This window comes from Nostoc sp. NMS8 (assembly GCF_017115045.1).
GTDB lineage: Bacteria > Cyanobacteriota > Cyanobacteriia > Cyanobacteriales > Nostocaceae > Nostoc.
The window spans coordinates 1-48,678 of sequence record NZ_JABXKK010000023.1 but is presented as its reverse complement, the minus strand read 5'-3'; the positions used below and the strand labels follow the sequence as shown (position 1 = coordinate 48,678).

Annotated in this window: 39 protein-coding genes and 2 pseudogenes; 21 read left to right on the top strand and 20 right to left on the bottom strand. The window is 42.5% G+C overall.

From position 1 onward, the window contains the following. The first annotated feature begins 237 nt into the window (after positions 1–237). Positions 238–4,995: a CHAT domain-containing protein gene (locus HWQ39_RS02695; RefSeq protein WP_292841186.1), complete on the top strand. Its 4,758-nt coding sequence runs from the start codon at positions 238–240 to the stop codon at positions 4,993–4,995. Here the strand turns inward: HWQ39_RS02695 and HWQ39_RS02690 are convergent. After that, positions 4,982–5,377, bottom strand: coding sequence for a hypothetical protein (locus HWQ39_RS02690; RefSeq protein ID WP_292841183.1), 396 nt, complete (start codon positions 5,375–5,377; stop codon positions 4,982–4,984). The two genes, HWQ39_RS02695 and HWQ39_RS02690, sit on opposite strands and share 14 nt — an antisense overlap. Before the next feature lie 97 nt (positions 5,378–5,474). On the opposite strand from HWQ39_RS02690, the pseudogene HWQ39_RS02685 reads away from it, so the two are divergent. Next, positions 5,475–5,837: pseudogene (locus tag HWQ39_RS02685) on the top strand (hypothetical protein); the annotation flags it as partial. 152 nt (positions 5,838–5,989) lie between these two features. On the opposite strand, the gene HWQ39_RS02680 reads toward HWQ39_RS02685, so the two are convergent. Both HWQ39_RS02680 and queG read right to left on the bottom strand, forming a co-directional pair. Further along, positions 5,990–6,625 carry an HAD-IA family hydrolase gene (locus HWQ39_RS02680; protein ID WP_292841192.1) on the bottom strand — a complete coding sequence of 212 codons (636 nt, stop codon included), beginning with the start codon at positions 6,623–6,625 and terminating at the stop codon, positions 5,990–5,992. Next, positions 6,600–7,573: pseudogene (gene queG, locus HWQ39_RS02675) on the bottom strand (tRNA epoxyqueuosine(34) reductase QueG). Before queG ends, HWQ39_RS02680 begins: the two are co-directional and overlap by 26 nt. A gap of 221 nt (positions 7,574–7,794) precedes the next feature. Here queG and HWQ39_RS02670 point away from each other — a divergent pair. After that, positions 7,795–8,226 carry a nuclear transport factor 2 family protein gene (locus tag HWQ39_RS02670; protein WP_292841180.1) on the top strand — a complete coding sequence of 144 codons (432 nt, stop codon included), beginning with the start codon at positions 7,795–7,797 and terminating at the stop codon, positions 8,224–8,226. A 409-nt stretch (positions 8,227–8,635) separates the two neighbouring features. Here the strand turns inward: HWQ39_RS02670 and HWQ39_RS02665 are convergent, their stop codons facing one another. The 3 genes from HWQ39_RS02665 to HWQ39_RS02655 form a co-directional block, all read right to left on the bottom strand. After that, the gene (locus HWQ39_RS02665) at positions 8,636–9,061 is read right to left on the bottom strand and encodes an anti-sigma regulatory factor (protein WP_179065960.1); all 426 of its coding nucleotides are present in this window, start codon (positions 9,059–9,061) and stop codon (positions 8,636–8,638) included. A 3-nt stretch (positions 9,062–9,064) separates the two neighbouring features. Next, positions 9,065–10,738 (bottom strand): SpoIIE family protein phosphatase, encoded by a 1,674-nt coding sequence (locus HWQ39_RS02660; RefSeq protein ID WP_292841176.1) that lies wholly within the window; start codon positions 10,736–10,738, stop codon positions 9,065–9,067. Positions 10,739–10,900: 162 nt separating this feature from the next. Continuing rightward, positions 10,901–11,620, bottom strand: a complete 720-nt coding sequence (locus HWQ39_RS02655; protein WP_292841173.1) for a response regulator transcription factor — start codon at positions 11,618–11,620, stop codon at positions 10,901–10,903. A gap of 330 nt (positions 11,621–11,950) precedes the next feature. Between HWQ39_RS02655 and HWQ39_RS02650 the strand changes: the two genes are divergently transcribed. Next, complete coding sequence (locus HWQ39_RS02650; protein WP_292841170.1) at positions 11,951–12,706, top strand: WecB/TagA/CpsF family glycosyltransferase; 756 nt, start codon at positions 11,951–11,953, stop codon at positions 12,704–12,706. A 173-nt stretch (positions 12,707–12,879) separates the two neighbouring features. Continuing rightward, on the top strand, positions 12,880–13,626 hold the full coding sequence (gene ftsE / locus HWQ39_RS02645; RefSeq protein WP_292841167.1) for a cell division ATP-binding protein FtsE: 747 nt from the start codon (positions 12,880–12,882) through the stop codon (positions 13,624–13,626). 74 nt (positions 13,627–13,700) lie between these two features. Here ftsE and HWQ39_RS02640 read toward each other — a convergent pair whose 3' ends face one another. Continuing rightward, positions 13,701–14,492: an armadillo-type fold-containing protein gene (locus tag HWQ39_RS02640; protein ID WP_292841164.1), complete on the bottom strand. Its 792-nt coding sequence runs from the start codon at positions 14,490–14,492 to the stop codon at positions 13,701–13,703. 186 nt (positions 14,493–14,678) lie between these two features. Beyond that, positions 14,679–15,263 carry a hypothetical protein gene (locus HWQ39_RS02635; protein WP_292841161.1) on the bottom strand — a complete coding sequence of 195 codons (585 nt, stop codon included), beginning with the start codon at positions 15,261–15,263 and terminating at the stop codon, positions 14,679–14,681. 532 nt (positions 15,264–15,795) lie between these two features. On the opposite strand from HWQ39_RS02635, the gene HWQ39_RS02630 reads away from it, so the two are divergent. Beyond that, complete coding sequence (locus HWQ39_RS02630; RefSeq protein WP_292841158.1) at positions 15,796–16,692, top strand: alpha/beta hydrolase; 897 nt, start codon at positions 15,796–15,798, stop codon at positions 16,690–16,692. 168 nt (positions 16,693–16,860) lie between these two features. On the opposite strand, the gene HWQ39_RS02625 is transcribed toward HWQ39_RS02630, so the two are convergent. Further along, complete coding sequence (locus tag HWQ39_RS02625) at positions 16,861–17,394, bottom strand: DUF4330 domain-containing protein (protein ID WP_292841155.1); 534 nt, start codon at positions 17,392–17,394, stop codon at positions 16,861–16,863. Between the two features lie 393 nt (positions 17,395–17,787). Between HWQ39_RS02625 and HWQ39_RS02620 the strand changes: the two genes are divergently transcribed. Next, positions 17,788–18,651, top strand: a complete 864-nt coding sequence (locus tag HWQ39_RS02620) for a M48 family metallopeptidase (RefSeq protein WP_292841152.1) — start codon at positions 17,788–17,790, stop codon at positions 18,649–18,651. Between the two features lie 132 nt (positions 18,652–18,783). Here HWQ39_RS02620 and HWQ39_RS02615 read toward each other — a convergent pair whose 3' ends face one another. Continuing rightward, positions 18,784–19,539 carry a metallophosphoesterase family protein gene (locus HWQ39_RS02615; RefSeq protein ID WP_292841149.1) on the bottom strand — a complete coding sequence of 252 codons (756 nt, stop codon included), beginning with the start codon at positions 19,537–19,539 and terminating at the stop codon, positions 18,784–18,786. Positions 19,540–19,809: 270 nt separating this feature from the next. On the opposite strand from HWQ39_RS02615, the gene HWQ39_RS02610 reads away from it, so the two are divergent. Next, positions 19,810–20,094 (top strand): DUF2470 domain-containing protein, encoded by a 285-nt coding sequence (locus HWQ39_RS02610; RefSeq protein WP_292841146.1) that lies wholly within the window; start codon positions 19,810–19,812, stop codon positions 20,092–20,094. A gap of 184 nt (positions 20,095–20,278) precedes the next feature. Here HWQ39_RS02610 and HWQ39_RS02605 read toward each other — a convergent pair whose 3' ends face one another. Beyond that, positions 20,279–22,348 carry a chromosome segregation ATPase gene (locus HWQ39_RS02605; protein ID WP_292841143.1) on the bottom strand — a complete coding sequence of 690 codons (2,070 nt, stop codon included), beginning with the start codon at positions 22,346–22,348 and terminating at the stop codon, positions 20,279–20,281. A gap of 153 nt (positions 22,349–22,501) precedes the next feature. After that, positions 22,502–23,407, bottom strand: coding sequence for an Hsp33 family molecular chaperone HslO (gene hslO, locus HWQ39_RS02600; protein WP_292841140.1), 906 nt, complete (start codon positions 23,405–23,407; stop codon positions 22,502–22,504). A gap of 213 nt (positions 23,408–23,620) precedes the next feature. Here hslO and HWQ39_RS02595 point away from each other — a divergent pair, with 213 nt between their 5' ends. Continuing rightward, positions 23,621–24,007: a hypothetical protein gene (locus HWQ39_RS02595; protein ID WP_292841190.1), complete on the top strand. Its 387-nt coding sequence runs from the start codon at positions 23,621–23,623 to the stop codon at positions 24,005–24,007. A 278-nt stretch (positions 24,008–24,285) separates the two neighbouring features. Here HWQ39_RS02595 and HWQ39_RS02590 read toward each other — a convergent pair whose 3' ends face one another. Both HWQ39_RS02590 and hisD read right to left on the bottom strand, forming a co-directional pair. Next, positions 24,286–24,711 carry a universal stress protein gene (locus HWQ39_RS02590; RefSeq protein WP_292841137.1) on the bottom strand — a complete coding sequence of 142 codons (426 nt, stop codon included), beginning with the start codon at positions 24,709–24,711 and terminating at the stop codon, positions 24,286–24,288. Positions 24,712–25,143: 432 nt separating this feature from the next. Then, complete coding sequence (gene hisD, locus HWQ39_RS02585; RefSeq protein ID WP_292841134.1) at positions 25,144–26,445, bottom strand: histidinol dehydrogenase; 1,302 nt, start codon at positions 26,443–26,445, stop codon at positions 25,144–25,146. A gap of 728 nt (positions 26,446–27,173) precedes the next feature. Here hisD and rpsT point away from each other — a divergent pair. From rpsT to HWQ39_RS02560, 5 genes are all read left to right on the top strand, one after another. Then, the gene (gene rpsT, locus HWQ39_RS02580) at positions 27,174–27,470 is read left to right on the top strand and encodes a 30S ribosomal protein S20 (protein ID WP_292841131.1); all 297 of its coding nucleotides are present in this window, start codon (positions 27,174–27,176) and stop codon (positions 27,468–27,470) included. A 161-nt stretch (positions 27,471–27,631) separates the two neighbouring features. Further along, a complete protein-coding gene (locus HWQ39_RS02575) occupies positions 27,632–28,429 on the top strand; it encodes a TatD family hydrolase (RefSeq protein ID WP_292841128.1) in 798 nt (265 codons plus the stop codon). A 782-nt stretch (positions 28,430–29,211) separates the two neighbouring features. Continuing rightward, positions 29,212–32,511, top strand: a complete 3,300-nt coding sequence (gene rpoB, locus HWQ39_RS02570; protein ID WP_292841126.1) for a DNA-directed RNA polymerase subunit beta — start codon at positions 29,212–29,214, stop codon at positions 32,509–32,511. Positions 32,512–32,627: 116 nt separating this feature from the next. Then, the gene (locus HWQ39_RS02565; RefSeq protein WP_292841123.1) at positions 32,628–34,505 is read left to right on the top strand and encodes a DNA-directed RNA polymerase subunit gamma; all 1,878 of its coding nucleotides are present in this window, start codon (positions 32,628–32,630) and stop codon (positions 34,503–34,505) included. Between the two features lie 102 nt (positions 34,506–34,607). After that, complete coding sequence (locus HWQ39_RS02560) at positions 34,608–38,657, top strand: DNA-directed RNA polymerase subunit beta'' (RefSeq protein ID WP_292841121.1); 4,050 nt, start codon at positions 34,608–34,610, stop codon at positions 38,655–38,657. A gap of 147 nt (positions 38,658–38,804) precedes the next feature. Here HWQ39_RS02560 and HWQ39_RS02555 read toward each other — a convergent pair whose 3' ends face one another. After that, positions 38,805–39,377, bottom strand: a complete 573-nt coding sequence (locus tag HWQ39_RS02555; protein WP_292841118.1) for a Uma2 family endonuclease — start codon at positions 39,375–39,377, stop codon at positions 38,805–38,807. Positions 39,378–39,516: 139 nt separating this feature from the next. On the opposite strand from HWQ39_RS02555, the gene HWQ39_RS02550 reads away from it, so the two are divergent. Further along, complete coding sequence (locus HWQ39_RS02550; protein WP_292841115.1) at positions 39,517–40,845, top strand: hypothetical protein; 1,329 nt, start codon at positions 39,517–39,519, stop codon at positions 40,843–40,845. Positions 40,846–41,001: 156 nt separating this feature from the next. On the opposite strand, the gene HWQ39_RS02545 is transcribed toward HWQ39_RS02550, so the two are convergent. The 3 genes from HWQ39_RS02545 to HWQ39_RS02535 form a co-directional block, all read right to left on the bottom strand. Continuing rightward, positions 41,002–41,439, bottom strand: coding sequence for a response regulator (locus HWQ39_RS02545; protein WP_292841112.1), 438 nt, complete (start codon positions 41,437–41,439; stop codon positions 41,002–41,004). Positions 41,440–41,613: 174 nt separating this feature from the next. After that, entirely contained in the window at positions 41,614–43,002 is a 1,389-nt protein-coding gene (locus HWQ39_RS02540) for a DUF3370 domain-containing protein (protein ID WP_292841188.1), read from the bottom strand. A 31-nt stretch (positions 43,003–43,033) separates the two neighbouring features. After that, positions 43,034–43,555, bottom strand: a complete 522-nt coding sequence (locus tag HWQ39_RS02535; protein WP_292841109.1) for a peptidase C15 — start codon at positions 43,553–43,555, stop codon at positions 43,034–43,036. A 58-nt stretch (positions 43,556–43,613) separates the two neighbouring features. On the opposite strand from HWQ39_RS02535, the gene hisH reads away from it, so the two are divergent. Beyond that, entirely contained in the window at positions 43,614–44,249 is a 636-nt protein-coding gene (gene hisH / locus HWQ39_RS02530) for an imidazole glycerol phosphate synthase subunit HisH (protein WP_292841106.1), read from the top strand. A gap of 77 nt (positions 44,250–44,326) precedes the next feature. Beyond that, complete coding sequence (rsmD, locus tag HWQ39_RS02525) at positions 44,327–44,917, top strand: 16S rRNA (guanine(966)-N(2))-methyltransferase RsmD (RefSeq protein WP_292841103.1); 591 nt, start codon at positions 44,327–44,329, stop codon at positions 44,915–44,917. Between the two features lie 26 nt (positions 44,918–44,943). Here rsmD and petG read toward each other — a convergent pair whose 3' ends face one another. Beyond that, the gene (petG, locus tag HWQ39_RS02520) at positions 44,944–45,057 is read right to left on the bottom strand and encodes a cytochrome b6-f complex subunit V (protein ID WP_179067834.1); all 114 of its coding nucleotides are present in this window, start codon (positions 45,055–45,057) and stop codon (positions 44,944–44,946) included. Positions 45,058–45,275: 218 nt separating this feature from the next. Here petG and HWQ39_RS02515 point away from each other — a divergent pair, with 218 nt between their 5' ends. The 4 genes from HWQ39_RS02515 to HWQ39_RS02500 all read left to right on the top strand — a co-directional run bounded on the left by HWQ39_RS02515 (position 45,276) and on the right by HWQ39_RS02500 (position 47,929). Next, positions 45,276–45,650 carry a cytochrome c gene (locus HWQ39_RS02515; RefSeq protein WP_292841098.1) on the top strand — a complete coding sequence of 125 codons (375 nt, stop codon included), beginning with the start codon at positions 45,276–45,278 and terminating at the stop codon, positions 45,648–45,650. Between the two features lie 477 nt (positions 45,651–46,127). Continuing rightward, positions 46,128–46,925, top strand: a complete 798-nt coding sequence (locus tag HWQ39_RS02510; RefSeq protein WP_292841095.1) for a peptidylprolyl isomerase — start codon at positions 46,128–46,130, stop codon at positions 46,923–46,925. Between the two features lie 166 nt (positions 46,926–47,091). Further along, the gene (locus HWQ39_RS02505) at positions 47,092–47,304 is read left to right on the top strand and encodes a helix-turn-helix transcriptional regulator (protein WP_196522857.1); all 213 of its coding nucleotides are present in this window, start codon (positions 47,092–47,094) and stop codon (positions 47,302–47,304) included. 283 nt (positions 47,305–47,587) lie between these two features. Next, positions 47,588–47,929, top strand: a complete 342-nt coding sequence (locus tag HWQ39_RS02500) for a hypothetical protein (RefSeq protein ID WP_292841090.1) — start codon at positions 47,588–47,590, stop codon at positions 47,927–47,929. Between the two features lie 87 nt (positions 47,930–48,016). On the opposite strand, the gene HWQ39_RS02495 is transcribed toward HWQ39_RS02500, so the two are convergent. Next, positions 48,017–48,244: a hypothetical protein gene (locus HWQ39_RS02495; RefSeq protein WP_292841087.1), complete on the bottom strand. Its 228-nt coding sequence runs from the start codon at positions 48,242–48,244 to the stop codon at positions 48,017–48,019. Positions 48,245–48,678: the final 434 nt, after the last annotated feature.

The window sequence follows — 48,678 nt, the reverse complement described above, 5'->3', positions numbered from 1 at the left end:
CAAATGCGAACGCCGAATCAACAAATGCGAACGCCGAATCAACAAATGCGAACGCTATATCAACAAATGCGAACGCCAAATCAACAAATGCGATCGCTAAATCAACAAATGCGATCGCTAAATTAACTTGATGAAGGTAGATTACACGATCGCACTTCAAACCCTAAAAATACCGTATGATTTATTTCTCGGTATTTTTGGTGCTGACTTTGTGGAAGTGCAAAAGAGAGAATTACAATGCGGCGAATAGCAAATTGCCTACGGAATTTGACTAGGAAACTCAGTGCAGCACTCAATCCCCCCGCAAAAAAAGCTCGAAAACGTAAAAAACCTATCTCTGCTACCTCACGAGATTTGGAGGTTTATGAGCAATTTTTACGAGATGTACTGCAAGCAATGCTAGACAGCGATGGCAATCAGCAGGTAGTTTACCCATTACTCGCAAATAATACTGATAAACTAAATGATATTTTTGCAGAAGTATTGTGGAATTGGGCAACAAATACCCTGACAAACGTTGAACCAGATGTCGCAATGCACATTGCTGGAACAATTGATAGTTTTAGTAGTTTGGTTCGTCAATTTCCTTTGGGTAGCAAAGCTAGCAATATCGAAATAGCTATTAGTGGTTATGAAACAGCCTTAACTCTCGTGACCCGTACTGCCTTTCCCCAAGAATGGGCACTCACGCAATATAATCTGGGGGAGACTTACCTTGAAAGGATATTAGGTGAAAAAGCCGAAAATCTGGAGTTGGCGATCGCTGCATATACAAACGTACTAGAAGTTACTCGCCACAGTTTTCCCAGCCTATGGGCATTAGTGAAATATAGTCTGGGGATTGCTTACTGTGAGAGAATTTTAGGAGAAAAAGCTGAAAATATCGAACAAGCGATCGCTGCTTTCTCAGGTGCATTGGAAGTTATTACTCGCAGCGCCTTTGCCAAAGGTTGGGCAGACACGCAAAATAATCTGGGGACTGCTTATCTTAAAAGAATTTTAGGAGATAGAGCCGAAAATATAGAGCAAGCGATCGCTGCTTATACTGCTGCACTAGAAGTTTATACTCGCAAAGCCTTTCCCCAAAATTGGGCACAAACGCAAAGAAATCTGGGGGTTGCTTACTTTGACAGAATCAGGGGAGAGAAAGCCGAGAATATCGAAATGGTTATTGTTACTTGCACTGCCGCACTAAAAGTTTATACCCGCAATGCTTTTCCCCACGAATGGGCAGATACGCAAAATAATCTAGGTAATGCCTACTATTACAGAATCAAGGGAGATAGAGCCGAGAATATCGAAATGACGATCGCAGCTTATACTACTGCACTAGAAGTTTACACCCGCAAAGCCTTTCCTCAAAATTGGGCGGTTAAGCAAAATAATCTGGGTAATCTTTACTATGAAAGAATTAGGGGAGATAAAGCTGAGAATATCGAAAAAGCGATCGCAGCTTGGAACGCTGCCTTAAAAGTTTACACACGTAGTACCTTTCCCCAAGAATGGGCAAGGGGACAAAATGATCTAGGGCTTGCTTACTTTGAGAGAATATTAGGAGAGCGATCTGAAAATATAGAGATTGCGATCGCAGCTTTCTCAGGTGCATTGGAAGTTCGTACTTGCACCAGCTTTCCCGAACAATGGGCAGATACGCAAAATAATCTAGGTAATGCTTACCTTAAAAGAATCAGGGGAGATAAAGCCGAGAATATAGAAATTGCGATCACTACTTACACTGCTGTACTTGGTGTTTGTAATCGCACCAGCTTTCCCGAACAATGGGCAAATACGCAAAATAATCTAGGGAGTGCTTACCTTGATAGAAGAATCAGGGGAGATAAAGCTGAAAATATCGAAATTGCGATCGCTACTTACACTGCTGTACTCGATGGTTGCAATCGCAACGTCTTCCCAGAAAAATGGGCAATGACGCAATATAATCTAGGAGGTGCTTACCTTGATAGAATTAGGGGAGATAGAGCCGAGAATGTAGAAATTGCGATCGCAGCATTGTCTGGGGCTATGGAAGTTTTCACCCGCAACGCCTTTCCCAAAAATTGGGCAAATACGCAACATAATCTGGGATTTGCTTACCACAAAAGAATTAGGGGAGATAAAACTGAAAATATCGAAATTGCGATCGCGGTTTATACTGCTGCACTAGAAGTTTTTACCCGTAACGCCTTTCCCAAAAATTGGGCAGATACGCAAAATAATCTGGGAACTGTTTACCTTGATAGAATATTGGGCGAGAAAGCAGAGAATATTGAAATTGCGATCGCAGCTATTTCTGAAGCAATGGAAGTTTTCACCCGTAAGGCTTTTTCCCAAAAATGGGCAGATACCCAATATAATCTGGGTAATGCTTACCGCGAAAGAATTGAAGGAGCTAAAGCTGAAAATATTGAAATTGGGATCGTGGCTTATACTGCTGCATTGGAAGTTCGTACCCGCAACGCCTTTCCCGAACTTTGGGCAGATACGCAAAATGCTCTGGGTGTTGCTTACCGTTATAGAATATTGGGTGAGCGAGCCGAGAATATTGAAATTGCGATCGCAGCTTTTTTTGGGGCATTAGAAATCCATACTCGTAGTGCCTTTCCCGAAAAATGGGCATATACCCAAAATGATTTAGGGTTAGCTTACCGTGACAGAATATTAGGTGAGCGAGTCCAAAATATTGAAATGGAGATCGCAGCATTTTCTGGGGCATTAGAAATCCGTACCCGTAGTGCCTTTCCCGAAAAATGGGCAGATACCCAAGGTAATCTGGGTAATGCTTACTGTGACAGAATATTGGGTGAGCGAGTCCTGAATATTGAAATGGCGATCGCAGCATTTTTTGGGGTATTAGAAGTTGATACCCGTAGTGCCTTTCCCGAAAAATGGGCAAACACACAAAATTCTCTGGGAACTGCTTACATTGATAGAATATGGGGTGAGAAAGCCGAGAATATTGAAATGGCGATCGCAGCATTTTCTGGAGCATTAGAAGTTCGTACCCATAACGCCTTTCCTCAAGATTGGGCAAAGACGCAAAATAATCTAGGTATCGCTTACAGTCAAAGAATATTAGGTGAGCAAGCCGAAAATATTGAAATTGCGATCTCTGCTTATACTGCTGCACTAGAAGTTTCTACCCGTCGCGCCTTTCCAGATGATTGGGCAATTACGCAATCTAATCTGGGGAATACTTACCTTTACAGAATCAGAGGAGATAAAGCTGAGAATTTAGAACGAGCGATAACTGCTTATACTGCTGTACTGGAAGTTTACACCCGCACTGTTTTTCCTTACAAATATGTTGAAACTTTATTCATGCTAGGTTTTGCCTACAAAGAAGCAAATCAATTTGATTTAGCTTACAGTAAGTTGGCTGCATCCATAAAAACAGTGGAATCTTTGCGAGGAGAAGTTGTTTCTGATGATGAGGCAAAGCGTAAACAAGCAGAAGCATGGAACAAACTTTATAGACGCATGGTAGAAGTTTGCCTAAAATTGGGCAACGTTAAGGAAGCGATTGAATACGTTGAGCGTAGTAAAAACCGTAACTTAGTTGAACTTATCCTCAACCGTGATCTCAAAACCTTCTTCCCTCAACAAATTGTTAATCAACTAGAACAACTGCGAGACGAAATAGCGATTAGTCAGTATCAACTCCAAAATGGCAAAGCTGAAAATCCAACAGCCCTAGCTCAATATCTTCAAGAGTTACGAAACAAACGCCAAGAATTACAAGATCAATACTTGCCTATTGGTTCTGGTTTTAATTTTGACGTATTCCAAGCAACCTTGAATAACAATACAGCGATTATAGAATGGTATTTCGCTAGAGAGACAATTTTCACTTTTGTTATCCAGTCCAATGGACAAGAAGTAAATTTCTTACAATATCAACCAGAAGACATAAAATCCTTCTTTGATTGGCAAATTGAATATATGAGTGACTACGCCGCATACGTAGAAAATAACCAAAACCATCAATGGAAGAATCAGCTAGAAGAACGCTTGAAAAAGTTAGCAGAAATCCTGCATATAGAGGAAATATTAGCTTATATACCTAAACACTGCGACAGACTAATTCTTATTCCCCATTGCTTTTTACACCTGTATCCTCTCCATGCTTTACCTGTGAAGGAATTATACTTACTTGACTTATTCCCCAACGGTGTAGGCTATGCACCCAGTTGTCAACTTCTGCAACAAGTGCAACTGCGTCAACGTCCTGACTTTCAATCTTTCTTTGCTATTCAAAACCCTACAGAAGACCTTTTTTATGCAGACTTAGAAATAGAAATTATTCAGCATTATTTCCCAATTGAAGAAACAACAATATTGCGTGGGAAAAATGCTAGTAGAAACGCTTTAGATACAAAAATAGCAAATCTAACAGAAGTAAATTGTCTTCATTTTTCGTGTCATGGTTCTTTTAACCTGATTACCCCTGCTGATTCTTGTCTAGTTTTAAATGGTGCAATTATTAATGAAAAATTTTACTTCAATAAATGCTTAACTTTGGGTGATTTATTCAATAAAGATTTTAATCTTAATCAATGCCGTCTCGTCGTTCTTTCTGCCTGTGAAACTGGTATGATTGACCCCCGAAATACCAGCGATGAATATATTGGCTTACCTAGTGGATTTCTTTATGCAGGAAGTTCAAGTGTAGTCAGTAGTCTTTGGACAGTTGATGATGTTTCCACAGCATTTTTATTTATTAAATTCTATGAAAACTTGCAAAACTATCCAGAATTAAAACAGGGAGATATAGCAGTTGCTTTAAATAAAGCTCTGACTTGGTTAAGAAACTTAACGAGTCAAGAAGGAGAGCAGCTTTTACAGCAAATTCAGCCCTATATTGATGTTATGTTTCAAGAACAAGATAACATTCTTAAAGAGTTATTTATTGATGGGGCAAAAACTAGACTTAAATCTAATGCACGACCTTTCGCTAATCCTTTTTACTGGGCAGCTTTTACAGCTATTGGTTATTAGAATCAGATGAATTAGAATTACACCATGTTTTGACACCTTTTTTAGTTAAATAAATAACAATAGGAGTAGCAATAGCCTGGGGAATTTGACCTGTAGCTGTTAAACTACTCACAGCAACAGTTAATAGTCCAGTCATTAACTCATCAATAAATGTTTCATCACAAATAATATGCCGAAACTTTTGCGCTAAATCATCTAAAATGGGCTGCGATTTAGTAAGAGGAATATTATATTTAGGAGCAAGTAAATTTATAGCTTTAGTTAAATCACCACCAGATGCTTCTATGATTTTAATTGCATAAAGAGCATCATCTAACCCTGCAAATGTATCACGATATTCGGCGATTTCTTCAGAATTAAGGATAATAGAGTTAGTAGTCATGCATTTTAATTGTAGTCACGGTTTTCTCAAACTACCATAATGTAGGGATGAGTGCAAACTTCGCAATTTCCCTATTAAATTAACTTATTAGCAAACAGTAAAGCCCAATTTAAATGAATCTCCCACTCATGATTCACAATTAGCTGCTGAAAGCATAGCTAGCGGTAACGAAAAAGCACCAACTGTAGATTTTGATGCTGATTATGCAGCTGCACAACAATTCAGTGTCAGCGAAGTCGATCGCACAGGTAAAGGTGAAGCAGCAGCCGAAGCAGCCACAGCACCTAAATATAAAACCTCTAAGCCACAAGAGACAAAAACTGAAGCGCAGTCAACAGGTAATCCTGATGATTATGCAGAGTTAGCAAAGGAAGTTGGTAATTCTAAAACTGAGGGTGTAACTAATGTCAGTGATGATTTAGTAAAACAAGCTTTAGAAAAGGGTGAACGGAAAAATTAGGTTTTCCTGATATCTTGCTATTTTTTTGGGTTGGGCAATGTTACAAATATTGAAATTGGAGTTTTCGGTATTGGTAGACATTGCCCATTTCACTATTTTAGTCAAAAGTCAATACTTAATATTTTCACTACTGACTTTTGACTATTTATTAATTAAGCACCATTCATTACTTCTAGTAATTCACTAGGTCGCTCAATTAAATAATCTGGATTTTGCTTGGCGAGTACTTCTGCTGAGTTAAAGCCCCAAGTCACTGCAATCACTTGGATATTGGCTTTCTTTGATGCTTCTATATCTCTGGTTTCATCTCCAACATAAATAACTTCTTGCGGTTTGAGTTGCTTTTGCCGCAATACATTATTAATAATCGTTGTTTTGCCAAAAATTGTAATTCCTGAGTAGATAAAATCAAATAGATGATTTAAATCATTGATTGTTAGGAATTGCGTAACATTTTCTTTAGAATTAGAAGTGATAATACCTAGTTTATATCCTTGATTTTGGAGTTCTATTAATGCTTCTTTAATTCCTGGAATTGGCTTTAATTCTGGAATTTTGTTTTTTAATTCTCCTTTAACTTTTTTAACTAGAAAAGGTATTTTAAATAGAGAAACTCCAGAGTACTTAATAATTTCCCTAGATGTTAAGTTCTTGAGAAAGGCTAACTGTTCTGGATGTATGTGTCTATAACCAAAGTCTAAAGCTAGACGATTAGCAATACTTACAAGGGCATCTACTGTATCAGCAATGGTGCCATCAAAATCAAAAATAATTACTTTCGGGGTCATTCTTTGTCTGGATGCGTCAAGATTAGCTAGGGCGTTGCGTCGTAACATTTCTGGCTTAATCCGCCGCAAGGCAGATGCTCGAAATTGTTTATCCCACTCCTGATCTGAGATTTGGGCTAATTCTAGCAGCTTGGGAGCAATATTCCCAGGATAGGGCTGAAATTCTGCAATATCAGTTGTTTGGGCAAAACGTTGATTCCAAGGACAAACATCTTGACAAATATCACAGCCAGCAACCCAGCCTTGCAAATGAGGTGTGATTGTCTCTGGCAACTCCTCGGCGCGATTTTCAATGGTATGATATGCGATGCAGCGATTAGCATCTACAACAAAAGGCTGAGTAATTGCACCTGTAGGACAAGCCTGAAGACAACGAGTACAGCTACCACAATGTTCTGTATGCGGGCGATCGCTCTCTAATTCCAAGTTGGTCAATACTTCTCCCAAAAATACCCAAGAGCCATATTGCCGTGTAATCACATTACCATTCTTGGCAATCCAACCAATTCCGGCAAGTTGAGCCAACACTTTATCTTGCACTGGGCCGGTATCTGCATAAGAAGTAGCTCTTATGCCGACATCAAGAGATTCTAGCCACATAGATAACTGCTTGAGTTTTTTATGCATCACCTTATGGTAATCTCTTCCCCAACCATAACGAGAGATTTTGGCGTATTCCTCACTTTCAGGACGTTGATGTGGTGTGTAGTAATTCAGTGCCACACATACTAGCGATCGCACTTCTGGCATCACTAAGCGGATATCCTGACGCTTTGGGTTAGCCATCCATTTCATATCGGCGTGATAACCCAGTTCAATCCATGCTTGTAACCTTTGTGCTTCTGTGGCATCTACCCTATCTACAGCAGCAATTCCAACTTTGTGAAAGCCCAACTCGCTGGCTTTTTCTTTCACCAGACTGCTGCTTGTTATGGAATAGTGATTCATTTTTTTATTTGGATTTTGCCTAACCAAAGGCGATTTAAGTCTACATTATGTAGTCAATACTTTTGATTAAGATTTATTACTCACTTTACATATAGCCACTCTTAAGACTTCCATCGTGGGGAAGATTTCCCAATATGTAGCAATCTATCTCAACAGCAGCTTTCTTTTTACATATTTTTGTAGTGAAATTAATATTCAGCTAACATAATACAGGTAATTTTATGACTTCTGCTGAATTTATATCCCCAGCGCAGTTGAAAGCTGAATTCCAGATTGAGGGAATTACAGAATCAAGTGTACTGCGTTATTTTGAAACCTTAAATGCAGGCGAATTTGAAGCAACTGCTGCCTTATTTGCGGTAGATGGTGTGATGCGTCCACCATTTGAATCTGATATTGTGGGGGCAGATGCGATCGCAGCCTACTTAAAACAAGAAGGTCAAGGCATTAAAGCTTACCCCAACTCAGGAATAGCCGAGACTTTAGAAAATGCTACGATCCAAATTCAGATCGGAGGCAAAGCACAAACTTCATGGTGTAGTGTGAATGTCTTGTGGCTATTTATCCTCAATCAACAACACCAAATTTCATATACTAGAATCAAACTTTTAGCTTCCCCCAAAGAGTTGCTTTCTTTACGTCGTGAAAAATAGCAAATAAGCTGCTGCATATTTAATTTAAACCGCATAAGCTAGGCGCGCAAGATGCCATTGGTAAGCTGTTCCATATTTAAATTGCATATACCGGGCGGGCAAGATGCCCACCCCACAAGAGTTATATTCAATTTGATTATGCAAATTAGATGTTTTTTAGCTTATTAACTTAAGCACTATTTTTTTGCTTGTCACGCCAGTAGGAGGCAAGAGGAATCCCCATTAAAAAGTTTAGGCTACCACCGCGATCGCTAGCCGAACGCGGATTTAATGAGTTCTAACGTGTCAAATATTCAGATACTAGCGGACTTGCTTTGCGCGTCGCTATCACCCAGTTAAACAAAACTCATAGCTTTATTCTGAATTCTAAATTCTGAAATAACATGATTTGAAAAATAATAACTTTCGTTTATTGGACTAATTCAGGTAAAGTAGCTTCTAACTTGAGACAGTTAGCACCATTAATCTGCAACTTGTAATCGACTTTATCCATAAGACGATTCATAATCAGCCAACCATAACCACCTTCTTGTTTTTCCATAGGATTTGGAGCGTAGTAGTTAGACATATCAAAACCTTCGCCGTAGTCCCAAATTTCTAGGGCAAGATCCCGATCTTGCACTTCCAAACGTAGTAAAATCGGTAAATTTGGTTTATCCCTGTGAGCATGACGGACTGCATTTGAATAAGCTTCCACTAAAGCCAGTCTCAAACGACTTGATTGCCGCGACCAATCCACAGATTCTCCTAGTTGAATTTTCAAACATCCCAGCAACCAGTTTTCGACAATATTCAGAAAATTCAAGTCACTTGGTACATGAAGCTCACTTTTCATGACTTACAAAATCTCCAGCGAAAGTATAGTTTGATCATCTTCTTGAACGTGATTATCTGCCTGGATGCGAGCTAGTAAATGGTTAAGAGAAAGTGGTTGTTGCTCTTGTTGTAGGAGTTGCCAAAGACCATCTTGATTCAGCATAGAACGGTTCTCTGGTTCAACCCCAGGCACACTTTTTACTGATGAATCAGGACTACTTGATACCATTGCTTCTGTAATTCCATCGCTGGCTAGTAACAATGTGTCTCCAGTAGCGAGAACCAAGCGACCCGATTGTGCCTGCCACTTCGGCAAGATACCTAAAGGAACGCTACGGACTTTCAGGTAATTGGGATTCTCGGCTAAAGTCAAACCGCGTGACCATAATAGTGGATAGATATGACCGGCATTAGTGTAGACGAGTTCCTTTGTGCTAGGGGTATAACAAGCTAACACAAGAGTGATAAAATAATTGTTGCTAATTAAATCTTCACTGAGAGCGTGGTTGAGGTTCTCCATGACCACATTCGGCTCTGCTGGCGTTTCTTGAGATAATTCTCGGCGCAAAACTGAAATAATACTAGCCATAAATAAAGCTGCTGGGACGCCCTTTCCAGAAACGTCACCTACCGCCAACCACAAATCGCCTTTGGGATGGACAAACACTTCAAAAAAATCGCCTCCTACTTCCCGCGCCGGATAGCAGCAAGCTTGCACCTTCACCCCTTTGATGTCAGGTAAAGTTTGGCGTAGCAAATTGTATTGAATTTGGCGAGCCACTTCTAACTCAGTGTGAATCTGCTGTTGTTTTTCTTGGAGGCGTTGGTAGAGTTTTGCTTGAGAAAGGGCCAAGGCTGCTTGTTCGGCAACACCTGCAATCAGTTGGATGTCTTCGTCTTCCCAAGGGCGATCGCGTCCCCATTGGTGCAGGGCCAGCACAGCTAATAGATGCTGCTGATAGCTAAGTGGTACAACCAGATGGTGACAAGGATTACCGTCGTATACATCTTGAGCAAGTTGATAATGACGGGTTTCGAGGACTTTTTCGATTAAAACACTGGGGTCGAATAAACAATCGGATACAGGAGCTTGAGGATCGTAGTAGAAGAACTTGTCTTGTATCAGGCGATCGCCCTCTACTGGTCTGAGTAAGCAACTGGTAGCTTCAAATGTTTCTCCAATAGTTGCGACAATTTTTTGTAGCATACTGTCGTAGTCTAAAGATTCCCGAATTGCCGTTGTCACCGCATTAACCAAAGATTCTCGCCGCAGAGCCCGACGCAACTCTTGGGTACGCTTCTTAACTAAGCGATATGTATCAGTGGCTTGCTCAACTAACCCTCTAAGCCGTTCAGGATTCCAGGGTTTAGTAATGTACTTGAATACCTGACCAGAGTTAATCGCATCAACCAAATCTTCGACATCAGTAAAACCAGTTAACAAAATCCGAATCGTGTCTGGAAAGCGTTCTACGGTGCGACTAAAAAATTCAGTCCCATTCATTTCTGGCATTCTTTGGTCAGAAATAATCACCGCCATTTCGCCAAATTGATCTAAGATTTCCATAGCGCCAAAGGCATGATTGGCTTTATATACTTGAAAATCTCGCCTAAAAGTGCGGTAGAGTAAATCTAAGTTATCCGGCTCATCATCTACCACCATGAGCTTAAGTTTTTCCGCCCCATTTTCAGCCATATTTGACTTTTTTTCACATATTTGAATGGCGAGATAGTATGATGTTTATCCCACCTGATAAATAACAGAAAATTAGAGTTGCTATTCACTTTGAAAATATAACTTTCTCAAAGTTTTAAGTTTCCCTTGATTATCCTCAATTGTTCCACACCAAAATTAAATTTATCCAACTAACCCAGAACGCAAGGCGCGGACTGCTGCTTGGGTACGGTCATCGGCACATAGCTTATTCAAAATATTGCGAACGTGAGTTTTAACAGTCCCAACTGTGATGTAAAGTCTTTCCGCAATTACTGCATTACTACAACCTTCGACAATCAACTGTAACACTTCCAATTCCCTTTCTGTCAGGGTGTAAGGTTGAATTCCTTCCAAATTCTCAAGATAATCAGGGTTAGGGGCAATAGTTTTAGTATCGGCAAAAGCCGATTCCAACTTTTGGGGATTTTGTTGAGCTTGTTGTAATACAATCCGAGCGATCGCTGGATCGATCCAGGCGTTGCCATTGTAAGTTACTCGCACTGCTTCCAGCAAATTATCAAATTTGATATCCTTCATACAGTAAGAGTCTGCACCAGCGGCAAAAGCTGCCAACACAGCTTCTTTGTTATCCCGCAGCGTCAAAATTAACACTTTTGTAAGTAGCTGCTGCCCATTAGTAGTAGATTTTACCTCCCGTGTTAACTCAATGCCATCCTTATCTGGTAAACCAATATCTACAATGGCAATATCTGGTCGTACCATTTTTAACATCTTTAGCCCTTCAGCAGCATTGGCAGCTTCACCTACAACTTCAATTTCATCCTTTTGCTGTAGTGCTGTCCGAATACCTACACGAGTTAGGTCATGATCTTCAATTAAAGCGATACGAATTTTACTCATAGCCAACTTCAGCCCGTTACACTACCTTAACCATAAAGTCGAGTTTCGTGACATACTCCCACACTAACCGCAAGTAGTATAGTGGGGGCTTCTGTTCCCGGAACCAGAGTTGCGAGTCGAGCGTTTTATACTGAGTGAATATTACACTTTAACAAGAAAAGTTGGACTGGTTCAGCCCAAGTACAAGGGCCCAAAACTAGTTAGTTTAATAATGCTTTCTATTCTTGCAGGACAATGGGGTGTCAATCCTTGTCAAAGTTCTAATATAAAAAATTTGATAAACTTAACATTCATGCAAAACCTGGTGTGAGGATTACTCAAGAATAGGCTATGTCTAACGGCAATCAAGCATTTTCAGTGTTGGGGATACCAGTTCATGTGATGGCTAACTATCCAGGCTGGTTGTTAGAATGCCTGCACGCAGGCAAAGGAACTCATGTAGTAACGCTCAATGCAGAAATGACTATGCAGGCAGAGCGAAATCAATTATTAGCTCAGGTTATTAAAAATGCTGAACTCGTGATTCCAGATGGAGCCGGCGTTGTTCTGTATTTACGCTGGCTGTTATGGCAAAAAGTGCAGCGTTTTCCAGGGATTGAATTAGCAGAAAAGCTTTTGCAAGAACTTGGGCAACAGAAGACGGGAGCAAAGATATTTTTTTATGGAGGAGCGCCTAGAGTCGCTGCAAAAACGGCAGATTTTTGGCAGGAGCAAATTCCAGATTTAAGTATAGTAGGCACTCACTCAGGCTACCATTCCCCAGAAGAAGAAGCACAATTACGACAAACTCTTGCTCAATTGCAGCCACAGGTGATTTTTGTCGGTTTGGGAGTGCCACGTCAAGAGTTATGGATTGCCGAAAACCGCCATTTGTGTCCTCAAGCAATTTGGATTGGCGTTGGTGGAAGTTTTGATATTTGGTCGGGAAGCAAAACTCGCGCTCCCGCCTGGTTAGGAAATAATAATTTGGAATGGTTGTATCGCCTTTATCAAGAACCTTGGCGCTGGCGGCGGATGTTGGCTTTGCCAGCCTTTGCGGTGAAAGCGTTTGTTTATCGTTTGACAGCAAGGGGTGCAATTAGTTAAGAGTGCTGAGTGCTGAGTGTTCTTACTTAGTTAGTATTAAAGTCTTCAAAAAGTTTTAAATTTTCTTTGTTGAATTTAAATTCCCAGGCGAAACCTGGGAATCCTTATTTTGAGAGGAATGTCACATCTGAGACACCAAGCTGTTCGGTTGTGGGTATGAGGAAAATTTAACAATGCCAGTATTAACAACTCAAGTTAAGAAAGACAAATCCCTTCATAGAGAGGATAGTGAAACTCAACAGCGCGGTAGTAATACTACTGCAAAGGTGCTATTGCAATCTGTAACCAAGACTTATGCTAACGGCACTCCTGCCTTGTTGAATGCGAATCTTGAAGTGAAAAAGGGAGAATTTCTGTTTATTACAGGGCCAAGTGGTTCTGGTAAATCAACGCTCTTGAAACTGCTCTATGGCCAGGAGTTGCCTACACAGGGGGAAGTAATCGTTGATGAATGCAATGTAGGGGATTTGAGGGGCGATCGCTTGTCATTATTGCGGCGACGGATTGGTATTGTGTTTCAAGACTACAAACTCATTACCCAACGAACAGTAGCAGAAAATGTCACTTTTGTGCTGCAAGCTCAAGGATATACCCGTAAAGAAATTCAACGACGTTTAGAACCAACCTTAAAGCTGGTAGGTTTACTAAGTAAAGCTGACTGCTTTCCAGACCAACTGTCTGGGGGAGAGCAACAGCGGGTAAGTATTGCCCGTGCGATCGTTGGTACACCACCGCTACTGTTGGCAGATGAGCCTACTGGAAATCTCGATCCAGATAATTCCTGGCAAGTGATCCAGATTCTCCAAAAGTTAAATTCCTTTGGGGCTACAGTAATCGTCACCACCCACGATGAACAATTAGTGCGGCGGTGCAATCATCCAGTAGTGCAAGTTCGCAATGGAAGGCTGTCTCGAAAATAAGGATTGGGGATTGGGGATTGGGGACTGGGTATTAATTAGGACTCATCATTTAACTAATGACCAATAACCAATGACTAATAAACTTTGACTTTTGCTGATACGGGTGTAAAAGTTATTGCTGTTTTGGGGGGTAAAACTTGTAGGCGATGGTCTCCAACCGACTGGAGGTCATCGCAAGCTTGTAAACTCTTAAAAGCTGCATCTCGAATCGCAACTTCTTCTTCTCGACGAAGTAGGAGTTGCAAGCATTCGACAACATCTTGTTGTACTGAAGAATCAACCCGCTTACGGCTGATCAATTTAGTTAGTTGACGTAGGGCAATCAACCGCTTCAATGGATCTTTTTCTGTTAAATTGACCAATAACTGATCTAGGTGGTCTTCTTCGCGATTTTCATAGAAGTTGACAATTTGCCATACCAATAAAACTAAAGTTAACAGGGTTCCCACACCTTGGGCGATCGCACCAGCAGCAATCCAGTGACTATGAGAGTCAACCCATATTGCCGCTGCCATGTAAGTGCTGACAGTAGCAATACCACCACTGATGACTGCTAAGGCCAAGCGACGATTTGAACTGTTTAAGAAATTACGTATTTTAGACCAGCGTAACTGCCAATCCCACTCCTGCATTGAGTAAACCAATACCATTACCCCAATGCCGATTAAGAGAGCCAATAGCAGTTTCCAGTTCCACAACAACATAGCTATGACGATTGTCAAGAACCCAAGAAAGCCCCCAGGCCCAGAGAAGCGCCTAAATGTTTGCTGCTTTATGGCTCCCTTTGTCTTGAATTTTGTCAGCGACCAGTTCCAGTCGGGGATCTGGTTGATTAATTGCTGCCAAGAAGACGAAGCCTGTGCCACAGTGTTTACCTACTTGATTACGAAATTACTTATTGTATAAGTTTTACTATGGATGAACAAAGAATGAAGGTTCAAACCACAAAATGTCTGGTTTGATAGACGGATAGTAGACTAGTACAGCACAGCGCAAATTAAGATACCATTTTCAACGGCTCGGAGCAAGGGCATCTTGTACGTAAGTCTTAATTAAAGACAAAAACGAAAGTTATCAAGGGTGAATTGACCATCAAAAGCACAGAAGGTAACGCTGTAGATGTTATTCACATTGATAGATAATAAGGTATTAGGGGAAATTGCCGAGTCTGAGTTGGCAAGATTAGAGGCTGGTAGTACAGTTTGACCAAGGAGTTGCCGATCGCGATCATAGGCGGAAAGCACTAGCCGTTGCGAACTAGTGACAAAGGCGCTAACCGAATTAACCGGACGCAAAAAAGTAGCTTCTAAAAATCCGCTTTTGGGCGCTCCCATTAAAACTGTTAGCCCTGAATAGGTTGGAAACACTGGATTTGATGGCTGTATTGCGAGAGAATTATGAAAAATAACTCCCCAACGTTCATATTGCCGCTCTACTGCTTCAAAACACTTCAAGTCTTCTAAGTCTAAAGAAATACAAGTAGGTACAGTAACTCTAGCAGCATCAATAGCTGGCTCAACCTGACCACGCCAAGCTGAAGCTTTAATTTCGTTTTGTATACTAAAGTTGTCAAGTGCAAATTTAGCGTCTTCAATCGTTAGTAGTTTATTTGATTGAAGAGTAGCCTGCTTTACCATGACATCCCGCCTTACCATTACTTAGATAATAATCAGATTAGTTATACATTAGATACTATTTTTTCCACATCATATAGAAGTAGGATTAATAGCTTACTAAAACAAGCGTTTCACTATTGTTGACGCTCAAAATTATTTATCGGTTTTCTGATAGATTACCATAAAAACTTATGCTAAATTCAGGCTTGAGTGATACTCGCTACCATGAAAAACCCTTATAAAACAGTATTTTCAACGTTAAGTTACTTTTGATAATGAAAAAAAATCACCAAATCTTTACAAGTAATCTAGTAATTTTATATCTACTTAATCTGACTGTGGCAAGAAGTCTTAGGTGATTGGTTCGTAGATAATAACAATGACCACGAAGTTTGAACTAAACACGTAAACATTCAAAGTGACTAAAGAAGAGGCGGGGGAGGAAAGATGCGTAGACATTGAGAAATAATCAAATGCTTTCTTTGTATCCCTGCATCCCAAGTTTCTTTTTTCACTTATGCCAACTAATCACTACAGTTAACAAAGAATACTTATGTTTCAACCACTGGGATTTGAACAACGCTCCATAAATACCTCACTAGGTAGGACGGTATATTATACTGCTGCTGGAGCGCCTTGGGAGGGCGATGTGACTGCCAAAGACGATCGAGAAACTTTGGTATTTCTGCACGGCTTTGGTGGTGGATCTTCTGCTTATGAGTGGTCGAAAGTTTATCCAGCTTTTGCTGCTGAATATCGGGTCATTGCGCCAGATTTGCTCGGTTGGGGTAGGTCTGAGCATCCGCCACGGAGTTATAAGATTGAAGATTATTTGACGACGATTCGGGAGTTTTTTGAGCAGACTTGTACGGGGCCAGTAACAGCGATCGCTTCTTCTTTGACCGCAGCATTTACAATTCGAGTAGCAGCAGATCATCCTGATTTATTCAAGTCTTTAATTCTTACCACCCCCGCCGGACTTTCTGATTTTGGCGAAGATTACTCCCGGAGCTTTTTTGCCCAGTTAGTTAGCGTTCCCGTTGTTGATCGTTTACTTTACAGCACTGGAATTGCTACTAGTGGTGGTATTCGCGGTTTCTTAGAGCAACGGCAATTTGCTAAATCTAATCGAGTCTACCAGGAAATTGTAGATGCTTATCTACAATCTGCCCAACAGCCTAATGCTGAGTATGCGGCACTATCCTTTGTACGTGGCGATTTATGCTTTGACTTATCCCTTTACATTCAACAGTTGACGACTCCCACTGCCATTATTTGGGGAAAACAGTCAGAGTTTACAGCGCCTTCAATTGGTCGCCGCCTTGCCGAAATCAATCCCCAAGCAATCCGATTTTTTCAACAGTTGGAAGATGTCGGATTAACACCACAGTTGGAATTACCGGCAGTGACAATCGGTCTAATTCGCAAATTTTTGCCCCTGCTTAATTAACAGGATCAAAATTCCCTCCGTGGTTTCAGGGGTATTAAATAGCAATCCTGAATTATTGGTGATAAATAAGATCCCCGGCTTCCTTAAGAAGTCGGGGATCTGCGGGTTTTAATTCTCACAAATCAAATAGGATTACTATATAAAATAGTATCAACAAAAGTGAGAACACTATTTGTCTTTCAATCTAATATCAATGACAGTTGCATTGAAGTTGTAATTAAAGCCTTCTAACTCAAATGGCATCCCAATTTTAACTTTACTGTTACCCAGAACTGGCCCACTTTCTGTAACTTGGGCTTTGCCGTCTAAAGTCAAAAGAAAATCTGTACTATAATTGTTGGCCTTGGGATCTGGAAGTTCTTTGACAGTGCCATCAGGTTGGAAAACATTGACTGTTCTAGGTAGCTGTTGAATAGATTTGATCTCAATCTGTCCGTAAGGTTGGTTGCGGATAATTACATTAGTTTTTCCGCCTTTTTTTAAACCATTATCGATTAATTTTTCTGGGTCACGTACATTCAACCCACGAACGACTAAGTCTACTTCAATGGGTACTGTTTTCGCACCAACTTGGGCAACAGAACCAGAAGTGCCAGGAAAGACAAAGATGCCAAATATAACTAGCAAAATTACCAGCGCAGCAGCTAAATCTAGGAGATTTATTTTGCCAAACAAGCGACCTTTGGAATCTAAAATAGCCATAAAAACTTTTCCGAGGTAATAGCGAAGTAATTGATTGTAGCAAGAAGGTTTTTGATGGGAACGGCAATTTTCCCTATTCGGTAATAATTCAAAGCGTCCAGGAGTTGCGGTTATGCGAGAGTTTATCACCAGTTCCTAAGTTTCAAGGAGCAGCAGCTAACTATGAAACTTTTACTTGTTAAGACTGACGCAGCTAGAAAGTAACATCTAGTGTTTAAGCCTATCTCTAGAGAGAATCCATAGTTTCCCGCAATTCAGTAGATTTGCCTAAGAATTATCTGTATAACAACTCCTTTGGGCTGAAGTTAAGAATGCAACTTAGAATACTTTAAATCCGTCTCATAATTTGTTCCATTATTTTATGTTCTCCCCAAATAATCTTCAGAGCGTATTATGTTCAACTGGAAAGGTTTTGTTACAAATTACCGTGTGTGGCGGCGTGGCTGGTTTTATCCCCTAATTTCGGTGGTAGTCGCCTTGAGCCTGTGCCTAAGTACACCCTTACCTGGAAGAACTTTAGATTTCTTACCTCTTTTACTCCAAGGATTTCAGGCATTTCAGCTTTCTAATATATCTCCTAATCAAGAAGTTGATCTTGGTAAGCAGATTAATCAGGAATTAGTCAGCAGTCAAGTCCGGCTTTACCGCAATCCCGAAGTTAATCGTTATGTAGAGCAAGTTGGTCGACGTTTAGCAGTAAATAGCGATCGCCCCAATCTCCCCTATACTTTCCAGATAGTTCAGGATGACTCTATTAACGCCTTTGCGACCTTAGGCGGCTATGTATATGTCCACACAGGTTTGCTGAAAACCGCAGACAATGAAGCGGAACTAGCAAGTGTACTCGCCCATGAAATTGGCCACATTGGCGGAAAACACGTAGTCAAGCAGATGCAGCAAAAAGCTCTCGAAAGTGGTCTATTAACAGCTGCCGGCTTAGATCGAAATTCAGCAGTGCAAATTGGTGTACAGTTAGCGCGAGACTTACCACGCAGTCGTAACAATGAATTTGAGGCCGATCAAAGAGGACTACGAACTTTGACACGTACTGGTTATGCCCAGTCTGCAATGGTCTCTTTTATGCAAAAGCTGCTGAAAAAGGGTGGTTCTGCGCCAACATTTTTGAGTACACACCCCGGAACTAGCGATCGCATTGATGCCCTCAGACGTGCAATTAACTCTCAACCTAGTAATGAAAAATATGGCTTGGATAACCCTAGTTATAAAGCTAATATTCGACCATTAGTGGGGTCTTGACAAGATTGGGCATGGGGCATACAAGTAAAAAAAACCAAGTAAAAAATAAAAAGAAAGATAAATTCAATATTTCTTTTAACTTTTAACTTGTTTCTTTCCCCCTGCTTCCCCTGCTCCCTCATCTCCCCACTCTCAATTCTTATTGCGGCGATCAACTTTAATTTTGGCTGGATCAACGGTAATTACAACCTCTTCTAAAGGCAGGGTACGAACATAGTTTTTAAAGATATTAACTTGATAAACCAAGTGATTTGTGACATCCAGTCCAGTCAACCAACCACTCCGGGGATGATAAGCGCCAGTATCTATGTCTAGCCATCCCCGTCCTTGTGCTAGTTTTCCAGGGGAAACACCAGGGAGGGTAAAGGTAATAGTGTGACCGATAATAATTTGCTTATCTGGGAAGTAGGGTTTTTCAATGCTGTGAAATTCCTCTCGTATCCAGCACAGTTCATCGGCTGTTTGTTCTGTCACCGACTTGGAAGGGTCAACACCAGCATGAGTTAACCAAATATCCCCCAAGTCAAGGTATGTAGGCAAAGCTTTTAACCAATCCAGATGGTCGTCAGGAATTGGAGCTTCTTGGTAACTGGCTACAGTAGCTTGCCCTCCACCATACAGCCATGCCTGCATCGTTGAAGAAGAAGTCCTTTCATTGGTCAGAATGTTTAATAACATCTGCTCGTGATTTCCCAATAAACATGAGTAGTTATTTCGTTTGACAAAATTAACTACTTGTGCGCTATGAGGCCCACGATCGATTAAGTCTCCCAGAAAATAGACTTGATCCTCTGAGGTGGGGGCGATCGCCTCCAGCAATGTCATTAAGCCTTCATAGTGTCCATGCACATCCCCAATTACAATTCGTCTGGGGCTAGTTTCGCTCATTGTCTCTTAGCTGCAATAGTTTTTGCTAATACTTCTGCTACAGTTTACGCTGTCTGCTTTCCGCAATAGAAGGTAAAAATACTGGATAATGTTTATTTTATTTTAATTCTTGTACGAGTAATAAACTTAACTTATCAAATATATACAAGGGCAGTTATTTTTCAGATGTCACTTATAATAACGATGGCTTAAGACTAGCTTTTTCTGCTAATTTGAACTACTTAGCCGAAAATTTAGGCTCTTGCCATATTCATCACTTTCAACTTCACAATGTCTAAGGATTTCTCTACTGAAATTAGTTCGCGCATCTGCAAGCACATGAATGACGATCACGCTGATGCTGTAGTGATTTATGCTAAAGCTTTTGGCGGTGTTACAGACGCGAGTGCAGCCGAAATGCTGTCAATTGATGCACAAGGTATGGATTTAACAGCGCAAGTGAATGGGGAAGCTGTACCAGTTCGCATCCAGTTTGATCGTGTTTTAGCAGATGCGGAAGATGCCCATCAAACTTTGATTGCGATGGTGAAGCAGGCGCGGGTGAAGGCTAAGTAGAAATCGCTTCAGCTTAGATCCAATCTTGTTTTGCTTATTGATTTTCTCAAAGTTGGGGTACTAGTCTGTCAAATTATTTTGACGGTTAGAGAGACGCGATAAACCGCCATATCTAAAAATAATTTCTCCATCAATTATTTATTGACAGACTACTACGGTTCAATCAAATGAAAAATGCTGTATATTACTGCCCATTAGTAGTAGTTGATGGAGGAAATGGTAGAGATTCAGGCTGAGGCTGAGGTTGCGGCTGAGGATTGAGAAAATCCTGCCAAGCCTTAATTTGCTCTTGTGCTGCACTGTAAGCAGCACTACCGCGTGGAATCGATTTAGCAATGTCAATGCCTCTAGCAATATCAGACTGACCTTGAGAGCGTGCTATTTCTAACAATTGCTGACTCCATTGGTCAATAGCCTGATTCGCATCCATACGTAAGATGCTATTGTTGGAAACGCGATCTGCTAATCGTATTGCCTCAATTAAGGCTTCTGGAGTGCCAACTGCCCCCACTTCCTGGGCTTTTTTCCAGTTTTCTCTAGTGCGGATTTGCCCTTCCCAGTCATTGATCGCAGCTTGTGCTTCCCCAGAAAGGGCCCTTCCTGATGAAGCAATTTGTTGAGCTGCGTTGATGGCGGCGGTGAGATTTCCACTCTGAGCCAGTTCTTGTGCTTGATCTAAGTAGGGTTGGTCTTGAATTCGCTGAATCTTTCCGACCCAAGTACGAATTTTTTTCCGTGCTTCTGGATATAATGCACGACCTCTACGAATTTCGCTAGCCTGGGCGATCGCAGCTTGCAAGGAGTTAATATCGTCGAATATTGCTATCTGTTCGGCGCGGTCTAAGTAAGGTTGGTCTTCAATTGTTTCTATTTGGGAACTCCAGCGATCCATCTCTTGTCTAGCTTCTGTGGCCCTGGGATTACTAGCAGGAATCAGCTGTATTTGGGCGATCGCTGCTGTTAAATTAGGCACTGTTCCCTGACTAGCCAATATTCTCGCTTTTTCTAGATTGGCGACATCTTCAATTTCCAGTTGCCAACGAGCAATTAGTTGCTGCGCCTCGTTATACACTGGTCTGGAAGGAGAAATCTGTTGTGCTTGAGCGATCGCTGCCTGTAAACCAGAAACGTTACCGATCCAAGCACTCCTTTTCGCATCAGCTATGGCAATAAAGTCATCGGTTTCACCTTGTAGTTTCGTACTTTCCGGTATTTGCCTAGCAATATTCAGCGCTTCATCCGCATCTTTCTTATCTAGTTTTGCCTGTGCCAATTCCAGCATTTGGCGTCCAAATGCTGGAATCGCTTGTTGAGCTTTTTGGTAAAGGTAACTTTCTTGCCCGATTGACTCGGCTAACTTGATTGCTTCCAATAAATTATCGACTACTTTGCTATTTGCTAAACTTTCGGCTTTTCCTAACTTATCCCCATCTTCGCGCGCTGTGGCAATTAGACGATTCAATTGGTCGTATTTAGTACCCGCCCAATATTGATTGTCTACGCGTAGCATTTTAGCAGATAACATAAAGGCCGATTGCCAGCGGCGTTCCTTGACTTCGGCGATCGCACTGTTATATGTGGTTTCTGCCTTTGACCAAATTAACTCCCATTTACCAACTTGTTCATCGACTAACTTATAAGCTGCCACATCTTCGGGTATTTTCTTGGCAGTAGCGATCGCTTCTTCTAAATTCCCTGTTTGGAAACTTTCATCAGCTAGCTTCAAAATATCCCGCGACCATTCTTCGATGAAACGATCAATTTCTCCATGCAGCGGGTGATTTTGTGGTAGTTGCTTCACCAGAGCGATCGCTTGCAATAGGTCGTTAACTGTTTGCTTAGAAGCCGCCAACTGAGCGCAGTGTAACCGCACAGAAGCACTAGCTAGAGGCCAGAAAATCGAGGGGCAATTAGGAGCAGCTGGCAACTTAAACAGCATTGCCATTGCCAAGAATCCTACACTGCCGGGAATTAACATTAATAGTACTAGCCACAATGTCCAGCTTTTAATCCAGCGTGGCCATTTCTCAGAATTATTACTGAGTTGGGCTGTTTCTTTTGAATTACTATTTACAGTTAATCCTTTGCTATGGTTTTTTTTTCGCCGCTTCACTGACTTGGAGTTATAACCAGTAGCGGGGACATCAAATGGCTGAGTTTCACCGAATTGTTCTGTTCGGGATAAGCTTTCGTTTTGATCTGGCTCTCTTCCACTGGCTGAAGACCAACTGTCTGGAATATCCCGCTCTGTCATCTCTCACACCAAAATAATTGAATAGCGCTCTGTTTTAAATCGATAATTCCATTGTTGACATAGTAACTTTCTCATGATTAAAAAGCTACTTTTTGATTATCTCTCTCCACAGAGTACCATTATCAATCTAAGAAATCAGTGCTATTTTATACTTTATCCTGAAATAGCAGATTCAGCTTGCAAATCGGCAATTAGTTGAGCTAACTGCTCGTTGCTTGCCTGGTAGACATTACCACAAAAGTCGCAAGTTGCTTCAGCACCATTATCTTTAATAATCATATCTTGCAGTTCAGCTTCTCCCAAAATCTTCAATGCCCCCAAAACGCGATCAAAAGAGCAACCACAGTGGAAGCGCAGCATTTGCCGTTCGGAAAAGATTTCCAGCCCCATATCTCCCAACAAGTCGCCAAAGATTTCCGGTAAAGTCTTCCCAGCTTGCAACAATGGCGTAAATCCTGCTAGACCGGCAACCCGTGATTCCAAAATTTCTACTAGAGCTTCGTCTCTGGCGGCTTTCGGTAATATTTGTATCAATAATCCTCCAGCCGCAGTTACTCCTGCTGCTCCCACAAACACACCTAAAACTAAAGCCGAAGGTGTTTGTTCGGAATTCACCAGATAATGAGCTACATCATCACCAATTTCGCCAGAAACTAGTTCTACAGTACTAGAGTAAGGATAACCATAACCGATATCCCGCACAACGTAGAGGTAGCCACCACCCACTGCACCACCAACATCTAGCTTCCCTTTGGCATTAGGAGGCAATTCTACAGATGGATTACCGACATATCCGCGTACAGTACCATCTAAGCCGGCATCTACCAATATCCCACCCAAAGGCCCATCGCCCTTTACCCGAACATTAACCCTCGATCCAGTTCGCTTCATACTAGAAACCATTAACAAGCCTGCCGCCATAGTCCGACCCAGTGCTGCCGTTGCCACATAAGAAAGCTTGTGGCGCTGCCGTACTTCTTCTGTTAAACGTGTGGTGATCACACCTACGGCACGAATTCCACCCTCGGCTGCTGTCGCACGAATTAACTGATCCGCCATGAATAACCTTACATTTCTTAACAAGTTCACTTTTTCTATTCTAAGTTCTCTGCTGCGAGAAAAGTAACTTGGTAGGGTGCTACGTAAATAAACGGCTGTTATTGGTCATTGGTCATTGGTCATTGGTTATTAGTGATTTACAAAGGACTAATGACTAAAACTATTTGCAATATTAGAAATAGCGATGTCTCATCTTTAGGTAATCTGATAAAAATGCTGGGTAATTTTCAACAAAGCCAATTGCGGATCGAAATCGAAGCATCAACAGATGAAATTCGTGACAGTCTGCTGCATCCTGTGCAACTAGAAAAATGGCTGTTAGGACAACGCTTTGCGCCAGGTATGCCAGAAGAACTGCTTCCCGGATTCCAGTTTACAACCTGGACTGGGCCAGTCACGATTCATCATCAAGTAAACGTTGTCAAATCCAACTGTCTCCGCCTGATACTCAGCGGAGGTATTGATGGGTTCCACGAATGGTATTGGGGAGAAGGTTGGGTACAGTCCCGCTTAGAAGGAGTTTCAATTTTGCCCTTAAATTTGGCTCAAACCCTAAGTTTGTTAAGCTTGCGTCAGTTTTTGGCAACTCAAGGGCGTTAAATCTAATGAACGTAGAAGGGAATTTTCCTTGTCTCTAGGACTAGCTCTTTCAAGGTAACTCGAAAAATCTCTATTTTTCTCTCTGCACCACGGACACTTTGCTCAAGTCGGGAAACCCTCCTATGCAGGTGTCCTGCTTTGTGAATCTGCGGTTTAAAAGTAATTTATCTAGGCACAGAAAAATAGAGAACAATTTTTAATAATCGGCTGTCAAAACTTGTTCAGCTGTCAATTCTAAGTGTGGAAAAGTTTGAGAGTTTGCTTCCCCTGATAAATTTTTATCTTGGTTTTACGACTAACACTGAACAATTAGCCTCTTCTACAACTTGACTGCTAACAGAACCCTGAACAATTCGCTTCATCCCCATCAACCCTCGACTGCCAATTATGATCAACTCAGTTTTATAAATATTGGCAAGACGAATAATTTCTTCAGCAGGATCGCCAGTTACTAGTTCTAACTCACTTGTGATTGATAACTTTTCTTGATACGATTGCAGCTGTTTTTCAACCTGAAAATAAGAAAATGTTGGCGACTCTGGCTGAGGACGATCGGCGGGTAGTTCCATTTCTGACTCTGGCGTAGGAAACACATGACAAAAAATAACCTTGGCATCTTTTGACAAAGCCAAATTATCTAAAGTCTGAATTAGTCGTTCTGAAATTTCCGAACCGTCCAGAGCTACCAAAATACTATTTAGCACCGCTCTCGCCTCCTAAAGAGTAGACCTCTTACATAAGTATTTAGCAAAATCCGTCGGCGGCGACACTAAACCAATTTTTTATTTTTTAATTATATATATTTGAGAATATTTGATTTCGAGATGCGTAGGTATATTGAATACGTCCTTACTTCAATCCCCTAGATTTATCTATGGCGTTACTCTAACCCGAGGTACTTAGCAATTCTGAAGCCACTTTTATAGTATTGCCTTGTAGTGACTGGGCTAGAGAAACTTTTCACGAGTTTCTGGGAAAGGAAAATTCTCTCCCAGAAACTACCGTCGGTAATGCCCGACTTGTGGACGCTTAAAGGGCAGCTGAAAGTAGAATAGCAAACGGCGTGCGTTAGCGTTGCTTACCGTAGGTATCGCTATCCAAACTTTTAGTTATAAGAAAAAATTAAGCATTTCAAATCACTCTTCTTGCTGAATTCGGCGTCGTACTGAATCAGCATGAGAAGGTAAACCTTCTGCTGTTGCTAGCACATCAATAGCACCAGCCACATTTTGCAGTGCGGTTTGAGAGTATTGAATAATACTGGAGTGCTTGAGGAAAGTTTCAACCCCCAATGCCGAAGCATAGCGGGCAGCGCCAGAAGTTGGCAAGGTATGGTTAGGGCCTGCCAAATAGTCTCCTACGGCTTCTGGTGTTGAGTAACCTAAAAAGATTGCCCCAGCGTGGCGAATCTGTGGTAGGAGTGCCCAAGGGTCTTTGATTTCTAATTCTAGGTGTTCGGGGGCAAATTCATTTGAGAGTTCTGCTGCTGCTTCGAGCGATTCCACAACGACAATCAAGCCGTAGTGAGCGATCGCTTTTTCTGTGTCTATTCGCCGTGGATGATCTACTAGCTGTCTTTCCAAGGCTAATTGCACGTTTTTCGCCAAAGCAGCATCCGTCGTCAATAAAATTGCTGCCGCCATTGGATCATGTTCGGCTTGGGCCAGCAAGTCAGCAGCGACATGCACCGGATTTGCTGTTTCATCGGCAATCACCAGCACTTCGCTGGGGCCTGCCAAAGAATCAATACCGACAGTGCCGTAGACAAGTTTTTTCGCTAGGGTGACATAAATGTTACCAGGGCCAGTAATCACATTCACTTTCGGAATCGTTTCTGTACCATAGGCTAAAGCGGCGATCGCTTGTGCGCCCCCAATGCGATAAATTTCTTGCACCCCTGCTTCTTGGGCAGCTACCAAGACTGCGGGATTAATTGCACCCCCTGGCCCTGGTGGTGTCACCATTACCACGTGGGGTACGGCAGCAACATGAGCCGGAATTGCATTCATTAGCACTGTACTGGGATAGGCGGCACGGCCACCAGGCACATACAACCCAGCTCGATCTACGGGGGTGTAGCGTTTGCCCAGCACTACTTCATCGTCGCCAAAATGTACCCAGCTTTTCGGTACACGCTGACGATGAAACGCTTCAATTTGGCGGCAAGCTAGCCGAATTGCATCAAGCAATTCCTTTGACACCTGTTGATAGGCTGCATCTAATTCCGAGCCTGTAACTCGGAGTTCTTCTGCTTTCAAGGTTTGTTTGTCAAATTCGGCTGTGTAATGCAATACAGCTTTGTCGCCTTGGCGCTTCACTGCTTGCAAAACTTCCCGCACCGTTGCTTCTTTGTGAAGCACCTGTTCGTCATGGGTGCGATCGCAGATCCGTTGTAGTTCTGCTCTAACGTCTGCCTGCTGAGTAATGATTCGCAGCATGGAGTAAGGACAATGCCAAAATTATAATATTGCCACCTGAGATTTAGTATTGCTCTTGACCCACTGGGGTGTGCAAGCTGACTCTAATTCTCTTCTCTAGCTTAACCTGAATTTTTTTCATACTCTCAAGACTACCAGCATATACTTTGCTTGATAAGGCAACTTAATTGCTCAGTTCCACAAGCCTCGGTAGGCTAGTAACAAAAAGCAGGTATGCCATTCATGCTACCCTTATGCCCTTATTTTCACTACTTGCTGACTGCAAGTGGTGTATTCACCTAATCTCCCGAATTACAGGGAGTATGGTCTGAGTATAATTTTTACTTATTTTCCTAACTTTCTGTAGTTCTTAATCTCTGTATAGAGACGATATATCGGTTCTATACTTGAAAATCCCTGAAATTTAGCTCTTTACAGTTCTTTGCCTCTGACAATACATCCGCTTTACGGGTATAAGATTGTATTTTTTGGCAATCACATTGCTTAATCAGGTTGTGGTGAGTTAGGGTGGCAGTCTTTAGATGTATCTGAATATTTTACACGCATTTCCTAAATCGACGAAATACGCAATCGGGGAGTAGGGAAGACACAGGAAAGGGTGGAACAGTAACTATATGATTATTTATCCCCAGAATTTTTTTAGTAAATTATAACATTGGCAATTTGGATGCTATATTAGTAAGTCTAGTAGTGTGTGTACATAATTAATAGTATTTTTGGAATTGACTGTGGCGAATACAAAGTCTGCTCTCAAGCGTGCCGAAATCGCAGAACGTAACCGACTGCGTAACAAAGCTTACAAATCAGCAGTCAAGACGCTGATCAAGAAATACATTAATGCTGTAGCTGCCTATACAGCTAATCCTAGCCCAGAATTAAAACAAGAAGTACAAACCAAGTTATCTGAGGCTTACGGCAAAATCGATAAAGCGACTAAACGGGGTGTCCTTCACCCCAACAATGGGGCAAGGAAAAAATCAAGATTGGCTCACAGACTAAAACCCCTCACACAAACAGCTGAGTAGTCATTGGTCATTTGTCCTTCGTCATTTGTGATTAAGGACAAACAACATAGAGGCGCCAGCGGTGAAGTATCGCGGTCTTGGGGGTTTCCCCCATGAGCGACTGCTGAACCCGTTGGCGCAGCCTCTCGTAGAGAAGGGCTTCCCGCAGGGTAGGACAAAAAATGCAACTGATAGACACGCACGTACATCTCAACTTTGATAGTTTCCAACCGGATTTAGCAACAGTGCGATCGCGGTGGCAAGAAGCAGGTGTAGTGCGTTTAGTACATTCCTGTGTTCACCCAGAGGAGTTTGCCAGTATTCAATTCTTAGCTCAAGAATTTCCCGAAATCAGCTTTGCTGTAGGTTTACACCCTTTAGATGCTGAGAAATGGAATAGCGACACAGCCGAGAAAATCAAAACTTTAGCAAGTTCTGACTCGAATGTGGTAGCAATTGGGGAAATGGGGCTGGATTTTTACAAAGCTGATAACTACGAGCATCAGCTGATGGTGTTCGAGTCACAGTTAGCGATCGCATCGGAACTAAACTTACCAGTGATTATCCACTGTCGGGATGCTGCTGTGGCAACCAGAGAAGTGTTGCAAAAATGGCGGGAACTCAAAGGAGAAAGAGTACGGGGTGTCATGCATTGCTGGGGAGGAACGCCAGAAGAAACCCAATGGTTTCTCGATTTAGGCTTCTACATCAGCTTTAGCGGAACGGTAACGTTCAAAAACGCCAAAGCAATCCAATCTTCAGCGGCGATGGTAAGTAGCGATCGCCTACTGATTGAAACAGACTGTCCATTTCTGGCTCCAGTTCCGAAACGGGGCGAGAGGCGCAACGAGCCGGCTTACGTCCTTTATGTAGCCGAACAAGTAGCTAAATTGCGTCAGGAAACAGTAGAGGCGATCGCCCATCAAACTACCAAAAATGCCTGTGAATTATTTGGGTTGTCAGTATCAACTGTATCCTAGTATCTTTTGTTAAGTTGTGCTAAAAAAAATAAAACTATAGGGGGACAAAAATATGCTAATATTATTCCCTCAAAAACATTTTGCTTGCGCCATAATGATAAAGGAAGGAGCCTAAAACTTCTCATCTAAATTTTCCGTGCTGTTATGGCTTGGCCATCCTCCCAATCTCTACAAGCGGATGCTCTCCCCACATGACTCAACCGTGCCAACCCAAATTGAGCTAGACTTTTGCACAACATCGGCTGAGTGTGTATTGAATCTATTGAAAATCGTTAAACAAAATTGTCTTGTGAGTACAATCCAGCAAAATGAAGTGATTCTGATTCAAAATCGACGAAGTGTGGATCATTCCCTCAGTCTTAGGATATCTAGGATATCACTGAGAGTATAAACAGCGGAGTGGATTTAAGAGACACTGGGTAGAGCTGCGTCAGCCAACTAAGGCGCTTTTTGGAGGGAAAGTGAGGAAAATTAGATCAAATTCAGGAATATCTCAACTGTATATTCTGATTGAAATGGGCATGGGGCATTGGGTGCGGAGTGTAAATGCTTTCAGCAAATTATTCCTTGCTTGTGCGCTTCTACATTCCTCATTAAGAGTGATCGTCCCCTTGTCAAGATTGCTCATTGTAGCTAGATTTAATCGCTCTGTTTGCCCACACATCTAAATAGTAAGTGTGTAAGAAAAAGTTCCCCAATAGCTAAGGACACTGGCTAGCAGTGGGAAGCGTCAAACAGCAGTGTCCAAGGGAAAATTTAACCAGGTTGACAAAGGTAGAGGCATGACTAAAGAAACATACATGGAACCCGCCTTTCTGTTGCCCGACTTGATTGAAATTCAGCGTTCAAGCTTTCGCTGGTTTTTGGAAGAAGGGCTGATAGAAGAACTTAACTCCTTTAGTCCTATTACAGATTATACGGGTAAATTAGAACTGCACTTTTTGGGTCATAACTACAAACTCAAGGAGCCAAAGTACAGCGTCGAAGAAGCCAAGCGGCGGGATAGCACTTATGCCGTCCAAATGTATGTTCCCACACGGTTGATTAATAAAGAAACCGGGGAAATCAAAGAGCAAGAGGTATTCATTGGTGATTTGCCTTTGATGACCGATCGCGGCACGTTTATTATTAACGGTGCCGAGCGGGTAATTGTCAACCAAATCGTGCGATCGCCAGGAGTCTACTATAAATCAGAAATCGACAAAAACGGGCGACGTACTTATTCAGCTAGCTTAATTCCTAACCGGGGAGCATGGCTGAAATTTGAAACAGACCGTAACGATTTGGTGTGGGTACGCATTGACAAAACACGCAAACTCTCAGCGCAAGTACTTTTAAAGGCTTTAGGGTTATCAGACAACGAAATCTTTGACGCCTTACGCCACCCAGAGTATTTCCAAAAAACCATCGAAAAAGAAGGGCAATTCTCTGAAGAAGAAGCCCTGATGGAGTTATATCGGAAATTGCGTCCTGGTGAACCACCCACAGTTTTAGGTGGACAACAACTTTTAGATTCTCGTTTCTTTGACCCGAAACGTTATGACCTTGGTCGCGTTGGACGGTACAAACTCAATAAGAAATTGCGCCTTTCTGTCCCAGACACAATGCGCGTGTTGACTGCTGGCGATATCTTGGCAGCCGTAGATTACCTGATCAACCTAGAATATGACATCGGTAATATCGATGACATTGACCACTTAGGGAACCGTCGGGTGAGAAGCGTTGGGGAATTGTTGCAAAACCAAGTGCGGGTCGGCTTAAACCGTTTAGAGAGAATTATTCGAGAACGGATGACTGTATCCGATGCCGAAGTGCTAACTCCCGCTTCCTTGGTGAACCCCAAACCATTGGTAGCAGCAATTAAAGAATTCTTTGGTTCGAGCCAATTAAGTCAGTTCATGGATCAAACAAATCCCTTAGCAGAACTGACCCACAAACGCCGTCTAAGTGCCCTTGGCCCTGGTGGTTTAACTCGCGAACGCGCCGGTTTTGCCGTGCGAGATATTCATCCTAGTCACTATGGACGCATTTGCCCCATTGAGACACCAGAAGGCCCCAACGCCGGATTGATTGGCTCGTTAGCAACCCACGCGCGGGTTAACCTTTACGGCTTCCTCGAAACACCATTTAGACCTGTAGAAAATGGGCGAGTCAGATTTGATCTGCCTCCAGCCTACATGACAGCCGATGAAGAAGACGACCTGCGGGTTGCTCCGGGAGATATTCCTGTAGATGAAACCGGGCATATTATTGGGCCATTAGTGCCAGTCCGGTATCGCCAAGAATTTTCCACCACAACACCAGAACAGGTGGATTACGTAGCAGTATCTCCCGTACAGATCGTGTCGGTAGCAACCAGCATGATTCCCTTCTTGGAGCATGATGACGCTAACCGAGCGCTGATGGGATCGAACATGCAACGGCAAGCAGTACCCCTGCTCAAGCCAGAACGTCCTTTGGTGGGTACTGGTTTGGAAGCTCAAGGAGCAAGAGACTCCGGGATGGTGGTTGTATCGCGTACCGATGGCGATGTCACTTATGTAGATGCTACAGAAATTCGCGTCCGTCCTAAAGCTAACACCTCCGAAATTAGATACACCCTTTCCAAGTACCAACGTTCCAACCAAGACACCTGTTTAAATCAGAAACCTCTCGTCCGCATTGGTGAGCGTGTCGTTGCTGGTCAGGTGCTAGCTGATGGCTCCTCCACTGAAGGCGGTGAATTGGCGCTAGGACAAAATATCGTCGTTGCCTATATGCCTTGGGAAGGCTACAACTACGAAGACGCAATTCTAATCTCTGAAAGACTGGTGCAGGATGATGTCTACACCTCAATTCACATTGAAAAATATGAAATTGAAGCTAGACAGACAAAACTCGGGCCAGAAGAAATTACCAGAGAAATTCCTAACGTCGGCGAAGATGCCTTGCGTCAGTTGGATGAACAGGGGATCATTCGCATTGGGGCATGGGTAGAAGCTGGAGACATCTTGGTAGGAAAAGTCACACCCAAGGGTGAATCTGACCAACCGCCAGAAGAAAAACTGTTGCGTGCCATCTTTGGTGAGAAAGCACGGGATGTGCGAGACAATTCTCTGCGAGTACCAAACGGTGAAAAAGGTCGCGTAGTTGATGTGCGCTTGTTTACTCGTGAACAAGGCGATGAACTGCCCCCAGGAGCCAATATGGTAGTCCGGGTGTATGTTGCTCAAAAACGCAAAATCCAAGTTGGCGACAAAATGGCAGGACGCCACGGTAATAAAGGGATTATTTCTCGAATCTTACCAGCGGAAGATATGCCTTATTTACCGGATGGTTCACCAGTAGACATTGTACTTAACCCCTTGGGTGTACCCAGTCGGATGAACGTGGGACAAGTATTTGAATGTCTCTTGGGTTGGGCTGGTCAAACCTTGGGAGTACGATTTAAGATTACTCCCTTTGATGAAATGTACGGTGAAGAGTCATCTCGGCGAATCGTGCATGGCAAATTGCAAGAAGCACGAGACGAAACAGGGAAAGACTGGGTATATAACCCAGATAACCCAGGCAAAATCATGGTGTATGACGGTCGTACAGGTGAACCCTTTGACCGAGCAATTACCATCGGTGTGGCTTATATGCTGAAACTGGTGCATTTGGTGGATGATAAGATCCACGCTCGTTCCACAGGCCCATACTCACTGGTGACTCAGCAACCCTTGGGTGGTAAAGCACAACAAGGTGGTCAGCGGTTTGGGGAAATGGAAGTGTGGGCATTGGAAGCCTTTGGTGCGGCTTACACCTTACAGGAATTGCTCACAGTTAAATCTGACGATATGCAAGGACGGAATGAAGCGTTAAATGCGATCGTTAAAGGTAAGGCAATTCCTCGTCCTGGAACTCCAGAATCCTTTAAGGTGTTAATGCGCGAGTTGCAATCATTGGGGTTAGACATTGCCGTTCACAAGGTAGAAACCCAAGCAGACGGCAGTTCCCTAGATGTGGAAGTCGATTTGATGGCAGACCAATCAGCCCGTCGCACACCTCCCCGACCAACTTACGAATCTCTTTCCCGCGAATCGCTGGATGATGACGAATAAGGATTAGGGAATCGGGCATGGGGCATTGGGCATTGTTTCAACTCCCCATGCCCAATGTTCCAAAACTAAATATACTCAAAATTCAAAACTCATAACTCGGAACTCAGCACTTAAGTATGAGACCTGCCCAAACTAATCAGTTTGACTACGTAAAAATTGGCTTGGCTTCCCCCGAACGCATTCGGCAGTGGGGCGAGAGAACATTGCCCAACGGTCAAGTAGTCGGTGAAGTTACCAAGCCAGAGACTATTAACTACCGAACTCTCAAGCCAGAAATGGATGGCTTGTTTTGTGAGCGCATTTTTGGCCCCGCGAAAGATTGGGAATGCCATTGTGGCAAGTATAAAAGAGTCCGTCATAGAGGTATTGTCTGTGAGCGCTGTGGGGTCGAAGTCACCGAGTCACGGGTGCGTCGCCACCGCATGGGCTATATTAAACTCGCTGCACCAGTAGCTCACGTCTGGTATCTTAAAGGCATTCCTAGCTATATTTCCATCCTGTTGGATATGCCCTTGCGGGATGTCGAGCAGATTGTCTATTTCAACTCTTATGTTGTCCTGAGTCCAGGTAATGCCGAAACTTTAACTTACAAACAACTACTGAGTGAAGACCAGTGGTTGGAAATAGAAGACCAAATTTATAGCGAAGATTCTCTGCTGCAAGGTGTAGAAGTAGGTATTGGCGCTGAAGCATTGTTGCGTTTGCTTGCCGATATCAATTTAGAGCAAGAAGCCGAAAGTCTACGCGAAGAAATTGGCAACGCTAAGGGGCAAAAGAGAGCCAAACTTATTAAGCGACTGCGGGTGATTGACAACTTTATCGCCACTGGTTCCAAACCAGAGTGGATGGTAATGGCAGTTATTCCCGTAATTCCCCCCGACTTGCGCCCAATGGTGCAACTAGATGGCGGACGGTTTGCTACCAGCGATTTAAATGATTTGTATCGGCGAGTAATTAACCGCAATAATCGTTTGGCACGCTTGCAAGAAATTTTGGCACCAGAGATTATCGTGCGGAACGAAAAGCGGATGCTGCAAGAAGCAGTGGATGCTTTGATTGACAATGGTCGTCGGGGACGCACTGTGGTAGGGGCAAATAACCGACCCCTGAAATCTTTGTCCGACATTATTGAGGGTAAGCAAGGACGTTTCCGACAAAACTTGTTAGGTAAACGGGTTGACTACTCTGGACGTTCTGTAATTGTGGTCGGGCCAAAGCTGAAAATTCACCAGTGCGGTTTGCCTAGAGAAATGGCAATTGAGCTATTCCAACCATTTGTAATTAACCGCCTGATTCGTAGCGGTATGGTGAATAACATCAAAGCTGCGAAAAAGCTGATATCGCGTAATGATCCCAGTGTTTGGGATGTGCTGGAAGAGGTGATTGAAGGACACCCTGTGATGCTAAATCGGGCACCAACGTTGCACCGTTTGGGTATTCAGTCTTTTGAACCAATTTTAGTAGAAGGTAGAGCGATTCAACTCCATCCTCTAGTGTGTCCAGCTTTTAACGCCGACTTTGACGGCGACCAAATGGCGGTACACGTCCCTCTTTCTTTAGAAAGTCAAGCTGAAGCGCGGTTGTTGATGTTGGCTTCTAACAATATTTTGTCACCAGCCACAGGTAAACCCATCATCACGCCTAGCCAAGATATGGTGTTGGGAGCCTATTATTTAACGGCAGAAAATCCCGGTGCGATAAAAGGGGCAGGAAATTACTTTTCTTCACTGGAGGACGTAATTATGGCTTTCCAGCAAGATCAAATTGACTTGCACGCCTATATTTACGTAAGGTTTGACGGTGAAATAGAATCAGACGAACCGGATACAGAACCCGTGAAAGTGACGGAAAACGAGGATGGTACTCGCACATTACTCTATAAGTTCCGTCGAATCAGACAAGACGCGAAAGGTAATGTACTGTCACAGTATATATACACAACTCCTGGCCGCGTTATTTACAACAATGCCATTCAGGAAGCACTAGCAAGTTAATTCGTAATTTCTAATTCGTAATTCGTAATTGAACAATTAATTACGAATTACGAACTATGAATTACAAATTATTAATTATTGATGACTCAGGACTAATGATTAATGACTAACGAAAAAATGATTTTTCGCAATCGCGTAGTTAACAAAAGTCAACTGCAAAAATTAATTTCTTGGGCCTTTACGAATTATGGTACAGCGCGAACCGCAGTGATGGCGGACAAATTGAAAGATTTGGGATTTCGCTATGCTACCAAAGCAGGGGTTTCCATCAGTGTAGATGACTTGATGATACCACCAACTAAGCGATTGCTCTTAGAAGCAGCTGAGGAAGAAATTCGCGCTACTGAAACCCGTTATCAACGGGGAGAAATCACTGAAGTAGAACGCTTCCAAAAGGTAATTGATACTTGGAATGGTACCAGTGAAGCCTTGAAAGATGAAGTAGTCGTCCACTTCAAGAAGACTAATCCCCTGAACTCCGTATACATGATGGCATTCTCCGGGGCACGGGGGAACATCTCTCAAGTGCGTCAGTTGGTAGGGATGCGGGGACTAATGGCAGATCCTCAAGGGGAAATTATCGATTTGCCCATTAAAACCAATTTCCGTGAAGGATTAACTGTGACGGAATACATTATTTCGTCTTACGGTGCCAGAAAAGGATTGGTGGATACTGCCTTACGGACGGCTGACTCTGGTTATCTTACCCGCCGATTGGTGGACGTATCCCAGGATGTAATTATTCGGGAATTTGATTGCGGTACCACTAGAGGTCTGGCGATTCGACCAATGACAGAAGGCGCTAAAACCTTGATTCCTCTAGCCACCCGCTTGATGGGGCGGGTAATTGGCGAAGATGTGGTGCATCCGGTAACAAAAGAATTGATTGCAGCCCGCAATTCCCCAATTTCTGAGGATTTGGCGAAGAAAATTGAAACATCTGGGGTGGGTGAAGTTGTGGTGCGATCGCCACTAACTTGTGAAGCCGCACGTTCTGTCTGTCAACACTGCTACGGCTGGAGTTTGGCTCACGCTAAGATGGTAGACTTAGGCGAAGCTGTGGGGATTATTGCCGCCCAAAGTATCGGTGAACCTGGTACTCAGCTAACCATGCGGACATTCCACACAGGTGGGGTGTTTACTGGAGAAGTGGCGCAACAAGTTCGTTCTAAAATCGATGGAACTGTCAAGCTTCCCCGCAAATTGAAGACTAGAACGTATCGTACCCGTCACGGGGAAGATGCCCTCTATGTTGAGGCTAATGGCATCCTGCTTCTGGAACCGAAAAAAGAAGGTGATGTTACCCCAGAGAACCAAGAAGTTCATCTGACTCAAGGTTCAACACTATATGTATTTGATGGAAATAAGGTAAAACAAGGTCAGTTGTTGGCAGAGGTTGCCCTCGGTGGACGGACAACTCGAACTAATACAGAAAAAGCAGTTAAAGATGTCGCCTCTGACTTGGCAGGGGAAGTGCAATTTGCTGAAGTAGTTCCAGAACAAAAAACCGACCGTCAGGGTAATACCACAACTACCGCAGCACGGGGTGGTTTGATTTGGATTTTATCTGGAGAAGTTTACAACTTGCCACCAGGTGCAGAATTAGTGGTGAAAAATGGTGATGCGATCGCTTCTAACGGAGTTTTAGCAGAAACCAAATTAGCTAGTTTGCACGGCGGTGTGGTGCGCTTGCCGGAAGCTACCCCAGGTAAGAGTACCAGGGAAATTGAAATTATCACTGCTTCTGTGGTACTAGACCAAGCTACGGTGACAGTCCAAAGTTCCCAAGGTCGCAATAATTACTTAGTCTCCACTGGTAACAACCAAGTATTTAACCTCAGAGCTACACCAGGCACAAAAGTGCAAAATGGTCAAGTAGTAGCTGAGTTAATTGATGACCGCTATCGGACAACCACCGGTGGTTTCCTGAAATTCGCGGGTGTAGAAGTCCAGAAAAAAGGCAAAGCCAAGCTGGGTTATGAAGTCGTGCAGGGCGGTACCCTGTTGTGGATTCCTGAAGAAAGCCACGAAGTTAATAAAGATATCTCGTTGCTGTTGGTAGAAGACGGTCAGTTTGTCGAAGCTGGCACCGAAGTGGTGAAGGATATCTTCTGCCAAAACAGCGGTGTGGTAGAAGTGACCCAGAAAAACGACATCCTGCGGGAAGTCGTGGTGAAGCCAGGGGAACTGCTGATGGTGGACGATCCAGAATCAGTTATCGGGCGAGATAACACATTCATCCAACCAGGTGAGGAATTCCAAGGCAATGTCGCCACGGAATTGCGTTATATCCAATATGTGGAAACACCAGAAGGCCCAGCCCTGTTGAGTCGTCCAGTAGTTGAGTTTGCTGTACCGGATAATCCAGATGTGCCATCAACGACATCAGTAAGTCAACAAACCGGGCGATCGATTCAGTTACGGGCTGTGCAGCGACTACCTTACAAAGATTCAGAACGCGTCAAATCTGTTGAAGGTGTGGAACTGCTGCGAACCCAGCTAGTGCTGGAAATTGAGCAAGAAGGGGAACAAGACCATAATGCTTCACCCCTGGCAGCAGATATTGAATTGGTGCAGGATACTGAAGACCCAGAAGTTCAACGCTTGCAACTGGTGATTTTGGAATCCTTGGTAATTCGTCGAGACATTACCGCTGATGCCACCCAAGGTAGCACCCAAACGACACTTGAGGTACACGATGGGTTAACCATCGCCCCCGGATCTGTAGTCGCACGTACCCAAATCTTGTGTAAAGAAGGTGGGGAAGTGCGAGGTGTCAAAAAAGGAACTGAAAACGTTCGTCGTTGCTTGGTGTTACGCGACGTTGACAGGCTCGCCATTAATACTGGTACTCAGCCCAAGGTGAAAGTGGGTGATTTGCTAGTAGAAGGTGCAGAAGTTGCTCCTGGAGTTTTTGCCCCAGAATCAGGGCAAGTAGTGGATATCAAAAGTGCCGCTGCTGCATCTGGTGGAGAGTCTGCTCTGAGTAATAAAAACTACGTTATTACTACCCGTATTGGTCGCCCTTACCGAGTCAGCCCTGGTGCTGTGTTGCAGATAGAGGACGGTGATTTGGTACAACGGGGTGATAACTTGGTGTTGCTGGTGTTTGAACGCGCCAAAACCGGAGATATCATTCAAGGTTTGCCCCGGATTGAGGAACTACTTGAAGCTCGTAAACCTAAAGAAGCGTGCATTTTATGTCGCCGGGCGGGTGAAGTTAAGGTAGTTTACGCTGATGGTGGTGATGAAGCGATCGCTATTAAGGTCGTAGAATCAAATGGCGTAGTGACAGATTATCCTTTGGGCCCAGGACAAAATTTGATTGTGCCAGATGGCTCAATGGTATTAGCGGGACAACCGTTGACCGACGGCCCATCCAATCCTCATGAAATTTTGGAAATCTTCTTTAGCCTGGGTTCTGAAGATGGAATCTATGCTTGTGCTAGCCTTGCCTTGCAGAAGGTACAAACCTTCTTGGTGAATGAAGTGCAAATGGTTTATCAGTCTCAAGGGATTGATATTTCCGATAAGCACATTGAAGTGATTGTTCGCCAGATGACCAACAAAGTCAGGATTGATGATGGTGGTGACACTACCATGCTTCCCGGCGAATTGGTGGAACTGCGCCAAGTTGAGCAGGTGAACGAAGCTATGGCAATTACAGGCGGTGCTAGGGCACAGTATACCCCAGTGTTGTTGGGGATCACCAAAGCATCCTTGAACACCGACAGCTTTATTTCCGCCGCATCCTTCCAAGAGACAACACGGGTACTTACCGAAGCAGCTATCGAAGGCAAATCTGACTGGCTGCGTGGGTTAAAGGAAAACGTAATTATTGGGCGATTGATTCCGGCTGGTACTGGGTACAATACCTATGATGAACCTGGTGCGATCGAAGATTATGCTGCTGAGATTAGCAGTAGTGTCTTAGATGAAGTTGACGATCCTCTAGATATGGTTTTAGATGACCGCACAGCTCGCACCTATAATTTAGATTCTCCGACTCTTGGGGAATCTGGTTTTGGCAGCAGACGTGCAGAAAGGTCAGTTTTAGATGACGAAGATGAATTAATCGCCGATGAAGTCGCAGACGACGACGATTACGAGGAAGAAGAGGAAGACGACGAAGATGATTTTGATGATGAATAGAGACGTAAAATTTCAGGTCTCTATTAAAAGATAAAAAGCAAAAAGGCAAAAGAAGATTTTCTTTTGCCTTTTTATTTTGCTCTCTAAAAACACATTTTTAAATCCTCAAGATTCTAGTTTCTGGCTTTTAAGCTAGTAGTCTGTCAATTATGGCGATTCAAAAGTAATATCCTCATATAAATCTGCAACAGCACACCGAAAATCTACACTTGCCAGATGAATGATATCTTCTTGTCCATAAGGATAAAGTACCCATTGTCTCTCTGGATTACGGCGAAAACACTCAACATTTAATCGAGTTTGACTCACAAGTACATATTCCTGAAGTGACTCCATCTGTCGGTAGTCAGCAAATTTATCACCTCTGTCAAAGGCTTCTGTTGTTGGAGATAGCACTTCTATAATTAAGCAGGGATAACGCAGAAAGTTGTTAAAAGCTCTATCTCGTTGGTCACAACTTACTATCACATAGGGGTAGTAATAGATATTAATCGACTCAATATGTGCTTTAGTGTCTGAGATATAAGCCTGACAGCCACTCCCGCGCAAATGATTTCTCAGCAGAGCAAACAGATTTCCGCTAATAATTACATGGGTATTGCTTGCCCCTGCCATTGCATAAACCTGTCCCCGTCTATATTCATGCTTGATAGGACTGGTTTCTTCTCCTTTGAGATAGTCTTCTGGGGAAATATAGCTAGAATTTGGAATTGCGACCATCTGTAATGACCTTGTGTGATGCCTTATATCTATTTTAAGAGAAGCTTGACGGCTAAATCCGCATAAATCTAGCTATTGCTAGATGCTGTAATTCTCTTAAGAGCTATAATCTACATCTGTTGCACCGAGAGATTAACTTGTGGATGTCATATTAGAACGATCGCACCAATTAAAACAAGCCTTAGTTGATTTTGTCTTTGATGCTGAGGGGGAACTGGCACAAGCACTGGAAACTTATGCAGCAGCACAGTCGCGCCGGGGAAGTGGAGATAGTACACAGCAGGATTTAATCATCGATAGCTTTCTGACAGATGGGAAAGTCGGTGATAAGTCTCCATTAGACTTGTTTATCGAAAGCAATCCAGATTTAGAAGAAAGCGATCACAGCCTGATCGACAGTTGGCATCATAGTTTTATTGGCTTATTTGCCATAACCAATATTTTACCTGATGGGTTTGAATTGACAAACTGGTTGACAGATAAACACTACATCGTCAAGCCAAACAATACTCAAACATTACAGGCAATATCTCGCTTGAAAGCAGGAGAAATTTTGCTAACTCGTATTTCTCCTGTCACCGATAGCTACTGGATGTTTTCTGGCCCCTACACAATAATGGGTAAATTAGGTAAACCAAAACTTGCTGTAGCAATTGGCAATTTCAAAGAGAATTATAAAAGTAATCTTTACAGCGATGCTCCCGACTTGCTAGAAGAAGCTTGGCAGTCAGTAGAAAAATATCATCAGCAGTTTGTGGACTTTTTTGGCACTGATGAAATCACACTATCTGGATACCATCTGAATAAAAAAATAGCGGAATTTCAAGAAGTAATTACGGAAAAAACCTTTGCAGCCGCAGGAATTGATACTTCTAAATCTCTGGCAGAAGTGGCAGAAGCAGCGGGCATTGGAGACGATGAAATCAAAGCAGCAGCACAAGAATTCGGTGCTGATTCCAATGTAGTCTCTGAGATGTTGAAGAGCAAAAGTGGCAATAGCAAAATGGTGATGCCAAAGGTTGATTTACCTGCTGACCTCAAGAAAGCAGAACAGGTAACAACCCTTTCTCATCCTCGTTGGGGACAGATGTTTTTACCAACATATAGTAAGATACAAGCAATTTTAGCGGCAGAGGATTGGCAAAGTGTTCAAGGGTCGGAAAAACTAGTTCGTTACTACCTGGAAGATAAAAGTATTAATGCTTTTATCTGGCATCGATTAGCGCAACAGTATCCAACTCAATTAGAAAATGTGTTAAAAGCATTTTTGCAACGTCCAGAGTTTAGGCTTGAAAGTGACTTGGATACACTTTTACAAGAATTCCACAAACCGATTGAGCCAGAGTTACCAGAAATTGCTAGCGTCCCCATACATCTACACAACTTATTTCAAGAAGCTTTAGGAGAAGTTAACAAATCTAAGCCCAAGAGTAAGGGGCAAAAAAAGTCAGCAAAAGGTTTTCAATAAGGTTAATTAATATATTCAATATCTCACTCTACCCACTTAAGGTTATATGTTTTCCAAGGTAGAGTCCTTTATGGGAGCGTACAGATACCTGTACGCTCCAAGCGCCTAGTGGGTAAAATCAATGTCAAAAACGAGATAAAAACCAGATAGTTAGATTTAAACATCGGTAGATAGCAAGTGAACAATCTCATCTACGATTCCTTCTGGACTCTCAAGCTTGGCTAGAAATCGATCAAAACCAGCATTTAAAGCCTTATAGCTTGAGACTTCCCGTGTATAAGAAGTGATAGCGATCGCAGGCAACTCTCTTAGGGATGGGCAAGAATGCACTCGAATTTGCTCAATTAACCAATTTCCATCATGATTGGGCAACTTCACATTGCATAACAAAATATCGGGATGAAGTGATTCGACTAAAGCAAGGGCTTCTTCTGCCTCGCTTAAAGCCATCACCTCTGCACCTTCCGTTTCCAAAATGAAGGTAAGTAAATCTGCAATATCTGGCTCATCTTCTACCAGTAAGATTAGGGTTCCAACAAGTTGCTGAAGCGAATTTAACTCAGTTTCTTGATTGATTTTTTGATTTGTTGCCATACCGTCCTTTTATTGGCTATCTACTTAGTCTGCTATTTCTATTGCAATGCATAGAGCAGAATAAGTATTCACCCTAAATATACAAATTTAGGGTGAAAAGCTTTAGAACAGGCTTTAGTTATTTTTTGGTAACAGGTAATTAGAGAAAAACCCTTACCCATTACCCATGACTCATTACCGAGGTTCAGCTTGAGTTGAAACTGTTAATACTTGCGGTGGTGTAGCATCTGGTGGATAGAGAAAGTCTACTTCTACTAAAGAGCGATCGCCCGCTTTCATCTTTAATAAAACTAATGGTTCCCCTGGTTGACCTCTCTTTTGCACTAAATGCACAAACTGAGTTTGTGGCTGATTTTGCTCATCTTTGTAACGTACCCGCACCGTTCCTCGGAAAAATACTTGAGGGGCTGGTGTACTCAAAAAGCGTAACCCTGGCTTAACTAATTGATCCTCCTTGAGTGGTGTTTGTATCGACACACTAACAGTTTGAGAACTTTGAGTATTGTTGTATAGCGGCAACTTCAGATTATATTGAATTCCATAGTTACCATGAGCGCGATATGCGGTGTCAGGATAGCGCACCAGCATAGTAGCACTTTGGATTTGACCAGTTCCTAAGGTACCGCCATGCAGGGTACTCAGAGCGTAAGAAAACACTTGACCAGGCTGGGGAATAGTTAGATACCTAGCTTTAGGATTATCTACTAATAAGGCTCTCCATCGCGAACCACCAGCCACTCCAGCGACACGCCCATAAATTCTTGGCTTGTCAGTTCCCTCTAAGGGAGTGGGTGCTTTATCTCGTGGCCCAGCCAAATCACCATTATCTAGTAAATTTTGCCATTCTTCTAAATTAGGCGATCGCTCACTGCCATCAGGATTCACCCGTGCAAACATCGCTAGGCTAGCTGCATAGACAGTGCCATCACTTTGCAGTCGGATCAATGTAGACCGACCATTAAGAGGTGGTGTCAGTCCCTGCACCGGAATTGGTAAATTGAGTAACATCCGACTTTGCTTTGCTGGAATCTCAATTTGAGCAGGGAAAATTTCTTGTCGCACTCCTCGAAGCACATCAGACATAACGCGATCGCCTGGCCCGGCAAAAACTTTACCTAAAAAATTTTGGCTAAAAGATGGTAACTGAATAAATGGTGCATCCGGTTGACTCAAATAACTCGCCGCCTGCAAAATATTCACCTTCACCGATTCCGAACTAGGGTTATGCAAAATTATCCCTAAATAGAGCGATGTCTCCGACGAGCTACGCCTACGCAAATTATCTGCTGGTTCAGCTTTCGTAATGTGGTGAGCAAAAATATCAAATCGTCCTCGAAAGGGAAAATTCAGATGCGCCGTTGGCACTTTTTTCCCATCTGGTGGAAAGGTGGAAAGTAAAATTCCTTCTTTCAAAACCAATTCTGGACTATTGCTATTAAAAGTTGGCACTGTATCCAATTGCCCTGGTAAAGGTCGTACTTCTTGTGGTTGTACAACTTCTTCAAGTGATGGCGTAGCAGGAGTTAATTGAGCAATGGGAAAAACTAGTAACAATGGCAACATATACTTAGATATTTCTTTCACCATACAGACATTAACAACTTGATGAAAGTGCCAGTTTGTTAATAATTAATACAAAATCGGCAAGAATACCCATCAAATTTTCTTGATTGAGAATCGGAACATGGACAAAAATACAACGTGCTATGAGTTTATTTTGACTTAAGTAATCCAACACTGAATAGTAAAGACCTTCGCAAACAAATTTACCGCAGTCGTAGCTAATCTCAATTGCTGTGGCTCCCGCCACTAATTTTTCTAAATTAACCTCTGTCTGTAAAACAATTTCTCCATAGCTAGCAACGGCTTCCACACTTAATTGTGTACGGCTTGCAGCCATACCACAACAGATGATGTAATCAGGTTGGATTGCATTGATTTTTTCCATTACCTGAGTACTGGCAAGTTGCACATCTACGGGTAACTGGCGTAAAAAAGTTAAGTCATGCGGTATCAGATCGAGTTTGGTAACTTCAAGTAATAAATCATCAGAAGAATTTGTCTGTTGATCCTTTAGCCAAATATCAAAAGAAGTTAATAGAATTCTTTTCTTCATAACAAATATTATTTAGAATAGAAAAACCCTCCATAATAAATTTACAAGGAGCAGGTAAATGCCAGTGATTGCGGTCGTAGATTACGAGATGGGAAATTTGCACTCAGTCTGTAAAGGCTTGGAAAAAGCTGGGGCAACTCCTAATGTTACTTATTCTCCAAAGGAATTAGAGCAGGCAGATGCTATAGTCCTACCAGGAGTAGGAGCATTTGATCCAGCAGTGCAACACCTGCGAGCGCGTGGTTTGGAACAACCGATTAAAGAAGCGATCGCATCTGGTAAACCTTTCTTAGGAATTTGTTTAGGATTGCAAATTCTCTTTGAATCAAGTGCAGAAGGTACCCAACCAGGACTAGGAATTATCAAAGGAAAAGTGCGGCGGTTTCGCTCGGAACCCGACATTACTATTCCTCACATGGGTTGGAATCAGCTGGAAGTGACTCAACCAAAAAGTATTTTGTGGGAGCATTTACCATCCGATCCTTGGGTGTATTTTGTCCATTCCTACTATGTTGACCCAATAGACCCCCTAATCCGTGCAGCAACCGTCACTCACGGGACTCAAACCGTCACAGCTGCGATCGCCCATGAAAACCTGATGGCAGTCCAATTTCACCCCGAAAAATCTTCTAATATCGGCTTGCAAATCCTGTCTAATTTCGTTGCTCAAGTCCGCGAAAAAATTCCTGCCTAATATTCTTTTTGTCATTTGTTCTTTGTCTTTTGTCTACAATTGATGACCGATGACTAATGACTAATGACTAATAACCAATGAGTTTGAGAATTTACGGCAATCGTCAGCTAAAAACTTTACCAGGAAAAGAAACTAGACCCACTAGTGCGCGGGTAAGAGAGGCAGTATTTAATATTTGGCAGGGAGAAATCGCAGGTTGTCGCTGGCTAGATTTATGCGCTGGTACTGGCTCAATGGGCGCAGAGGCTTTGTGTAGAGGAGCCAGCCTAGTAATCGGAATAGAACAATCGAGCCGAGCCTGTGCCACCATCCAAGAAAATTGGCAGCAGGTAGTTAATGCCGACCAAGAATTTCGGGTATTACGGGGAGATATTACGCAGCAGTTAAAGACTTTATCAGGCAAGCAATTCGATAAAATTTACCTCGATCCCCCTTATGCCAGTGGATTGTACCAACCAGTATTAGAAGCGATCGCTCACCATCAACTTTTAGATTTTAGCGGCGAAATCGCAGTTGAACACGCCTCACAAGGTTGGATACCGCCAGAGATTCCCGCTTGGGAAATTTGCCGCCAGAAAGTTTACAGCAACACATCACTTACTTTCTACAGAATTCAGAGTGAGGGATTAGGGGCGGATAAAGGAGATGAGGAACAATATAACTCCTAACCCCTAACTCCTAACTCAGCACTCCCTTATCCTCCCAACTGATTGGGGCGCTTGTATTGCCTATAGGCAGCGTAAAACAGTCCGGCAAGGGTGACGAAAACTAGACCAAGGACAATACCTGATAGCAGGGGTTCAACCACTGGAAATCTCCTCTTTGTAATAATTAAATATTCGTTGCTTGCTTTTGATTTTACCAAATTTCGTATGAATCCTGCGCTCTACAGCCTTTTTAAAGGACAACTGCCTAACTGCCCACAAGAAAATAGTCTTCTGTGCTTGCAGACACGATCAAGAACTTTTAAGCTATGTGTAGGAAATAAAAACTTTTTAGCACACCTAGACTTTCACAGCAAACCTTTTGGATAACCAGATTACCAAACCTGAAATATTGATTCAGCGGATCGTTTTATTGATGCTGGCCACACTGCTAGCAGTCCCTTTAGGCTTTTTTGGTGTTCAGTTAGTTCAAGCCTCCGATCCATACGTCAAGAGTGTTCTATCCTTAACAGGAAACCCAGTTCAAGGACATGCGATCTTTCAAATTAACTGCGCTGGTTGTCATGGCTTGGAAGCAGACGGGCGAGTAGGGCCCAGTTTGCAGGCTGTTTCAAAGCACAAGTCTCGGTATGGGCTGATTCATCAAGTGATCAGTGGTGAAACACCGCCAATGCCAAAATTCCAACCTAGTGCCCAAGAAATGGCGGATCTTCTGAACTATTTAGAGTCGTTGTAGACCGGAGAATTTTTGGTTGCTGGATACACAAATGGAAAAAGCAGCATAGGTTGTGCTGTCTTTTTCTATCTCTAACAACTTTTAATAGACCCAGGACTTAAGGCTTGTCATTAGCCACATTTTTTTCCAACTGGCGATCGCTTTCAAAGCAGATTACATAACCTTGATTCTTGCGTGAATATTCTCAATAAAAATTGATAAATGAGAATCATACTTAAACTTTAAAACCCAAATTTCATCAGCCTTTTAAGAGATGCGGTAATGACAAGAGGTTTAAGCAGCATATTTGCGTAGAATCTTTGATAAAAACTCACATAACCTGTATATTTTTAAGTATATTAGCAAGTAACTATTTAATTATTGTGAAAGTGAGGTTAGGATAACTAACTCGTTAAAATTAAGGTAAAAGCTATTAATAAATGGGCTATGGTATAGCTTCTTTAACAAACTAGATATTCTTAAGATGCCTGAAAGCTAATGACTGAAGCGATCCAAATCGGTAATCGTACAATCGCAGCTAGTGAATTGATTTCCTTGCTGGCAAGTTATCAAATGCTGCCACAGTTGCAGCGTGAATTGATCATCGATGAGGCAATAGAGCAAAACTCACACCTTGCGAAAGTAGCAATAGAGTGTACACCTGAGGAAATAGCCCAAGCTAAACAGCAGTTTTACGCTGAAAAACAGTTCAAAAATGAAGAAGACATCCAGGCTTGGATGGCACATCAAGGCTTGACTTCCGATCAACTAGAAGTCATTACCACTCGTAAGCTTAAAATTGAAAAATTCAAGCAAGCTACTTGGGGTAACAAACTAGAATCTTACTTTTTCCAGTCCAAGACAAAACTGGACAAAGTAATTTATTCCCTACTGCGAACCCAAGATGTGGGAATTGCCCAAGAACTCTACTTCAGGATTCAGGCAAAAGAAAACTCTTTTGCTGACTTGGCGCGGGAATACTCACTCGGGCCAGAAGCCCAAACTGGCGGTTTAGTTGGCCCGATTGAATTGAATGCACTACATCCTGTAATGGTACAAATGCTCTCTAGCAGTCAACCAGGTCAGATATTGCCCCCTACACGCATCGCTGAATGGTTTGTTATTTTGCGGCTGGAAAAATTTATTCCCGCACAACTGGATGAATTTATGAAAGTGCGTCTTCTGAATGAACTTTTTGAAACCTGGATACAAGAACAGCAAAAGCAAATCATGTCTGCACCACAACAGGAGGTGGGCAGGGGAGGACAGGGAGAAAGCGATAAACCTTTAATTTAAGTATGGAAGTCACCTTCTATGCTGTTTGCCTTCAAAATCAAAAGTAGCGATCGCTGTGTTAGTTTTTTAGGCTGGACGTGCGATCGCTTTTGATGTGTTTTTTAGGTGAGTATTCACCTTTATTATACATGCTAGTAGGTGAATACTCACCTTTGTCAAAACATGGATGGGACGAGTTAGACTGCGAATTCGAGAATTAGCTCAGAAGCGGGGTTGGACACTGCAAGATGTAGCTGACCATGCTGAAGTCAACTACAACACAGTTAAAAGCTATGCTCGACGTGACGACGGGATGAATACAGTTGATTTAAGTGCAGTCTATAAAATAGCTCGTGCTTTAGAGGTGACGATTGAAGAATTGATTGAATTGATGGAATAGGCAATGGGTGTTGAAGAGGTTGAGATGATGCGATCGCCACATAGCATTACAATTGTCCAGTCGTCATTATCTTCAAACCGAGTTAAGCACTAGCGTAGGCTGTTTTCCATTTTGCAAGGGGATTATTTTGTGGGAGTTTTCAGAATTCTTTCATCAGCCGCATCCTTTCGGAGGGAGTGAGCATGAGTAGTTAGCAGTAAAGTTTTATAAAGTATTGAGGAGTGAAGGAAGATTTTTGGGAACTATAAAATAAGAGTTTTTAATAAACTGGACATCCGTACTTATGATTAATTTAGAAAATATTCAAAAAATTCAGGAGAGAGTTAAAAGTGGGATTTTAAATAGCTTTTGGAACTTTGACTACTGGGAGAATGTAGACGATAAAAGTGGATACTATGATATTGGTGGTAATGCACAAAGCAAAAATGGTCAATGGAAAGTAGAGATATACAGTTTTTGTGGGCATGATGCATCCATTATTGTCGAAAAAAATGGAGAGACTGTTTATAAAGTTGAATCTTGTGATAATGGCAATTTTAGAGAACATATAGAATTTTGCTTCACTACTTGGATTAGAGCAAAAAAAGAATTCGCTTCAGATTTACTGGATTCTATGCCTACCTAGAGAGCCGATTCAGTAGAAATACTTGACCTAAAACGCAATATCTGAATTTGTTATGTTATATGCAAATACTTAATACAATTATTTTCACTAACCTTTCTCCCACTGTTTGCCACCAGGTAACTCACTCAACATCTCATCAATAGCACCAGGCAAAGATTTTTGAGAATTCGTATAAGTCAAATCTAAAAAAGCCTGTGCTACTTCCATAATCTGAGATTTATCTACAATTGCTTCCAGTCGCTTAGGTGTATACAAACCATTTAAAACTTCAGCAGATGCAGGCTTGATTGCTGCATCAAAAGCAGCATCCAGCAAATCCTCTCATTCAGTTGGCTTCACATAATGAGAAGTCTTATTATCCTGAACCTATCCCAAATAATATTTTGTGAATCCAGATGTGGATAGTAGCGAGGTCAATAAATGCGTCAAAATAAACCTTTTGACGCTCCCATCTAACGACTAGACGACGGTATTTGCGTTGATACCAAGCGAAACACCGCTCCTGCTGAAATCTAGGAACAGAAATTTTAATGGGTCTTCCTCTGTTTTTCCTTGTTTTCCAAACTCGTTTTGGCCATTGAGGGCGAATACTCAGAAAGCGTAGGGCAGCACGTTTTTCTTTGGAGTCATAACCTTATCCAATACTAAATTCAGCATAAACAAAAACCCCCTAGCTGTTATGAGAGCTAGGGGGTTTTAGTTTGTAAGAATAAACCTGGCATCGAGCTATTTTTGCGTAGGGCTACCCC

Coding starts and splice junctions, on each gene's coding strand:
- HWQ39_RS02695 (WP_292841186.1), top strand. CDS start 238: ATGCGGCGAATAGCAAATTGCCTACGGAATTTGACTAGGAAACTCAGT.
- HWQ39_RS02690 (WP_292841183.1), bottom strand. CDS start 5,377: ATGACTACTAACTCTATTATCCTTAATTCTGAAGAAATCGCCGAATAT.
- HWQ39_RS02680 (WP_292841192.1), bottom strand. CDS start 6,625: ATGACCCCGAAAGTAATTATTTTTGATTTTGATGGCACCATTGCTGAT.
- HWQ39_RS02670 (WP_292841180.1), top strand. CDS start 7,795: ATGACTTCTGCTGAATTTATATCCCCAGCGCAGTTGAAAGCTGAATTC.
- HWQ39_RS02665 (WP_179065960.1), bottom strand. CDS start 9,061: ATGAAAAGTGAGCTTCATGTACCAAGTGACTTGAATTTTCTGAATATT.
- HWQ39_RS02660 (WP_292841176.1), bottom strand. CDS start 10,738: ATGGCTGAAAATGGGGCGGAAAAACTTAAGCTCATGGTGGTAGATGAT.
- HWQ39_RS02655 (WP_292841173.1), bottom strand. CDS start 11,620: ATGAGTAAAATTCGTATCGCTTTAATTGAAGATCATGACCTAACTCGT.
- HWQ39_RS02650 (WP_292841170.1), top strand. CDS start 11,951: ATGTCTAACGGCAATCAAGCATTTTCAGTGTTGGGGATACCAGTTCAT.
- ftsE (WP_292841167.1), top strand. CDS start 12,880: ATGCCAGTATTAACAACTCAAGTTAAGAAAGACAAATCCCTTCATAGA.
- HWQ39_RS02635 (WP_292841161.1), bottom strand. CDS start 15,263: ATGGTAAAGCAGGCTACTCTTCAATCAAATAAACTACTAACGATTGAA.
- HWQ39_RS02630 (WP_292841158.1), top strand. CDS start 15,796: ATGTTTCAACCACTGGGATTTGAACAACGCTCCATAAATACCTCACTA.
- HWQ39_RS02625 (WP_292841155.1), bottom strand. CDS start 17,394: ATGGCTATTTTAGATTCCAAAGGTCGCTTGTTTGGCAAAATAAATCTC.
- HWQ39_RS02620 (WP_292841152.1), top strand. CDS start 17,788: ATGTTCAACTGGAAAGGTTTTGTTACAAATTACCGTGTGTGGCGGCGT.
- HWQ39_RS02615 (WP_292841149.1), bottom strand. CDS start 19,539: ATGAGCGAAACTAGCCCCAGACGAATTGTAATTGGGGATGTGCATGGA.
- HWQ39_RS02610 (WP_292841146.1), top strand. CDS start 19,810: ATGTCTAAGGATTTCTCTACTGAAATTAGTTCGCGCATCTGCAAGCAC.
- HWQ39_RS02605 (WP_292841143.1), bottom strand. CDS start 22,348: ATGACAGAGCGGGATATTCCAGACAGTTGGTCTTCAGCCAGTGGAAGA.
- hslO (WP_292841140.1), bottom strand. CDS start 23,407: ATGGCGGATCAGTTAATTCGTGCGACAGCAGCCGAGGGTGGAATTCGT.
- HWQ39_RS02595 (WP_292841190.1), top strand. CDS start 23,621: ATGCTGGGTAATTTTCAACAAAGCCAATTGCGGATCGAAATCGAAGCA.
- hisD (WP_292841134.1), bottom strand. CDS start 26,445: ATGCTGCGAATCATTACTCAGCAGGCAGACGTTAGAGCAGAACTACAA.
- HWQ39_RS02575 (WP_292841128.1), top strand. CDS start 27,632: ATGCAACTGATAGACACGCACGTACATCTCAACTTTGATAGTTTCCAA.
- rpoB (WP_292841126.1), top strand. CDS start 29,212: ATGACTAAAGAAACATACATGGAACCCGCCTTTCTGTTGCCCGACTTG.
- HWQ39_RS02565 (WP_292841123.1), top strand. CDS start 32,628: ATGAGACCTGCCCAAACTAATCAGTTTGACTACGTAAAAATTGGCTTG.
- HWQ39_RS02560 (WP_292841121.1), top strand. CDS start 34,608: ATGACTAACGAAAAAATGATTTTTCGCAATCGCGTAGTTAACAAAAGT.
- HWQ39_RS02555 (WP_292841118.1), bottom strand. CDS start 39,377: ATGGTCGCAATTCCAAATTCTAGCTATATTTCCCCAGAAGACTATCTC.
- HWQ39_RS02545 (WP_292841112.1), bottom strand. CDS start 41,439: ATGGCAACAAATCAAAAAATCAATCAAGAAACTGAGTTAAATTCGCTT.
- HWQ39_RS02540 (WP_292841188.1), bottom strand. CDS start 43,002: ATGTTGCCATTGTTACTAGTTTTTCCCATTGCTCAATTAACTCCTGCT.
- HWQ39_RS02535 (WP_292841109.1), bottom strand. CDS start 43,555: ATGAAGAAAAGAATTCTATTAACTTCTTTTGATATTTGGCTAAAGGAT.
- hisH (WP_292841106.1), top strand. CDS start 43,614: ATGCCAGTGATTGCGGTCGTAGATTACGAGATGGGAAATTTGCACTCA.
- rsmD (WP_292841103.1), top strand. CDS start 44,327: ATGAGTTTGAGAATTTACGGCAATCGTCAGCTAAAAACTTTACCAGGA.
- HWQ39_RS02510 (WP_292841095.1), top strand. CDS start 46,128: ATGACTGAAGCGATCCAAATCGGTAATCGTACAATCGCAGCTAGTGAA.
- HWQ39_RS02505 (WP_196522857.1), top strand. CDS start 47,092: ATGGGACGAGTTAGACTGCGAATTCGAGAATTAGCTCAGAAGCGGGGT.
- HWQ39_RS02500 (WP_292841090.1), top strand. CDS start 47,588: ATGATTAATTTAGAAAATATTCAAAAAATTCAGGAGAGAGTTAAAAGT.